At 57.9% G+C, this 57671-nt stretch carries 41 protein-coding genes, 1 tRNA gene and 5 pseudogenes (1 of these 47 cut by a window edge); 28 read left to right on the top strand and 19 right to left on the bottom strand.

Annotated elements, in window-relative coordinates; genetic code table 11:
- From KZ498_RS11745 to KZ498_RS11730, 4 genes are all read right to left on the bottom strand, one after another.
- Positions 1 to 217, bottom strand: the beginning of a protein-coding gene (locus tag KZ498_RS11745) for a response regulator (RefSeq protein ID WP_312619020.1). The gene continues 578 nt to the left of window position 1, outside the view; 217 of the gene's 795 nt are visible here — the first part of the coding sequence; it begins with the start codon at positions 215 to 217; the stop codon falls past the left edge of the window.
- A gap of 354 nt (positions 218 to 571) precedes the next feature.
- On the bottom strand, positions 572 to 1705 hold the full coding sequence (locus KZ498_RS11740) for a DUF5305 domain-containing protein (protein WP_312619018.1): 1134 nt from the start codon (positions 1703 to 1705) through the stop codon (positions 572 to 574).
- Positions 1706 to 1819: 114 nt separating this feature from the next.
- Positions 1820 to 2968, bottom strand: a complete 1149-nt coding sequence (locus KZ498_RS11735) for a signal peptidase I (protein WP_312619015.1) — start codon at positions 2966 to 2968, stop codon at positions 1820 to 1822.
- A gap of 454 nt (positions 2969 to 3422) precedes the next feature.
- On the bottom strand, positions 3423 to 3965 hold the full coding sequence (locus tag KZ498_RS11730) for a DUF1102 domain-containing protein (RefSeq protein WP_312619013.1): 543 nt from the start codon (positions 3963 to 3965) through the stop codon (positions 3423 to 3425).
- Positions 3966 to 4386: 421 nt separating this feature from the next.
- Here KZ498_RS11730 and KZ498_RS11725 point away from each other — a divergent pair, with 421 nt between their 5' ends.
- The 4 genes from KZ498_RS11725 (at position 4387) to KZ498_RS11710 (ending at position 8172) form a co-directional block, all read left to right on the top strand.
- The gene (locus KZ498_RS11725; RefSeq protein ID WP_312619012.1) at positions 4387 to 5034 is read left to right on the top strand and encodes a hypothetical protein; all 648 of its coding nucleotides are present in this window, start codon (positions 4387 to 4389) and stop codon (positions 5032 to 5034) included.
- Positions 5027 to 5533, top strand: coding sequence for a hypothetical protein (locus KZ498_RS11720; RefSeq protein WP_312619011.1), 507 nt, complete (start codon positions 5027 to 5029; stop codon positions 5531 to 5533). Before KZ498_RS11725 ends, KZ498_RS11720 begins: the two co-directional genes overlap by 8 nt.
- A gap of 629 nt (positions 5534 to 6162) precedes the next feature.
- Positions 6163 to 6591: a CBS domain-containing protein gene (locus KZ498_RS11715; RefSeq protein WP_312619010.1), complete on the top strand. Its 429-nt coding sequence runs from the start codon at positions 6163 to 6165 to the stop codon at positions 6589 to 6591.
- Positions 6592 to 7404: 813 nt separating this feature from the next.
- Positions 7405 to 8172: a hypothetical protein gene (locus KZ498_RS11710; protein ID WP_312619009.1), complete on the top strand. Its 768-nt coding sequence runs from the start codon at positions 7405 to 7407 to the stop codon at positions 8170 to 8172.
- A gap of 41 nt (positions 8173 to 8213) precedes the next feature.
- Here the strand turns inward: KZ498_RS11710 and KZ498_RS11705 are convergent, their stop codons facing one another.
- From KZ498_RS11705 to KZ498_RS11690, 4 genes and pseudogenes are all read right to left on the bottom strand, one after another.
- The gene (locus KZ498_RS11705; RefSeq protein ID WP_312619008.1) at positions 8214 to 8780 is read right to left on the bottom strand and encodes a hypothetical protein; all 567 of its coding nucleotides are present in this window, start codon (positions 8778 to 8780) and stop codon (positions 8214 to 8216) included.
- 166 nt (positions 8781 to 8946) lie between these two features.
- The gene (locus KZ498_RS11700) at positions 8947 to 10362 is read right to left on the bottom strand and encodes a hypothetical protein (RefSeq protein WP_312619007.1); all 1416 of its coding nucleotides are present in this window, start codon (positions 10360 to 10362) and stop codon (positions 8947 to 8949) included.
- 129 nt (positions 10363 to 10491) lie between these two features.
- Positions 10492 to 10731 (bottom strand): annotated as a pseudogene (locus KZ498_RS11695) (YbaK/EbsC family protein); the annotation flags it as partial.
- A gap of 638 nt (positions 10732 to 11369) precedes the next feature.
- Positions 11370 to 12986, bottom strand: a complete 1617-nt coding sequence (locus KZ498_RS11690; protein WP_312619005.1) for a hypothetical protein — start codon at positions 12984 to 12986, stop codon at positions 11370 to 11372.
- A gap of 281 nt (positions 12987 to 13267) precedes the next feature.
- On the opposite strand from KZ498_RS11690, the gene KZ498_RS11685 reads away from it, so the two are divergent.
- From KZ498_RS11685 to KZ498_RS11670, 4 genes are all read left to right on the top strand, one after another.
- The gene (locus KZ498_RS11685) at positions 13268 to 13531 is read left to right on the top strand and encodes an AbrB/MazE/SpoVT family DNA-binding domain-containing protein (protein WP_312619004.1); all 264 of its coding nucleotides are present in this window, start codon (positions 13268 to 13270) and stop codon (positions 13529 to 13531) included.
- 562 nt (positions 13532 to 14093) lie between these two features.
- Entirely contained in the window at positions 14094 to 14354 is a 261-nt protein-coding gene (locus tag KZ498_RS11680; protein WP_312619002.1) for a ubiquitin-like small modifier protein 1, read from the top strand.
- Positions 14355 to 14511: 157 nt separating this feature from the next.
- Positions 14512 to 14892 (top strand): IS200/IS605 family transposase, encoded by a 381-nt coding sequence (tnpA, locus tag KZ498_RS11675; RefSeq protein ID WP_312619000.1) that lies wholly within the window; start codon positions 14512 to 14514, stop codon positions 14890 to 14892.
- Complete coding sequence (locus KZ498_RS11670; protein WP_312618998.1) at positions 14889 to 16163, top strand: transposase; 1275 nt, start codon at positions 14889 to 14891, stop codon at positions 16161 to 16163. The genes tnpA (KZ498_RS11675) and KZ498_RS11670 overlap by 4 nt, the downstream gene beginning before the upstream one ends.
- 47 nt (positions 16164 to 16210) lie before the next feature.
- Here the strand turns inward: KZ498_RS11670 and KZ498_RS11665 are convergent, their stop codons facing one another.
- Positions 16211 to 17515, bottom strand: a complete 1305-nt coding sequence (locus tag KZ498_RS11665; protein ID WP_312618997.1) for an acetamidase/formamidase family protein — start codon at positions 17513 to 17515, stop codon at positions 16211 to 16213.
- Between the two features lie 186 nt (positions 17516 to 17701).
- Here KZ498_RS11665 and KZ498_RS11660 point away from each other — a divergent pair, with 186 nt between their 5' ends.
- From KZ498_RS11660 to KZ498_RS11640, 5 genes are read left to right on the top strand one after another with little or no spacing between them, the layout of a single operon-like run.
- Positions 17702 to 19594, top strand: a complete 1893-nt coding sequence (locus KZ498_RS11660; RefSeq protein WP_312618995.1) for an ABC transporter substrate-binding protein — start codon at positions 17702 to 17704, stop codon at positions 19592 to 19594.
- Positions 19591 to 20559: an ABC transporter permease gene (locus KZ498_RS11655; RefSeq protein WP_312618994.1), complete on the top strand. Its 969-nt coding sequence runs from the start codon at positions 19591 to 19593 to the stop codon at positions 20557 to 20559. Before KZ498_RS11660 ends, KZ498_RS11655 begins: the two co-directional genes overlap by 4 nt.
- On the top strand, positions 20559 to 21734 hold the full coding sequence (locus KZ498_RS11650; RefSeq protein ID WP_312618993.1) for an ABC transporter permease: 1176 nt from the start codon (positions 20559 to 20561) through the stop codon (positions 21732 to 21734). The genes KZ498_RS11655 and KZ498_RS11650 overlap by 1 nt, the downstream gene beginning before the upstream one ends.
- Positions 21731 to 22786: an ABC transporter ATP-binding protein gene (locus KZ498_RS11645; protein WP_312618991.1), complete on the top strand. Its 1056-nt coding sequence runs from the start codon at positions 21731 to 21733 to the stop codon at positions 22784 to 22786. Before KZ498_RS11650 ends, KZ498_RS11645 begins: the two co-directional genes overlap by 4 nt.
- A complete protein-coding gene (locus KZ498_RS11640; protein WP_312618990.1) occupies positions 22779 to 24095 on the top strand; it encodes an ABC transporter ATP-binding protein in 1317 nt (438 codons plus the stop codon). Before KZ498_RS11645 ends, KZ498_RS11640 begins: the two co-directional genes overlap by 8 nt.
- Before the next feature lie 72 nt (positions 24096 to 24167).
- Here the strand turns inward: KZ498_RS11640 and KZ498_RS11635 are convergent, their stop codons facing one another.
- Complete coding sequence (locus KZ498_RS11635) at positions 24168 to 24956, bottom strand: succinylglutamate desuccinylase/aspartoacylase family protein (RefSeq protein WP_312618988.1); 789 nt, start codon at positions 24954 to 24956, stop codon at positions 24168 to 24170.
- Positions 24957 to 25001: 45 nt separating this feature from the next.
- Positions 25002 to 25484: a DUF309 domain-containing protein gene (locus tag KZ498_RS11630; RefSeq protein WP_312618987.1), complete on the bottom strand. Its 483-nt coding sequence runs from the start codon at positions 25482 to 25484 to the stop codon at positions 25002 to 25004.
- A gap of 123 nt (positions 25485 to 25607) precedes the next feature.
- Between KZ498_RS11630 and KZ498_RS11625 the strand changes: the two genes are divergently transcribed.
- Positions 25608 to 25691: transfer RNA gene (locus tag KZ498_RS11625), tRNA-Leu, on the top strand.
- 355 nt (positions 25692 to 26046) lie between these two features.
- Here KZ498_RS11625 and tnpA (KZ498_RS11620) read toward each other — a convergent pair.
- Positions 26047 to 26454 (bottom strand): annotated as a pseudogene (tnpA, locus tag KZ498_RS11620) (IS200/IS605 family transposase).
- 44 nt (positions 26455 to 26498) lie between these two features.
- Here tnpA (KZ498_RS11620) and KZ498_RS11615 point away from each other — a divergent pair.
- The 3 genes and pseudogenes from KZ498_RS11615 (at position 26499) to KZ498_RS11600 (ending at position 31393) form a co-directional block, all read left to right on the top strand.
- Positions 26499 to 27803, top strand: a pseudogene (locus KZ498_RS11615) (RNA-guided endonuclease TnpB family protein).
- 343 nt (positions 27804 to 28146) lie between these two features.
- Positions 28147 to 29436: a PGF-CTERM sorting domain-containing protein gene (locus KZ498_RS11605; RefSeq protein ID WP_312618983.1), complete on the top strand. Its 1290-nt coding sequence runs from the start codon at positions 28147 to 28149 to the stop codon at positions 29434 to 29436.
- Between the two features lie 394 nt (positions 29437 to 29830).
- Positions 29831 to 31393: a PGF-CTERM sorting domain-containing protein gene (locus KZ498_RS11600; protein WP_312618981.1), complete on the top strand. Its 1563-nt coding sequence runs from the start codon at positions 29831 to 29833 to the stop codon at positions 31391 to 31393.
- A gap of 425 nt (positions 31394 to 31818) precedes the next feature.
- Here KZ498_RS11600 and KZ498_RS11595 read toward each other — a convergent pair whose 3' ends face one another.
- Positions 31819 to 32355 carry a metal-dependent hydrolase gene (locus tag KZ498_RS11595; protein ID WP_396276123.1) on the bottom strand — a complete coding sequence of 179 codons (537 nt, stop codon included), beginning with the start codon at positions 32353 to 32355 and terminating at the stop codon, positions 31819 to 31821.
- 106 nt (positions 32356 to 32461) lie between these two features.
- Positions 32462 to 33475, bottom strand: a complete 1014-nt coding sequence (locus tag KZ498_RS11590; RefSeq protein WP_312618980.1) for a DUF1616 domain-containing protein — start codon at positions 33473 to 33475, stop codon at positions 32462 to 32464.
- A gap of 85 nt (positions 33476 to 33560) precedes the next feature.
- On the opposite strand from KZ498_RS11590, the gene KZ498_RS11585 reads away from it, so the two are divergent.
- From KZ498_RS11585 to KZ498_RS11565, 5 genes are all read left to right on the top strand, one after another.
- Complete coding sequence (locus tag KZ498_RS11585; protein ID WP_312618979.1) at positions 33561 to 35741, top strand: hypothetical protein; 2181 nt, start codon at positions 33561 to 33563, stop codon at positions 35739 to 35741.
- 253 nt (positions 35742 to 35994) lie between these two features.
- Positions 35995 to 37584, top strand: a complete 1590-nt coding sequence (locus KZ498_RS11580) for a hypothetical protein (RefSeq protein WP_312618978.1) — start codon at positions 35995 to 35997, stop codon at positions 37582 to 37584.
- 66 nt (positions 37585 to 37650) lie between these two features.
- Complete coding sequence (locus KZ498_RS11575; protein ID WP_312618976.1) at positions 37651 to 39339, top strand: sodium:phosphate symporter; 1689 nt, start codon at positions 37651 to 37653, stop codon at positions 39337 to 39339.
- 94 nt (positions 39340 to 39433) lie between these two features.
- Positions 39434 to 40135: an ABC transporter ATP-binding protein gene (locus KZ498_RS11570; RefSeq protein WP_312618975.1), complete on the top strand. Its 702-nt coding sequence runs from the start codon at positions 39434 to 39436 to the stop codon at positions 40133 to 40135.
- A gap of 7 nt (positions 40136 to 40142) precedes the next feature.
- Positions 40143 to 43190, top strand: coding sequence for an FtsX-like permease family protein (locus KZ498_RS11565; protein ID WP_312618974.1), 3048 nt, complete (start codon positions 40143 to 40145; stop codon positions 43188 to 43190).
- Between the two features lie 379 nt (positions 43191 to 43569).
- Here the strand turns inward: KZ498_RS11565 and KZ498_RS11560 are convergent.
- A pseudogene (locus tag KZ498_RS11560) lies at positions 43570 to 44293 on the bottom strand (hypothetical protein); the annotation flags it as partial.
- A 258-nt stretch (positions 44294 to 44551) separates the two neighbouring features.
- Between KZ498_RS11560 and KZ498_RS11555 the strand changes: the two are divergent.
- Positions 44552 to 45529 carry a glycosyltransferase family 2 protein gene (locus KZ498_RS11555; protein ID WP_312618972.1) on the top strand — a complete coding sequence of 326 codons (978 nt, stop codon included), beginning with the start codon at positions 44552 to 44554 and terminating at the stop codon, positions 45527 to 45529.
- Between the two features lie 244 nt (positions 45530 to 45773).
- Here KZ498_RS11555 and KZ498_RS11550 read toward each other — a convergent pair whose 3' ends face one another.
- Entirely contained in the window at positions 45774 to 46454 is a 681-nt protein-coding gene (locus tag KZ498_RS11550) for an IS6 family transposase (protein WP_312618971.1), read from the bottom strand.
- 360 nt (positions 46455 to 46814) lie between these two features.
- On the opposite strand from KZ498_RS11550, the gene KZ498_RS11545 reads away from it, so the two are divergent.
- The 4 genes from KZ498_RS11545 to KZ498_RS11530 all read left to right on the top strand — a co-directional run bounded on the left by KZ498_RS11545 (position 46815) and on the right by KZ498_RS11530 (position 51729).
- The gene (locus KZ498_RS11545) at positions 46815 to 47816 is read left to right on the top strand and encodes a sulfatase-like hydrolase/transferase (protein ID WP_312618970.1); all 1002 of its coding nucleotides are present in this window, start codon (positions 46815 to 46817) and stop codon (positions 47814 to 47816) included.
- 97 nt (positions 47817 to 47913) lie between these two features.
- Complete coding sequence (locus tag KZ498_RS11540; protein WP_312618969.1) at positions 47914 to 48831, top strand: glycosyltransferase family 2 protein; 918 nt, start codon at positions 47914 to 47916, stop codon at positions 48829 to 48831.
- A 257-nt stretch (positions 48832 to 49088) separates the two neighbouring features.
- Entirely contained in the window at positions 49089 to 50198 is a 1110-nt protein-coding gene (locus KZ498_RS11535; RefSeq protein ID WP_312618968.1) for a glycosyltransferase, read from the top strand.
- Positions 50199 to 50772: 574 nt separating this feature from the next.
- Positions 50773 to 51729, top strand: coding sequence for an alginate lyase family protein (locus KZ498_RS11530; RefSeq protein ID WP_312618967.1), 957 nt, complete (start codon positions 50773 to 50775; stop codon positions 51727 to 51729).
- Between the two features lie 95 nt (positions 51730 to 51824).
- Here the strand turns inward: KZ498_RS11530 and KZ498_RS24690 are convergent.
- Positions 51825 to 52451: pseudogene (locus KZ498_RS24690) on the bottom strand (IS630 family transposase).
- A 35-nt stretch (positions 52452 to 52486) separates the two neighbouring features.
- The gene (locus KZ498_RS11520; RefSeq protein WP_312618963.1) at positions 52487 to 52954 is read right to left on the bottom strand and encodes a helix-turn-helix domain-containing protein; all 468 of its coding nucleotides are present in this window, start codon (positions 52952 to 52954) and stop codon (positions 52487 to 52489) included.
- Positions 52955 to 53586: 632 nt separating this feature from the next.
- Between KZ498_RS11520 and KZ498_RS11515 the strand changes: the two genes are divergently transcribed.
- Positions 53587 to 56055, top strand: coding sequence for a hypothetical protein (locus KZ498_RS11515; protein ID WP_312618961.1), 2469 nt, complete (start codon positions 53587 to 53589; stop codon positions 56053 to 56055).
- A gap of 115 nt (positions 56056 to 56170) precedes the next feature.
- Here KZ498_RS11515 and KZ498_RS11510 read toward each other — a convergent pair whose 3' ends face one another.
- Positions 56171 to 57574, bottom strand: coding sequence for a sulfatase (locus KZ498_RS11510; protein ID WP_312618960.1), 1404 nt, complete (start codon positions 57572 to 57574; stop codon positions 56171 to 56173).
- Positions 57575 to 57671 lie beyond the last annotated feature (97 nt).

Genomic DNA, 57671 nt, shown 5'->3' with positions numbered 1-57671 from the left:
TGGCGCCATCGAATTCCTCGTTTTTCAGCCGCTCAAGCCCGTCGGATGCGCTGAGTTCGGTAACTATCTTGAAGCATTCCTGTTCGCGTTCGAGAAACGTTGATGCAAGATCAAGCCACTCAGAATCGTCGTCAACGTGGAGGATACGGTACGTATCGGTCGGGGGCCGAACCACCTCATCAATGTCCAAACCGCCCTGTCGAGATTCCGAGTTCATACTCCTGATATTGGATGTGCTATGCGTTAACTCTTTACAACCCCTTCACGAACCATTACTGACAGATAACAGACAAAATATGGAGGAAGTGATTCCACCCTCGATCAAGGATGTCAGGTCTACGAGGAACGATACGCGCCCTGTATGCAGCACGGCCGATGAAACCTATAACAACTTGAGTGTTTCAACAAGGCCAGATCAGCGTACCCACTGCCGGTCCGTTCGTGTGCATGCTTGCGGGCTAATTCTTTGAAACTGTCGGGAGATTTCTCGGGGATGAGGGTTGTCGGGAATCGGCAGCACCTCGATACTGTCGTCCAGCTTCTCGAAGTGGAACCCACCTGTAGCGGACACTCAGTCGTCAGTCGGCGCGTCACGTTCAGTGTGATTGGCCTGTACCTGCGAGGGGTCCACGGTCTCGGGCTCCGCTCGGTCAGCGAGAGCATCCTGTTCGTCGCTGTCGGATTCGGGACGGTCATCATCGGTAGCCGGGTCTGCCGGTGGTTCGTACCGGTACAGACGGTCGTCGACGAACACGACGTACTCCTCCCCCGACAGGTGCTCGATGACGCGGTTGTTCGTATCGATCGCCACGTCGACCAGTCCTTCGAGCGTCTCGACCGTTATCGCTGGCCGCTCGCCAGTACCGGATGGCAACCGGCCGCTCGTGATCCAGTCGTCGAACTCGGATCTGGCCGCTCGATAGTCGGCCCATCGGCGCTCGGCCTCCGAGACGACCAGGCGCCCAGTGTGTCTGGCGTACAGCAAGCCGAGCAGCGCACCCACTGCGAGTGAGAGTGCCAGTGGACCGCCGGCGCGGCGAAGCAGCCCGTATTCCACCGGGACCGTTACTTGTTCAGTCTGCGAGCCAGAGGCGGTGACGACGCCGGGGTCTGTGACGCGGTAGACGCTTTCACCGGGGACAATCGGGAGCCGGTACGTGTTGGTGGTGTCGACTCGCTGCCCGTTTCGCGTCCCCGAAACGTCCACGCGAGCGATGACGGCGATATCGAGCTGCCCGGGCGTGTTCCCGTGCTCGGCGTCGATACGCTGGGCCTGGTCGATGGCCGCGCTCGCGTTCGTCGAGAAGGGTACACTCGCCCGTTCGGTGGGCCCTAACGCTTCGGTTCGTTCCTGCGCAACCGGGCGCGTGACTTCCCAGTACATCGTTCCGTTTCCATCATCGGAGGATTCGACTGCGCGATACCTGAGCAACACTGTCGTCTCTGTGGTAAGGTCTCCCTCCTGCGCCTCGTACGCGTACGTGAACGTTCCGTCCAAGGTCGGGCTCACCTCGCGGAAGTACACCGACCGGTTTCGCAGGACTGTCCCCTCGGAAAAGGCAGTCGTTCCGTTGACGACCGTGGCCTGGTGTGAGAACGCCCCGCTCGATTGCCAGGACGAGACCTCCCTCGTCTCCGTCGTGGTTCCCGGTTCGACGTGTGTGGTGTACGTGAGGTAGCCACCGACAGCGCCGATGAGTACCACACAGAGAACCACTAACTCGTAATTAGCAGCGATGCCCCGACGAATCGTACGGCCCCCACCGTTCATTGTGTGATATGTAATTGATTCTGATTGGTAACTATTTGGGTTATAACGCTATCTCAACCGGGCGAGGAGTCGGCGGAACTGGGACGGACTGTCGCGAGACCGTGCGCGGACGCGGCCGGTGTCGACGAGTGCCATTCCGAGCAGGTAGAACGAGCCACCGAGAAGCGCGTCGATTGTGATAATCGGGAGCCAGGGGTGGACGAGATACAGCGACCGGATCGTCGACTGTGGGAGAACGAGAAGGTAGCGGTGCTCGACCACGAACTGTCGGTAATAGCCCGTCTCCGACGGCGCAGTCAGCGACAGTGTCGCATTGACTGTCGAACGGGCTGGTATCACTGTCTCGTTCGGTTCGACAGCGATACCGTCTGTGGCTGGTTCGAAATACGTCACGACGGGAATGTACCCGCCGTTGCCGAGCCGATACTGCGTCGACTCTGTGGTTCCCTGTTCGATGACGCGCGGTCCCGGTGAGTCAAATTCAGCACTGACCACGCCGAATTCCTGTGGGCCCGCCGGCGCGACCATCGTCGCTGTCGCCGACAGTACTATCGCCGCCGCGAAGATGCCGATCAGTAGCCTGACACTCGTCCCCGTGTCGCGTGAGGTGTCTCGTTGACCGCGATCACGGTTCCCGTTCAATAAGAGATCGATTACGTACGCACAGACCGAAACCGCGAGAAGCAGGTATGCCAGCCCCTGTGTGCCCAGTAGCGAGCGCGCTCCAAATATCGATGCCGCTCGTTGCTGCACCCATGTTAGACTGTCTCGGACTCCGTTGACGAGTGTACCCACTCCCGGCACCGCAACCACTTCCCCACCCGGTTGCCAGGCGACAGCGACAATCTGTGCATCAGTCACAGGGGGCTCGTCGCCGTCTTGATCGGTGAAGGGATTGTTGTCACCGCGTGTTATGTACCCGCGGTCAGTTTTGTCGACGACCCGGTGAGTGGTCAGTCCACCACCCTGGATTTCCTCGGCGCGAAACGTGACAACGTCGCCTTCTTCGACGGAGCCAGCGAGGTCAGCGGGAATCGCGACGAACCCGTCGCCTGGTTCCAACGTCGGTTGCATGCTTCCAGTCGTGACAAATCCCAGGAGGACGGGCTGGCCGAGTATCTGGCCGAGTACCATCGCGATTAAAAAGACACCCAGTGCTACTTCTAACAGCACTTCTACCCCCTTACGCAGCCTCATGTGTACCCTCTCACAGAGTATCGTATATAGTAACTAGTGGTGAAACGGTCGGCTACATGTTGTCGTTGGATGTCCTTCGGGCGGCTCCGAGAGTGATGCGCCCAGTGTCCAAGTTGTCGCTGGGGCTGTTTTCGGAGGTCGTGACAAAAATGCCGTGACTGCAGTTTCAGCATTCTGGCGGGGTTTTGCGAGTGAACAGTCCCACATCTGCTGTGCATCCACAACATTACTCTTATCGGCTATATGTGATGAGATAATCTTTGTTGACAGATTGTGTCCCAAGTCGTACCTGAAAAATGTCGAGAATAGGGCGATTAGTAGAGAACAGCGCTGTAGCACGTCAATCTGCGACATTAACTACAACTGGAACGACCAGCGTGTGACTTCGGTCCGTACTGTCTAATCTGAACCGATTAATCCGGGTCCGGTACCCGGGCGAGTCGGCGCTGCTCAGTTACTCCGCGGAGCCAGCCGATGCGTCGGCCTTGATGTTCACCGTGTCGGGGAGAGTCCTGTAGTTCCTCGACTGTTTACGAGTCAGGATCGTGACGTTGACGAAAACCGTCTCCCCGACATCGAGGGGGTACGCGTTTCCAGATCCTTCCATCGAGGTCCCGAAGTCGGACTTGTCCTCCGAGTCGGTAGCGTACCAGTTCACAGTGTCGTTGCCATCGTCGTCCTCTATCCAGACACCGACAGGCTGGGACCCCTGGTTGGTGATGCTGAAGACTCCGGTGAAGGAGTAGTCCGAGCTCTGTTGAATACCCGTACCCGTGACACCGGCTGTGTCGTCGAAAGCCAGTGCCATGATTCCATTATTACCCTGCCGGGCGTAGTCGCTCTCAGGCTTGAGCGCCAGGAACGCGTTGCTGCCGTTCGAAACCTGCATATTGCCGTCTCTCTCAACGTTCGCGAAGTTGAACGCACCAGTCCCAGTTGCAGCAGCTGTACCAGCCGCGAGCGATCCCAAACCGATCAGGAATTTGCGTCGTTGCATTAGTGTTGCACCTTGTTCGTGCACGCCCACCCCCCACGTGCCGTGGGCCGGACGTGACATCTAATGCAATCACCGACAGGGGCATTGTATTCCGCTCTTTGACAGGATGGGTTGCAGTGATTGAAGCACGGATATGGGTCTTTGCGCCCTGGCGGCTGGCGTTATACGCTCTCTTCCACCCTGGGTTTTGATGAAGCAAACCGCGATAGTGGCACTCAGCGGCCGGAAATAGTCATCTGAGGAAAATCATACCATAGTGTCTGCCCATCTGCGACTCACTTCTGGGCGTATTGGAGTGTAAACAGTGACTAATACGTAAACGGTCGATAACATTATGATATGACACGAAAAAGCATCGCTTGGACGACATGGCCGCGTCGTTTGGGGCGACCGGCCGTTCGGTTCAGGGGATGGGGACAATATGAGCAAGACGTCGACAGGGACGACTGGTGACCAGCCGACAAACGTACTCGGACACGCATCGACAGAGAACGAACCGGACACTGCTATCGAATCGAAGACAGGGTCGGCCGAGCTGTCGCGAGACGACGCATTCGAGATGCTCAGCAATCGGCGGCGACGATACACACTCCAGTTTCTGAGCGATACGACAGGCCCGACATCGCTCTCGGACCTCGCCGAGCAAGTCGCCGCCTGGGAGAACGAGACCAGCGTGGAGGATATTTCGGCGAGCGAGCGCAAGACGGTGTACACCTCGCTCCAGCAGTTTCACCTCCCGAAGATGGCCGACATGGGAATCGTCGAGTTCGATCGGCGGGCAGGAGAGGTGCGACTCACCGAGTCCGCGACCGACCTCGACATCTATCTCGAACTCGTCGACCGCTACGACATCCCGTGGAGTCTCTACTACCTGGGCCTCAGCACCGTTGGAACCGTCCTTACGTCGCTGGCCTACGCGGGTATCCAGCCGTTCGCGGCTGTCCCGTTCGCCGGCTGGACCGTGTTCCTGGTCGCCGTGTTCACCGTCTCGTCAGCGTCTCACTACGTCCTCTCGCGCCGGATGCGCCTCAGCTCGAACACCGTACCACCGGAGGTGGACGATGCGTAGACGGGTGCTGGTGCTGTGTGTGCTGGTGGTCGTTGCGAGCTTCGCTGTTGGAACCGGGAGTTACAGTGCGGCGTCGGTCGAGCGCGATGTGACGGTCGATGTCGTTGGCGACGAAGACGCCTACATGTCGCTGCTCTACCCCGACAATACCGTCCGGCTCGGTGGGAGTGAAGCCCACGAAGTCACGGTTGTGACCGTCCGTAATCGCTTCAGACAACCGATCGACTTCGCCGTCACGGTCACCGCTACTGACGGCGATGGACTCAGAGTCCAGGCAGACGCGATGGAGACAACCAGGTTTTCGGCCGGTATCGGCGACGCGTTCGACGTTCCGGCGACGATAGCCTGTCAGTCACCCGGGCAACACCGCGCGACCCTCTCGTTCGATGTCACCGCTACCGGCGCAGGTGTCACCGCCGAGACGACGACGTCTCGCACCGTCGACTATCTGGTCACCTGCCCACCCGAGCAGAAACCAACCGACACTGGGGCTGGATGATCTGGCATGAGTGGCGAGTGTTTCCAATGCGTTCGACCCGCATCGGGCCGATACACGTTGATACTGGACAAAGAGACCGTTATCGAAGATGTGCTGGTCTGTGACGAGTGTCTCGCCGGCTATCGAGAGACAGACTGGATTGAAGTCCGACACGAATCGCAGTAATCGTCGAATCGACTCCGGACCTCGGGCCGTGTCTCGGACTGCTCACTCATCTCGGCAGAACCGACAGTATCTACAAGCTATTCAGTTCACTACTCGACCATGCGCTGCATTTCGTGGGTGCAGGTGTCCCGGGCTAGCAGTTGAACTAATTCGCGAAGTCGCGTTCGAGGCTATCTCGAAACCGACGCTGCACTGTGTATTGCCTCGTAGCCGTTAGGGGCGCACGAGACACGTCTCCGGTGGGTCGGGAACCCCCACGACTCAGTGGTGGTTCACGCCACGACTTGCAAGTGTCTCGCCTCGTCAGCGGCTATTACTAGCTCCTGACAGAAACAGCATGCAAGACTTAGAGCGTCGATTCTGCATTGGACTGTAGTTCGTTCCAGCGTATCCCAGACGAATCATCCGTTCAAGAGCGCTCGCTTACTCCACAGGGTTAACCGTCTCCAGCGGTGATTAGTTGTATGATTGACCAATTCGTGGGTAAGGTGATGTCACAGTCAGTTCGAACGGTTCCGCCGGAGACGACGGCCCGTGATGTTGCGACACTCTTCGCGGACCACGATATCGGATCGGCAGTCGTGGTCGATCCCGAGACGGGCGAGTTCAGCGGGATCATAACTGAATCCGATGTCATGCAGCAGGTAGCTGCGGGGGCTGATATCGACTCTGTTCGTGTGGCAGCGTTTCTGAGTACTCCAATTATCACGATCGATAGGACGGAAAACATCCACGCTGCTGCCGCTCTGATGAAAGAGCACTCAATCCGGCGGCTCCCGGTCACCGACGATGGCGACCTCGTCGGCATACTCACAACGACTGATCTCACACATTATCTGCCTCGGCTCAGAAACACGATCCTCCGTAAACGAAACGACCTGGCTAAGCAGTGAGAGTCCTGTATTGAGCCAGTCGTCATCCCGCTGCTTGAGCAAACGTAGGTAACCGATACGCGCCCCTCATCTTGTACGCGCCCAAAGAACCATTGGATATCAAATAAATAACTGAGTAGAGTTCGGACCCGCAAATCCACAGGTGAAGCGACACTCAGTCGGCTACACGCTCACCTGGTTCAGGCTTATTCGCTGCGACACCGCAGCGACCTCCCTGTTCAGTGTGCCGTGCAAAACTAGTCAGTGTCAAACAGAACCGACAAACCAGGCGAACGCCGTCCTTTGTCGAATTCCCGGTGTCCAACCCAGATGTCCCCTTCCGAAGGAACGCCTGTGAGCACTGTCAAACCTGGCCAGACTGGTCGGCAACCCAGTCGTCGAATACCGTGGGGAACCACCCGAAGCGGCTGAGTTCGTGGGACAGCGCCCCGAGAACAGCCAGTCCGGGAACCCCGTGAAACGCGAATACCTTCTGTGAGTTTGATAGCTATACCATGATGCAGTTTCCAACCTTAGTTCCCTTCTTGCGATTCACTCTAACCTTGGAAACAGTCATATATCTATAAGATATTCCCACGTTGATATCAGTTCCCCACGAAGCGTCTCGCTCGGTCGCATTCTGACCCTGCTTCGCCCGCCTGCCTGTTGTGCGTGCTTGAAGATGGGCGTCTAGGGACGACTCACACCACATTGACCGATTCTACCGGGAAATACCTCCAAGGTTGCCCCAGCGAGGGCGCTGTTCGCAGCGATTAGCCCGTCACAGGTTGGACCCACGACATTTTTTATACGAAGCACAAACGAGCGTACCGTATGCGACGACTGGTCCTCGCCGTATGCTTCGTTTTCCTCCTGGCTGGGTGTGGCACGTTCCTGGGTAATAGCCCGCCGCCCAGCGACGAGCGAGCCGTCGCGGCCGTCGAGGAGGCGAACAGCTCCGTCGCCGCCGTCGAGACGTATCGCTTCGACATGGACATGCACGTGGTCGCGTCGGATGGTGAACAGACACGGACCGTGCGAGTCGATGGTGAAGGTGCGGTAAACACCTCCGCAAAGCGGATGCAGATGACGACGCGGACGCAAGGCCAGACCGTCGATTCCTACGTCGACGGGTACAGAGCGTACCAGGGCTGTCAGGACCCCTGGGGCGGATACGCAGTCGAGAACGTCTCGCGCGCCGAGCCGTGGGCGACCGCGACGCCGCTCCATCGACAGGTCCTGCTCTTCGACCGCTCGAACGTCTACTTGCGGGGCAACGAGACGCTTGCGGGCAACCGGACCGTCCTCGTCACGGCGTCCCCGAGCGCCGAGATCATCGAGTCGGTCATGGACCGCCGACAGGCCGCCGACATGGACCTGAATCGCGGCTCGCTGGAGAACGCGACAGCACGGCTGTGGCTCGACCCTGAGACCAACCGACCGGTGCAGTCGGAACTCACGATAAAAATCTCACAGCGGGGGGCGACTGCAACCGCGACGATTACACTCCAGTACAGTGAGTACGGCGAACCGACGGCAATCTCGATTCCGCCGGACGTGTCCGACGACCCGTACGAACTGGGGTGTCCCGGTGCTGGCTGAACCTACTCGTCGGGGACAACGCTATCGCTCCGACAAACCAGTCAGTCAGACCAGTTCTCGTAGAGACCGCGTCCGACGACGCCGAGGCCGACGAGGGTCACGAGGTTGACGAGGAGGCCACCGACGACGGGGATTGCGAAGGGGACTGCCAGCAGGAGGCCGCCAGCGACGCCGTCCGTTGCGCTGACGGACCCGTCGTCGCCGATAACCGAGTTCCCGACCCAGACGGCAGTGATGCCAGAACCGACGATACCGAGGACGCCGATGAGGAGCAGTCCCGGAATCGAGACCAGAGCGCCGATAACCGTCAGTGCGAGTAGCACCAGTCCGATGGGGAGCAGGATACCGACGAGAATCCCCCAGCCGATTGCGCTGCCGGGGTCGTTCTGGATCTCTCGGACGGCGTTGGTCGTGTACGTCGGTCCGATAGCGGCGGCCGCGGCACCCAATACGGCGAAAACGACGAATCCGATACCGAACCGGAAGACGACGCCGAGGGCCGGGTCGGCGGCACCGCTCGGGGCTGTGGGCTGTGCTGTTGCGACCCCGGCGAGTCCGAGTATGGCGAGGGGACTCCCGAGGCTACTAACGGCATGCTTGGAGGGCATAGTAGCGACAGGTCAGTTCCAACTGCGAGTGTAAACCTCTTCTGGATGTCTGGAGCGTGTCATATCGGCTGGCGACGAGTACGCTCCAAGAGTGCTCGCTCCGACCGACTGGTCGTCTCCCTCGGACACGAGCACAGGTCGCTCGCTGAAGGAACACGTCCGCCGTTCATTCACCGGCCCATTCCGGAGCCGAGACAGTGGTCGTGCCGACGTCGCTCACCCGGAGTGTGATGACGATGCGGACCTGGGAATTGGGCCGCCTGTGCGTTCGATAGAGGTGTGTCACCAGTCCCGATTCCGTGACGATGGCAGTCCCAGTTGCGTCGGTGACACCCGGATACGGGTCGCCGTCGGTCGCCAACCGGACTGTCGGCGTCGGCCCTTCAGCGGAGGCTGCAACCGCCCGCGACTCGTTGACGGAGAGATACCAGCCGAGATACCGCGAGAGCGAGGTTCGATACGAGCCCGGACCCCGCAGCGGCCGACTGGTGACACCGGTCGCGGTGCGCTCGAATTCGACACTGCCGTTCGCGTAGACGTCCTCGTCCCCGAGTGAGGGGGTGGGCGACACGAGCCGCCCGAACTCGGTCGACGTCGCGTGATACGTGGTCTCGTTTTCGACGCGAACGGTCTGGGTCCTGGCACCGGTCACCGTGTCGTCCCTGACTTCGCGGTAGCTGAGCGTGATGCGGTATGACCGACCCTGCAACTGCGACTCGTGGGCGGCGATGAGCTGTTGATAATCCGTGATACCGGTTCGGTCGACGCCGGGCGGGAACGGCGTCGCCTGGGCCGGTATCTGTGTGGGCTGTGCCGATGCCAATTGCTCGGACTCGCCCGTCTCCGCGGTCGTTATCGATAGTGTCCCCGTGGTCGGAACGGGCGAGAACTCCGCGTCGGTTGTCGTGTTGTTGTCGACGGCCGGGTCCGTGACGGAGAGCCCCAGCCCGGCAGTCCCGACGACGATTCCGACGACAACTAAGAGCCCGACGGCGAGGCCGATGTACCGTGGCTTCCGGAACGGATTCGATGGGGCCGCCGACTCGCTCTCAGCGGGTGACTGGGACCGCGCCGTCGGGGATTCGACTGCGTGCGAAGCAGCGTCTGGCGGTGGCTGCGGTTCGGACTCCGACGTATCGTCCTGTCCTGCATCGTACTGCCCTGCATCGTCCCGGGGCGCTGCGTGTGATTCGACGGGCTGTGCTGAGGGGCCGGGAACCGAGAGCGGCTGGTCGAACCAGCGCTCGAAAAGGGTCGCTGCCTCCTCGCGGTCGATGCTGTACAACAGCAGGTTCCGGAGGTCGCCGACATCGAGATAGGTATCTGCAGAGAGCCCCGCAGGATCGACCTCGGCTCCGACAATCACGATGGTATCGACTGCGTCCGGGACGGTCGTCTCGGTCGCGACACCGAGACGATGCAGTGACCCGTCCCGTTTCAGGGTCACCACGGCGTCGCTCGCATCCTTCGTAGCGACAGTCCAGCCCCGCGCGGCGTAGAGGTCGGCAATGAACCCGAGCAGGTCGCTGGGCTCGGCCGCCCGACAGAGCCGCTCGAGTTCGGACTGCGAGAGCGGGGGCATCAATCGGGTGTTTTGTGTCCAACGGTAACAATCGTTGCCCCAAATCCGGGCCTGCTGGTTTCACAGTCAGCACTCGACCCCGTCTCCGAGAGTCGACAGGCCCGAAAGGATGGACCGATACCCGGCACACTATGCCGTGAGGTCGACGACTTCGGCGTCAGCCAGGTCGGCCAGCCGGTCCGGTCCGACCGCGAACACTGCGCTTGGCGTGCCGGCGGCGGCGTGGACGACGTCATACTCGGCAAGCGTCGGGTCGACCGTCGTCGGGAGGGCCGTCTCGTGACAGATCGGGGGAACGCCGCCGATGCTCCAGCCGACCACGCTCCGGATGTCGGTGGGGTCGGCCATCGACGCGGCCGCCGCGCCGTAGTCCCGGAAGCAAGCGCTGAATATGCGGGTTTGGCGAGTCTTGTTGCGGCTGTCGGTGGATCTGATTGACAACCGAGAGATTCAGGAAATCGACTCCACCAGTCTTGCTCATCGTTCATACAGCCACAACTACACGAAACGTGTTGAAGGCACGTTTGAGTCTGTGAAAACCACGCTTCTCGTGGATTGCTCGAGAGTAAGCCTCGGCGTTCACTGCTCGATGAATACCACAGGACACACATATTGCGTGACAAGTCCTCACGAGAAATTTTGATCACTTTGGGACCGTGATCGACAAAGGCTTTGACTGGGCCAAACTCCGTCACAAATTGCGTGAAGAGGGCGTCAAACCGGTAATCAAGCACCGTGAATTCTACTAGCTCGATGCCGCTCACAATGTTCGGATTGATGATAAAACGTACCACCGTCGGTCTATCGTCGAATCGATATTTTTTCACTCCGAAGGCGGTTCGGCTCAACGATTAAAGCTCGAACGTGGCTTGGACCGTTCCGAGAGATCACTCTAAAGGCTGCTGTGAGTAACATCGTACAGTCACTTACCAACCGAACCGCGTGAATTCGAGCATCTAAACAAGACCCACAGCGCGTATTTATCAATAACGCGATTAACCTGACAGTCAAACGTCCTTATTTCCGGGCACAACGATAGCCACCATATGTTCTGCTCCACTCGTCTCTAATTCGATCTCATCGCCTTCGTCCGCCTCTACATTTTCCCACTTTCCACTCCATTGAGCTTGATTCGCCATCAGCCATCGACGAGAAACGTGTCCGTTGAATTCAGAAACGTCTAGTCGAACGTGGCCACTATCGGGGAAATATATAGCATATACGCGACCAGGGTTGACTAGAAGGTAGCATTCATCTTCAGACCGGTTCGTGAGCCGGCCCTTTTCAGTCTGATGTGGAAAACAGTTATGTGGTTTGATTAAATCCGCCACTGTTCTTAAACTTTTGACGTGGTTCAAAGCAATTGGTTTCTGACCGAGACCGTACGGTGGTCGATGGTTTCGAACCGCAGCTTGCCCCGAAAAAAGCGATCGCCACAGACGAGCAATCCCCTCATGTGACCCATCCGTCCATTCAATCTCGTCGTTTCCATATTGTTTCGTACTGTTCATCGGTACTGGTTCATTACTCAATTCTTTCCAACCCTCGGCAATTACTTGGTGATGCTGTTCTCCACTGCTCACACCGCTCTGTGAGACTTCTGCATAATCGAAGCCATGCTCTGTTACCGGCGCAACACTTGCCGAATCCCGGCGCATATCGGATACATAGACGTGCTCTTTCCTCTCACGATCGGCGAGCATCTGTATGAACTCTCTCCAATAATTAGACCACGACTGATCGGCCCAACTCTCGTTTTGAATACAAAACAGCACGTGATTGTATTCGAAAGAATGGAACAGTACTTTCTCGACAAATTTCTCTTGATAACTGAGAAGGATTTCATCATCGCGGAGTGCGGGAATACTCTTAAAGAATGGATGTGTTTCCTTCTTGTAACCAGCTGTATACTTCTTAGTAAGAATTGTTTCTTCTTCGGTGTAATTGATGTTGTTTTGTGGATTGAATGGTTGCGCTTCCCATTGAGGGAACCCATCGCTTTGCTCGGTGCGTGATTGATAGTTATGACCATCCCAGAGCTCTATTTGCGGGATAATATCACGGCGGTACGTTTCTTTGAGAAAAAGGTCGTATAACTCCCAAAACTCCTCATTCCATTCATCAAGGTCATACAGCCCATCCTCTCTTTTCAAAAACGGATAGACATCCCCTTCTCTTCTGGCGCCCATCGTGTTGCGGACGAAATTCCCTCCCGATCGTACAAGGCGGTCCATTTGTTTGACTAGGTGATAGTGATCCTTGTCGGGGGTGACGCAACTGGGGCCCTCCGTCTCCCGATGAAGCTGATCTTCAATCGCTTCGGTCGGCTGCCCCCATTGAAACAGTGCATCATTATCTGTTGCCCCAATCAGGATTATTGGTTCACCCCGATACTCCCAGTAGCGCGGGTTCGAGTCCCACGGTTTAATCCCGGGCTGGTTCGATGAATCTGATACTGTTTTGTTAGCCCCATCATCGTCGCAATCAATATCATCCTCCAAGAGAGGGGAAACAACGTTGGGCTCATCCGCAGGTTCGTCATCGCCGAGACATCCTCCAGTCGCCGCAACTCCCGTCGCCGCGACGGCAAGAAACTTACGACGATCAAGACTCTCGTCAAACATGTTAATCTTACAAGTAGGTGTGCATCATTAGATGTTTTGGAATTGACATCCTCTAGATGGAATGTCCTCAAATGAAAGAGATTCTCGTGGTGAACTCATTTTCTATATCTTGCACGCGATTTATGGCAAGATGTTAGCCGGATTGAAAACGCGGCGGTATGTGAGTACCCCCTACTCCTCATTATTGCGGCAAGTCAATAGCTTTCGTCGCTGCGAGCCACGAGGTAGCGGTAGTTCTAATATACTACACACTGTAGTACCTTATATGAGTACAGACAACGATGGGGGAGGGTAAAACGACCCGCATCACCCGGAAGGGACAGGTCACGATTCCGAAAGAATTCCGTGCAGAATTTGGTCTGAGGGAAGGCGATGAAGTTCGGTGGGAGAATGCAGAAGACGGCATCCGCATCAGAAAGGCAACGCAGTCGGCAGACCGTGGCATGCTGGTCGACGAAGATGTCCCCGAAGACAAGCGTGAAGAGATGGCAGAAGAAATGGAAACCGAAATCCGAGAGAAGCGGGAGTCGGAGTGGCAGCCGTGACCCGCTACACTGCCGATGGCGTCGCGATGGCACGGTATCTCGTTGATCAACTCAGCCGCAGACGAGGTCTTTGAGCGGGCTGAGCAGGGCGTCGATGTGATCGAAGCACCGACAATCGCAGTGAGTGAGGCTATCTGGACGGCGGTAAATAAAAAAAGAAATCGCCGATATCAAAGTCGATACGACGCCAAATGCCGTCTTACCGGGGCTCGTTAACGACGGTCCTGTCCAGGTTGCTTCTGCTGACGAGCAAGACCTGGCTGTGTGCGGGAGTCTTATCGACCACCACACGATGCATGACGCCCTGCTCATCGCGAATCATAGGGTTCGGGGGACAGAAGCAATCCTCACCAACGACCAGGCGTTTGGCAACGAGACCACTGTCTGGCGATAATCTACGCGGACCGCTGCTTTGCAGGTCGATTTTGGACGAATCGGATGCGCTCGCGAACCTGTGTCTGTTGCTGTCGAACCACCCCGCGGCGTTCGTGAATCTATTCCTATCGGGTGGAGACTCCCAGAGAGACGTGTCTTTTTGAGGGCTACGACGCGACTAGTCAGTGTGGAAGTGACTGTATACGGGCCGCTTCGGGCGGCGACGGGATCGAAGACAGTCGAGGTTACGGTCGACGGTGACACAGTTGAAACCGTGATTACGGCCTTCGTCGAGGCGTATCCGCGCGCGGAGTCACAGCTAATCGACGAGACCGGCGACCTCCGACCGAGCGTACGCGTGATGGTCGACGGCGACAGCGCCGACCGTGACGAGCGGGTGCCGCCCGACGCGGCGATCGAACTCTTTCCGGCGATGCGCGGCGGGTGACTGCCCGCGGACACCGTGTCGTTACGGTAAATTCGAGGCGAAAGCCTCGCCATTCAGGGCTGGGATGAAGCCGACCAACAGTATTCAACCGCCAACAATGGCATAGACGGGGTTCCAACACAATCTTTAATCCGTTTGACCGTGATAGTATGTATAGATGGTAAAGAGTACCCGTCATGCGAAATACGAACTCTACTACCACATAGTGTTCGTGCCGAAGTATCGGCGTTCGCACCTGACGGGGAAGACGAAGGAACGTCTCGAAGCCATCTTCGCGGAAATCTGTGAGGACAAAGGCCTCGAACTGGCCGAGTCCGAGGTTATGCCAGACCACGTACACCTATTCATCGGGAGTCCACCGAAGAACGCCCCGTCCCTCATCGTCAACTGGGTCAAGGGTATCTCCGCGCGGAAGTACAACCAACGCTACGACGACCGTATGAAGTGGACTCGCTCGTACTACGTCGGTACGGCGGGAAGCGCCTCGAAGGGAGCTGTCGAACAGTACATCGCTGAACAGGAAGGTGGCGACGAATGAAGCGCGTCAACACCTTCGAGGTGGTTCCGCAGACCCAGAACGACAAAGAGTGTCTTCTACGGCTACTCGACGCCTCCGCCTCTCTATGGAACGAGTTGACCTACGAACGCCGTCAGAACTACTTCGGTGACGGTGACGTGTGGGACACTTCGGAGTACCGAGGGCGCTACAACGGCGTCGTCGGAAGTGCGACCGTCCAACAGGTCACGCGCAAGAACAGCGAAGCGTGGCGGTCGTTCTTCGCCCTCAAGGAGAAAGGCGAGGACGCCAACCCACCGTCGTACTGGGGCAACGAGGAGGCCGGACGAGAACTCCGCACCTACATCCGAAACAACCAGTACACGATTCAGTGGGGCAAGCGTAGCCGTCTCGAAATCTCTGTCGGGCAAGAACTGAAAGACGAATACGGACTGGGCTACCACGAACGACTCCGCCTCGAAGTCCGAGGCAACCCGAAGTGGGACGGCGAACAGGGTCGTCTGGAACTTGAGTACGACGAGGTTAGCGACAGATTCAGGGCTTTTCAACCAGTCACCGTGCCTGATTCTCGACTGGATTCACCACTGGCTTCTCACGAAGCCGCCCTCGACGTTGGCGCGAACAATCTCGTCGCCTGTTCCACGACTACTGGGAACCAGTATCTCTACGACGGGCGGGAGTTATTCGGACGGTTCCGCGAGACGACAGACGAAATCGCCCGCCTACAGTCGAAACTCCGCGAGGGACGCTACAGTTCCAAGCGGATTCGACGGCTGTACCGACAACGGACGAAACGCCGTGACCACGCACAGAACGCGCTGGTGCGCGACCTCGTTGAACGACTGTACGACGAGGACGTGGCGACGGTATACGTGGGCGACTTGACCGACGTGCTGGAAACGCACTGGTCGGTCAGGGTGAACGAGAAGACGCACAACTTCTGGGCGTTCAAGAAGTTCATCCACCGCCTCGCGTGCGTCTGTGAGGAGTACGGCATTAGCCTCGAAGCCGAGTCGGAAGCGTGGACGAGTCAGACGTGTCTCGAGTGTGGCGACCACGAGGAGACGGTTCGCCACGGGGAGACGCTGACGTGTTCGTGTGGTTTCGAGGGGCACGCCGACCTCACGGCGTCAGAGACGTTCCTTCGAGAAAACAGCGATTGCGAAATCAGGCCGATGGCACGGCCCGTGCGATTCGAGTGGGACGACCACGACTGGTCGGGGAAACCACACCCTCACGAAAGTCCCAAAGAAGTGCGCACAAACCCGCAAGTTGCCTCCGTGGGTCGATAGCCGAACCCCCAACGGAGGAATCCTCGCGCTTTAGCGCGGGGAGGATGTCAAAGGTCGTACTGCTCGCGGACAGTGTCGGCCAATCCCCGCGCTTCGAGCAGGTCCATCGGGGCGAGCATCGAGAGCTGGACGACGCCGGGCAGTCGCGCTATCTCGACGCCGCCGGAGAACGTACAGCGTGCCCGGACCTCTCCCTCTGTCATGTCGAAGAGCGTCCCGGCGCGTGCGAAGGCGTTCTCGGTCGCGTCGTTGATCGTCGCGCCGGACCCGATAATCTGGACCGGCGCCGCGTCGACGACGTCGTCGACCTGGTGTTCGGAAGCGAGGGCGTCGCCCGCCTCCCGCTCGGCGTCCGTGTAGGGTTTGGCGATGTCCGGCAGGTCCGACTCGTTGGGCAGCAGGAGCGGCCCGTCGATGTCGAGGCCTTTGATGACGTCGACTTCGAGTTCGGTGCGGCCGCTCACGTCGGTGGTGTGCAGGGAGAGTTCGCCGTCGCCCTGGTTGGCGTGCAGGTCCCCGACGTAGAGCCCCGCGCCGTCGATCTCGACGGGGCAGATGAGCGTCGCTCCGGGGCGGACGTCGTTCGAGTCAAGATGGCCGTCCGTGCGGGCGTCGAGTGCCGCTTCGTCGACGAGGCCCCAGTCGTGGTCGGCACCGATGAGGAACTGGCCGAAGTCGCCGGCGTTGTGTGAATCGGGGAACTCCACCGACGGCGTCGTACCGATGTTCCCGATGAACGGTCGGGGGTGCCCGAGCGTGCCGGGGATCTCGTCGGGCTTGTACAGCAGAATCGGGTGTTGGCGGGAGTGTTCGGGCAGTGCCATCGCCTCGTGGGCCCGTTCTGCGAGGGCCTCGGCGCCATCGGGGCCGACAGTGAGCCCCACGGAGCGGTCCTCGTCGAACGCGACGGTATACCCGAACTCGAAGCCAAACGACGAGGCGTTGGCACCACACTCCGCACAGCGGATCGCGTCCTCGCCGGTGCCCTCGACGACGCTGTCGGGCCACTCGGTCCCACACTCCGGGCAGCGATGGTCGACGAACGGGTCGCTGCCGAAGGCGCCCTCGCGTTCGGCCATGCTGCCCGTACTTGTCGCGACACTGGTCACCTCGACGTCCTTGATGTGGACGACGAGTGCGTCGCCGGGCTCGGCGTTCTCGACCCGGATCGGCCGCGTCACCTCGTGGCCGCCGCGGAACTCGGGTGTGATCATCGGCCCCCAGCACGCGGGGGGCGTGTGCGTCCGAACGGTCCCGCCGTCGGCGACCGTGCCGGCCCACTCCTGGTCCGGCCCGACGAGTCCCAGTGTGAACCGATCGACGTCGAGCTCCTGCTGGATTTGCTCTGACATACAGTCTCACGCACGGTCTATGGGCGAATAAAGACTCGGCCCGGTCCGACAGGGCTCCACAGATACAGGAGTGAGGAACTACCTCTCCGCTCGCGCTATGTTACGAAATCTATGCTATTGATAAAAACACGCTGTCTCCTAAAGTAGGAGTGATACTTATTCATATCGAACACAATTTGCTAGTCAATGTCACCCGAGGAACAGTACCAGGGTGGGCTTTACCGACCGAACAGGCGGGACTTGTTGCACGTGCTCGGACTCGGCGGGGCCACGGCACTCGCAGGGTGTGACGGGCTTCTCGGTGGAGGCGGGGAACAGACTGACCGTGACGGCGACGGTGACAGCGGCGGCACAGCCACAGCGAACGGACCGGAGTCTTCGAGTTCCCGGACGGTATCCGGTGAGTACACGTCCGTCGTCGGGTCGGACGCGAACTCCCTGAACTGGCTGTACACCAACGACACGACCTCCGGAGCGTACGTCGACCTCACGCTGGACAGCGCCTGGGCAGTCGACAACGACCAGAACGTCTTCCCGCTGTGGGCGGAGCCATCGACGGAGGACGGACAGACCTACCGGATCACCCTCCGGGACAACCTCCAGTGGGGCGGCGGGTACGGACAGATGACCGCCGAGGACTGGGTGTACATGATCAGGAACGTCTTCCAGGGCGAGGACAACTGGGCGGGATACACGAACGCCGGAGACTGGTTCCGGCAGGGCGAGCCGATTCCAGTCGAGCAGGTGGACACCCACACCTTCGAGCTCAGGCTTCCGGAGGTCGATCCGACGTTCCCGCTCAAGCCGATTATGTGGGGCCAGTCCTGTCTCCCGAAAGGCATCCTCGAAAAGTACGTTCCGGACAGGGACGCGGAGGGACTCCAGCAAGACGAAGAGATCAACACGCTCCAGTACACCGGCAATCTGGGACCGTACACGTACGAGGAGTGGGAACGCGAGTCCCAGTACGTCACCGTGCGAAACGACGACTACTACCTCCGGAACGTCGAGGACCTGGGCGGGGAGTGGGGAGACGTCCCGTATTTCGAATCGTACACGGTCCAGGTGATTCCCGAGGAGTCCTCGCGGCTCAACGCGCTCCGGAACGGCGAGGTGACCATCGCCGGCATCCCACCGCGGAACGCACAGGGGTTCCAGGACAACGAGGACATCGACGTGTACGTGCAGCCACAGCCGTTCGTCCAGGCCCTGAAGTACAACATGCGCGCCAACGGGTGGGAGCTGTTCCGGGAGATTCCGGTGCGACAGGCGTTCGTCTGTGCCGTCGACAAGACGACGCTCGCGGAGAACCTCTATCGGGGCTTTGCGGAACCGGCATACACGATGCAACCGCGGTTCTCAAAGTGGTACGTCGAGGAGGGAATCCAGGAGTACACGTTCGGGACCGGTGACCTCCAGGGCCCGGGGCCGGCCAGAACGCGGATGGAGCGCGGCATCGAGGGGACACAGTACGCGTACGACGGGGAGACGCTGGTCAACCCGGACGGCGACCCCGTGACGCTGTCGCTGTACGCCAGTTCGGCCAGCAACACGAACCAGACCCTGGCGGAACTGGTCGGCCAGCAGATCGAGTCCAACCTGGGCATCAGCATCCAGATCGAGACCATCCCCGGGAACACGTTTCAGCAACAGTACGCGTCGAACGCCCCGCCGGAGGGCGAGGACGTCCCCTGGAGCTCCGGGACGTTCAACGGCGGGCCGCGAGACGTCTCCGTCAGTCAGGAACCGTGGGACATGTCGGTCGTCCTGGGGTTCAACACGTATCCCAGAACGCCGAGTTCGAGCGCGACGTTCTTCCGGGAGCGGGGGAACGCCAACTACGCGGGCTACGTGCCGGAATCGAACATCCCGGAGCTGTATGCGGAGGCGTCCAGAACCGTCGACGAGGCCGAGCGCCAGGAGCTGTTCGGGCAGGTGTTCCGACAGATCGCCCGGGAGCAACCCTTCGGATTCCTGCTGATGGAATCGGACATCACAGGTGCACAGGACCCACTCGTCGGGCCCAGCGATACTTTCGCCAGTGGGTGGGACTACCAGCGGTACTACTTCGATAGATGAAGTGGTACGTCGTCCGCCGGTTGCTCTGGGCGGTCGTCGCGACGTTTGTCATCCTCTCAATCACCTGGGCGCTGTTGCTCGTGACACAGGAGCAGGCGCTGGCATCGATTCAGTTCCAGGCGGCCGTCTCCGGCGGTGACGCGGAGGCCGCGCGGGAGGCATACGAACAGCGACGGGGGTTGGACCGGCCGCTGTGGCGACAGTACGTCGACTACATGACGAACATGGCGACGTTCAACTGGGGGTACAGCACCTCTCGTGGCCAGCCGGTGACCGCGGCGCTTCTGGATGCCCTTCCGTACACGGTCATGTACTCGGTCCCCTGGACGATACTGACGGTGGTGTTCGGGCTGTCAGTCGGCCTGTACTCGGCGACACACCAGTACTCGAAGTTCGACTACGCGGCGACGTTCGTCGCCTTCTTCGGCTACGCCATCCCGAACTTCTGGTTCGGGATCATCCTGCTCGTCGTCTTCGGCGTCCACCTCGACCTCGTCCCCATCGTGTTCGACCCCGACGTCCCCGTGTTCAGTCTGGCCAACGCCAGACAGCTCGTCCTGCCGGTGTTCGTCCTGACCACTGGCTCGATTGCCAGTCTCGCGCGCTACTCACGGGCGGAGGCCCTGGAGTACGTCCAGGCGACGTTTACGAAGACGGCGAGGGCGAAAGGCGCCTCGGAGCGACGGATACTGCTCAGGCACGTGTTCCGGCCGGCCGCCGTCCCGCTATCGACGATTCTCGTCGCCGACCTGCTCGGTCTGTTCATCGCCAGTTCGTACCTCGTCGAGGTGGTGTTTGGCATCCCCGGACTCGGTCAGTTGAGCTTCCGGGCCATCCAGAACCAGGACACGCCGCTCGTACTCGCGACGACGCTGATCGGCGTGTTCATCGCCATCGTCGGGAACCTCCTCCAGGACATCGCGTACACCGTCCTGGACCCCCGAATCGACTACGGTGATCGCTGATGAGTTCTGATACCCCCCGTCGTCGGTTCGAGGACATCGACTGGGACGCCGACCGGGGCGTCGGGCTCACCCGGCAAACGAGCGGGTTCCTCGCGTCGCTGCTCGTGCTCGCGGCCCTGTTCCTCTACGATTACCTCCGTCCGTCACCGCTGTTCGAGCCGAACGCCGTACTGGGCCAGGGCTGGGACATCACGCAACTGGACTGGCTGTTCACGCTGTCCCTGCTGTTGTTTTGCTTCTACGTTCTCGTCCCGCTGTGGACGAACCGGCGGATGGCCGCCCACTACTGGCGCGAGTTCCGGAAGAACCGCGCCGCCGTCGTCAGTCTCGGCTACCTGGTGGCCCTGTTTACCCTCGGGCTGGTCGGACCGCTGCTCGTCGGGAGACCGTCGGTCGAACTGATACAGAGCTACCAGCCGCCGGTCGGCGTGGCCGTCGACAGTTCGATTCCGCTGCAATGTGTCGGTCGGGTGGCGAACGGGCAGTGCCACGGGAGCTGGGCGTTCCCCCTTGGGACGACGGGCGAGGGCAAGGACATCCTCGCGCTGGTCGTCCTGGGCATGCGGGTCTCCATCCGAATCGGCCTGATCACATCGTTTCTCATCATCAGCATCGGTGCGACCGTCGGAACCGTGGCCGCCTATCTCGGCGGTCTCGTCGACGAGGTACTGATGCGATACGTCGACATCCAGCAGGTGTTTCCGTCGTTCCTGTTGTACATCCTCCTCATCTATCTCTTCGGCGGGAGCCTGCTGATGTTCATCCTCGTCTTCGGGCTGCTCAGCTGGGGCGGCACCGCGCGACTGGTCCGGAGTGCAGCCCTCCAGCGGTCCGAGGACGAGTACGTCGAGGTCGCTCGCTGTGCCGGCGCGGACGCGAAACACGTCATCCGACGCCACATCCTCCCGAACGTCTCCGGGACGGTCATCACGAACCTGACGCTCCTGATTCCCGCACTCATCCTGTTCGAAGCCGGCCTGGCGTTCCTCTCGCTCGGTGACCCCACGATTCCCTCCTGGGGACAGACCATCGCGGCCGGGCGGTCCGACCTCGGGACGGCGTGGTGGGTCTCGACGGTCCCCGGTGTCTTCCTCTTTCTCACCATTCTGGCGTTCAATTTCGTTGGCGATGCGCTGCGGGACGCCCTCGACCCGCGCTCGGAGGGGAGCGGATGAGCGACCAGCGCCACGCCGTGACGGGCGCGTCACGGACTGCTCCGCTCCTGTCCGTTCGGGACCTCACCGTCGAGTTCGAGACCGACTCGGGCCGGCTCCGGGCCGCAGACGGCGTCTCCTTCGACGTCGACCGGGGCGAGACGGTCTGCATCGTCGGCGAGAGCGGGAGCGGCAAGACGGTGACGGCAGAGAGTATCACTCGACTGATTCCGATGCCGCCCGGGCGAATCGTCGACGGGTCGGTCACGTTCGACGGCCGCGACCTGGTGACGCTCTCGAAGCGACAGTTGCGCGAGGTTCGGGGGAACCGCATCGCACACGTGTTCCAGAACCCGCAGGACGCCCTCAACCACTGTTACACGGTCGGGTGGCAGGTCCGCGAAGCGGTTCAGTTACACGAGGACGTCGGGCGGGCCGAGGCCAAGGAGCGCGCGGTGACGCTGCTCGACGAAGTCGATATCCCCGACGCGTCGAGCCACTACGACGCCTACCCGCACGAACTGTCAGGCGGGATGAAACAGCGGGTCGCCGTCGCGATGGCGCTCGCGGCCAATCCCGACCTTCTGATCGCCGACGAACCGACGACGGCGCTGGACGTGACCATCCAGGCTCAACTGCTTGACCTCCTCCAGCGACTCCAGTCGGAGTTCGGCATGTCTGTCTTGCTCATCACCCACGACCTGGGGGTCGTCGCCGAGGTGGCCGACCGGGTCGTCGTGCTGTACGCAGGCGCTGTCATGGAACGCGGGAGCGTCTACGACGTCTTAGAGTCGCCCGCCCACCCGTACACGCGAGCCCTCTTCGACTGTCTCCCCGGGCGAGGCACGGACATAGACACGATTCCCGGGAGGCTCCCTGACCTCCACGACGTGTCGGCGGGCTGTCGGTTCGCCGACCGCTGTGCGTACGCCCGGGACGCCTGTTTCACCGGCGACCAGCCGCCCCTGCACGACCTCGGCGACGGACAGGCGGCGTCCTGTATCCACTACGGGCCGGACGGCGACCCGGCAGTGTTGGGGAACGGGCAGGCAGGTGAGCGCACCGATGAGTGAGCCCCCGCTGCTGGAGGTCGAAGGCCTCTGCAAACACTACCCTGTTACAGAGGGAATCCTCAAGCGGGAGGTCGGCCGGGTGCGAGCCGTCGATGGCATCGACCTGACGGTCGGATACGGGGAGACGGTCGGTATCGTCGGCGAATCCGGCTGCGGGAAATCGACCGCCGCCAGGGCGCTGTTGCGACTGGTTGAACCGACCGCCGGGTCGATTCGGTTCGACGGACGGGAGGTGACGGCGTTCGACGACGCCGAACTCAAGGCCTTCCGGCGGAACGCCCAGATGATATTCCAGGACCCCAGCGCCAGTTTCGACCCGCGGATGTCCATCGGGGAGTCGGTCGCGGAGCCGCTCGTCATCCACGGCGTGACGGACCGGGAGCTACGCCGTGACGTGGTTTCGGACCTGCTGGAACGGGTGGGCCTCTCCGCGGACGACATCGACAGGTACCCCCACGAGTTCTCCGGAGGGCAGAAACAGCGAATCGCACTGGCCAGAGCGCTCGTTTTGAATCCGGACCTGCTGATAGCCGACGAACCGACGAGCGCACTGGACGTCTCGGTCCAGTCCGAGGTCCTCTCCTTGCTCCGGGAACTGCAATCGGAGTTCGACCTCAGTGTCATCGTCATCAGTCACGACATGAGCGTGATCCGGGAGCTCTGCGACCGGATCGCGGTGATGTACCTCGGCGAGGTCGTCGAGATGGCGCCGACCGAGCGATTGTTCGAAGCACCGTCACACCCCTACACGGAAGTGCTCGTCTCTTCGATACCGACACTCGACCCACGAGCACGCGGCGGGCGGACCATCCTCTCCGGGGACGTGCCGTCGGCGGCGAACCCTCCGAGTGGGTGTCGCTTCCACACGCGGTGCCCGAAAGTCATCCCACCCGACGGCTACGATTTCGAGCAGTCCGCCTGGCGGGCGGTGCTCGATTTCAGACAGCGACTCCGCGAGGAGGGGATTGACCACGAAACCGTCCGGGAGTTCGTCGCTGCCGAGACCGGCGTCGCAACCGAAGATGTCACGGACCGCCAGACACGGCAGGCTATCCGCGACGAGTTCGACATGCCCCAACAACTGGGCGATAGCCGGGCTGACCGGGTCGTGAGGGACGCACTCGACCTCGTTCTCGAGGGCGAGGGCGACCGCGCACACGAACTGCTCGTCGAGACGTTCCCGACAGTGTGTGCCCGGGAAGAACCGCAATCGGTGTCAGTAGCGGAGGGTCACCGCGCCGCCTGTCATCTAGCCGACTCCGAGGGCTGGCAACAGTTCAGGGAGGATTCGGCCACGCCGGAAGACTGACCGCCGGTACAGGGAACGGTGACTGATTCGACGATTAGATTACGACCGGACTGACCCACATACAGAACCGCGTCAGTCGAGCATCCCGATCTGGTCCGCGGTAAAACCGAACACGTCCTCGTAGCCGTAGGCCGAGAGCAGGACCGGGTGGAACGGCTCCTCCGCGATGACGGTTTCGTCGTCAGCCGCCGCCACACGATCGCCTTCGAGAACCTGCTCGAAGTTCCGGACGAACACCTCGTACTGGTCGGCCGCCGTCTTCGGAATCGGCTCACCCAGCTGGAACACTGGCAGTGACCTGTCCCGCTTCGGGGACGCGTCAGCGGTGACGCCGGTGGCGGCGAGGAACTCCCGGATGACCTGCTCGGCGTTCTCGGCGGCCTCCGGTGAACCCTGGTAGCCACACTCGACTTCGAGCACGGAGTCCACCGTCGCGATCATTCGCCCCTCGTTTGCGCCTTTCGTCTGCACGACGGCGTCGACGGAGAGCGAGCTACAGAGGGCCTCCATCTCCGGCGTGAGTTCGTCGACGAGGGCGAACATCCCCTCGTAGGACTGCGTGGAGTGCAGCGATAGCACGGTGCAGTCCCGGAGTTCTTCGGCGATGGCGGCCGCAAGTCGTGTCTCGCGGGACTCGCCGTCGGCGTCGCCTGGGAACGAGCGGTTGAGGTCCGTGTCGAGATATCGCCTGTTCGCTTCCAGCGCGGCCTCGTTCGCGATGATGAACTTGACCGGTCGTTCGACTGCAGGTGGGTCGGCGAGGACGGCTTCGATGCCGTCCCGGCCGCACGGTTCGTCGCCGTGGATGCCCCCCACGACGGCCACCTCCGGAACCCCGTCTCCCAGTTGCTCGATTCGCATCTACCCGTGATACCACCTCCAGCCTTTAGAATTCCCCGGAACCGGTCAGTGTTCGAGCGACTCTGCGAACTCGAGGTCTTCCGGACGACACGTCGGGTACTCGCCGTCGAGGCGGATCTGCCACCCGTGCAGCACTGACGGGTCAGACAGCGCGTTCGTCACTGTCGTTCGCACGTCCAGCAGGTCGACGCCGTAGTAGTCGTTGGGGACGCCTCGGAAGTACTGTAGCGAGGTGCGAAACAGCGACCGCATCCCGTCGTCGTCCTCGAAGTCGAAGTGCTTGTACGCGCCCGCGGCGACCTGCACCATTCCGTGGAGGAACTTGCTCTCGGTGTTCCCGCGGCCGTAGTTGTACCACTCGTCCTCGAAGCAGTCATGCGATTCGTGGAACTCTCCGGAGTTGTACAGACGGACGCCGTGAACGACGGCCCGCCTGAGCGTCTCGTGTTCCCACTGTCCGTCGGCCCGCCACCCCGATGGGTTTCCGTCAGGGGGCCCGACGGTCGGGTCGCGCGTATGGTCGTCCATGCGTACGCTACTGTCTCACGGGGGGTCAAACCACCGGTTCTACCGGCCAACATCCCGCCAAACCGAGTCGCTTCCGTACGACATTTATACCGCACTGCCGTGAGTACGGAATGCAATGCGCGTGCGAGGGTAGCCAAGCCAGGAAACGGCGGCGGACTCAAGATCCGCTCCCGTAGGGGTCCAAGGGTTCAAATCCCTTCCCTCGCACTGTTGGACCGATACGGTCCCTCGCAAACAGTGCTGGAAGACTCGCACGGAGCGGTCTTCCCTCGCAATTCTCGAATTAGTGTCCAGCGACGTGTCTCGGCACTGTAGTGAAGCGTATTCTGACCCCACTTCGCTCTGGTACCGATTGGGTTTCAAAGAGCGCATTCTCTGGCACATTCCGCTCGAACAAGTGGGTCAGTGTCATGCTCCCGAGTATTCCAGAGGGGCGGTCAGAACCTCGGAACCAAGTCTCTGACTGGTTATCGGTGTGTAGCATAGCGGGTATCCTCACGAGTTTGTCTAAACGAAAAACAGCGCGAGTTCCCCGCCCCACCGTGGGCGGGGGTGAAGCGCGTCACTCCGGCGCGTGTTCCGTCTCTTCGATATACCGTTCAACCACTTCCTCCGACACCGCTCCCGTCGTTCCCACGTAGTACCCAACCTTCCAGAATCCGCCACCCCAGAAATACGACTCCCGAATTTCGGGATACCGCTCCAGCAAGTGCTTACCCGAATACGACTTGAATTGCCGAGCGATGTCTGCCGGACTGTGCTTCGGGTCTGTTTGCAGGAACAGGTGTACGTGGTCGTCCGCGATCTCCAACGTCAGAATCTCGTGCCCAAAGTGGTCAGTAGTCTCACCAAACAACTCTCGCACATCGTCCTCCAGTACATCCAGAACCGGGTGGCGGTACTTGGGACATCAGACGAAGTGATACTTACAGGAACTAACCGAATATGCATGACTGCGGTACTCTTCCATCCCTAATCCCTACATTTATGACAGTCTGTAACGATAGTCATCGTATGGGTGAGGAAGCTACGAAGACGATTCAGACGCGCCTTCACATAGCGTCTGGTGAACGGTCGTGGCTTCACGACGCCCGCCTCGCCTCACGCGAGATATTCAACCAAACCATCCGCCTCAAACAGCAAGGGTACACGCGTACCGAGATACAGAAAGAGGTTGACCGCGACGACTTCTTGCGGAACAACAAGTGCGCGGTCGTCGGCAAAGCCCTCCAAACGTGGGACTCTTACCAGTCACTCAAAGATTGGTGGGAGAATCAAGACGACCCTGATGGCGGCAAGCCGACGCCGCCGAGTACGGACAAATCCGGTGCGTACCCGCTCGTGATGGCTCACACAGAAGGCTACCGCCTCACCGTAGACGATGACACGAACCGCTTCCAGTTCCGCATCAGCCCGAAACCCTACAAGAAGGTGAACGGACACCTGCGCGGCGAACCGGACGCGATGGACGAACTCCGATACGCCCTCACATCGGATGAGGTGGATGTTGGGCAGGCCGAACTCCTGTACCGCGATGGCGTGTACTACCTACACGTCACGGTCACACGCGAGTTCGACGTGCCCGAACCCAACACCGCTGATACTATGCTTGGCGTGGACATCAACGAGCGCAACGTCGCTCTCACAGCCCTCGACCGCGAGACGGTGCAGACGAAGGGCACGCTCGTCCTCGACTACGGACGGGTCAAGCAGGAACGCCAACGCTATCACACCATCACCACTCGCTGTCAGGAACACGGGAAGACAAGCATCCACCACGAACTCGGTGGCAAGGAGGAACGATTCACCGAGTGGGTGTTGCATCGTCTTTCCCGTGCTGTCGTGGAGTTCGCAGAGCAGTTCTCGAACCCGGTCATCGTGTTCGAGAATATGAGCCGCATCCGCGACTAACTCGATTACGGGACGTACATGAACCGCCGTTTGCACAAACTCCCGTTCCACAAGTTCGAGAAATTCGTCTCGTACAAGGCGACGTGTCGAGAGATTCCCACGGATACAGTGGATGCTTACTATAACTCGAAGACGTGTTCGTGCTGTGGTGAGTGTGGGTACCGGCAGGGTCGGCGGTTCCGGTGTACGGACGACGAGTGTGAATTGGTGCAAGACCACGCTGACCGGAATGCGTCGGTGAACATCGCGTGGCGTGAGAAGGCGAAACTCGACGGTAACACGACGAATTACCGGACTCACAAAACCCAACCGCAGGTGCGATTGGTGCGTCTGTCCGGGTCGGGGCGTGTAAGCCGCCCAACCTCATCCCGCTCGCTTGCCGAGCAAGGAGTGCTAGCGCACGGCTGAGGGAATTACAAAAGCCTCGGGCCACCGCGCCCGAGGCTGTTTCCTCCATGCATTATACCAGGTTGTTTCAGTGCATTTAATCGTAAATGCTGAATACCATTAATCATACATCACGTGATTGTCTTTAAATCCAATTGATGGCTATTTCAGTCATAAATTAATACATTAAAATTCCAATTACAAAATTTCTATCATTAATGAGGGGTTCTATACATATAGAGGGCTTTAGTGGGCTTCTAACGAGGTTCAAGTATTGTCACTACACAAGAAATATACCACAGGCATCTGTACTGTTTCAGCAATGGTAAAAACCCGAATACTAAAAACGGCTGTCATCTTCGTGATGGCAGTTGCGTTGGTACTCGCTGGTCCGTTATCGGTAACCTCCACTGTCGGGGCAACACCCGTTTCTGAGAGTCAATCGATACCAGTGACCGAAAACGTCGACGTGTGGGAACGGTCGCCGCTCACACTCCGAACGACGTCAGAGGGACCGACTACGATAGCGACACCCCAGACGTTCGTCAACGTGGAGTCGGCCGCGACCGGCGACCTACCGCTCAATAAGCGCACGGTGACTGTCCACGAACGTGACGAACCGATAAACATGTCCTTCGAACCCAGGATCGGGGCCGGAACGAGAGCCCTCGCCGGCGAGGAGGCACAACTGCTGGCCGTCAGGGTCGAGGAGGCACCGACCACGGAAGGTGTAGACACAAGCGATATCTCGACCTCGCTCGGAGATGTCTTCGCAAATAACTCGGACATCACGTCGTCGGAACTGCTCGATGACGCGGACGGCGTCGGAGCGGTAGACGAAGACGGCGAACTGAACGCGTCCTACACGCCCAAATCAGGTGGCGCATACGCCTTCGTCCTGGTGACTGTCGACGAAGGTGACGAAGGGCTGTCGGTTTCGGACGGCAACGTCTCGGTCAATGGGGATGTGACTGTCGTCGGTGTCGAACAGGCCATTGTGCAGGACAACGCCTCGACCGTCGAACTGACTCAGAACCCCGCCAATCCTGGCGACGATGTCACTCTGAACGTCGATACGGAAATCGAAGACGAAAACGCCACGCACGCAGTGTTACTGGTCAGACGGGGTGAACTCGAGCGACAGTCAAGCACCGTGACTGTGTCGGGTGAACTGAACGAGAGCTTTAGCCAGGACCAGATATCCGTCGAGAACTCTTTCGACACCGTCAGTGGTGTCGCAACGGTCGGCGACAGTACCAGACTTGCGGGTGCCGATTTCTCAGGGATTCAGTCGATTCCCGCGGTCGGGTTGCAGGGACTGTTCGGTATGGTGCTCTCCGAAGCCGAACCAGGCGCTGACGGCGACGTTATCCATGCATCTACCACGGTCCTCAGTGGCGACCCAGACGGGAACGTGACGGTCCAAACGCTGGACACCTGGCCAAACGGTGCGTACCAGTACGTTCACGTCGCGGTGGGCAACGAGTCAGGGACGATCAACTCGGATACCGGGACGGTGACGCTGAGCCAGGCCGGTGGTCCTGACAACGGTGGCGGTCCGGGCGATGGCGGCGGCCCGGGTAGCGGAGGCGGTCAGGGCAACGGCGGTGGCCCGGACAACGCTGGAGACGACGAGGAAGACGAAGAGGAGTAATAGACCCCGGACACTCGCTCAGGGACTCAATTTACTGACCGAGGCATCTAGTACGGCACCGCGTTCCCGTGCCGTAATCGAGACCGCAACAACTATTACAAGAGCGTTGATGCCGTAAGATATTTGCTCGTAACCGCCTCGGATTGTTCTACTTCTGCCGGACACAGATGCGGCAGCGTACCGGCAACTGATTCTGCCGGAGCACTCCCAGATTTCCGAGGGTCCAGATGTCTCGCAGGCTGTGACTGCCGCCTGATAGCGTCTAATGTCACTGCATAAGAATTATACCACACCCCTCCGAAAAAATTCAGTAATGTGTAAAACAATAAGAAGAAAACACGCTGTAATTTGTGCGATTGCAGTACTACTGGTGCTTGCCGCCCCCCTGTCGGTGATGTCAGCAGGTGCCACGCCAGTCGATGAAGGGCAGACGACGGCGGTGACGGAGAACGTAGACGTCTGGGAGCGGTCACTGCTCCCGCTTCGGACGACCTCTACAGGCCCGACGACGATTGCCGCCCCGCAGACGTTCATCAACATCGAGTCTGCCTCGACAGGCGACGTCCCTCTCAACCGGGAGCAGTACACGATTCACGAGGCTGGCGAGCCGGTCGATCTGACGTTCGAGTCGACCGTCGGGGCTGGCACGTCAATCGTTGCCGGCGACGAGGCGCAACTACTCGCTGTCAAGCTCTCTGAGGTGCCAAGTGCGTCCGGGTTCAGTGACGGAAGCGTGAGGACCGAACTGGCTAGCATTTTCACGAACGACTCCAGTGCCCAGTCGGTCGAGCTGCTAGACGATTCGGATGGGGTCGGCTCGATAGACGACAACGGCGTGCTCGAAACCTCGTACACGCCGGACTCGGGCGGTGCCTACGGTTTCATCCTGGTCACCGTCGATGACGGGGAGGGCCTGTCGGTCGAAGACGACAGCGTCTCGACTGATGGGAACGTGACCGTCGTCGGCGTCGAACAGACGCTGGTTCAGGACGGCGCATCGACTGTCGAGGCGACCGGTGACGACTTGGCCGCTGGTGACAACCTCACGCTAGACATCGAGACCGACCTGGGGGACGACGCTGTCACGCACGCAGTGCTGGTGTTCGACGAGGACGAACTCCAGCAGCGGGCGAGCACGGTCCGCGTGAGCGGTGACCTCGACGAGGGTCTCTCGGAGGATCAGGTTACGGTCGAGAATTCCTTCGACGGGGTCAGCGGAGTGTCGACGACCGGGAGTGACGCCAGTCTCACCGAAGACGGATCGACGGCAGGGGCGATGCCGTCAGGGGGACTGATCGGCCTGTTCGGGTTCGTTCTCTCCGAAGCATCGCCGGAGTCGACCGGCGACGACGTGATACACGCGTCGGCGACGACGGTGTCTGCAAGTCCTGATACTACCGTCAGCGTCGAAACGTTGGACTCCTGGCAGAACGGGACGTACACGTACGTTCATATCGCCGTTGGCGAAGACTCCAACGAGATTTATTCCGACTCCGGAACGGTCACGCTGTCACAGTCGAGCGGGACCGACTCGGAGGACAATAGTAGTGGTACCGGTAGTGGTACTGACAGCGATGATGGGAGCAGTGACACCGACGACACCACCGAGAGCACTGATAGCGACGACAGCGATGACGGTGGCAGCGACGACGGCAGTGACAGCGACACCTCCGATGGCGGGAGCGACGAGACTGCCACTGACGAGGACACTGTGGAAGCCGATACTGAGGACGACGCCACAGCCGAAACCGACGACGAAACCGACGCTGACGATGGGTCTGAAGCGGACGGAACCGAAGACGAGCCGACGGAGGCAGCTACAACCGCCGGTGGCGGGGCAGAGCAACCCGACGACGGAACCCCGACCGGAACCACGAGTTCGAGCGGCCCCGGGTTCACGGTGCTCGTCACCGTGCTAGCGCTGCTAGGAGTCGGGTTCCTCGCACGCCGAAACTGAGATACTCCCGCTGTTCACATTGTGGTTTTCTCTTCAGGTCTTACGTTACCGTTGCTTCTGATTATGCATCTATAGCTTGCAAATAAAATATTTCTAACGGGGACAAACTTATAGCATTTCCTATACATAGGTGTGTGTGTGGCGTGTACACAATGGGAGAGTACGCAGAGACTTCTCATACGGCTAACATAAGATGCATCGAGTGCAATTCACCGGTGGTGTTCACAATCAACGAAGAGTACCTTTGTCTCACCTGTGGCAAAACACCGGTCAGAGTCACGGTCCTACCCTGAATTGTCCCGTTAAGTCCCCGTTTGTGAATATTCGACACAGCGATCCGTAGTTTGGAGGTAACTGGCAGGTTATCTGAATCGGTTCGTTTGCCAGGTAACTTCGGCTGGCAGCAATTGGTAGATGCCGGCGTGTTAGGGATGTGGTATTTCGGTCCGAACCCGCTCGTGTCTCCGGTACACCGCCACGACACTATAACTGACAGCCAGTCCAAAGACCACTAGGGGGACGAATAGCGAGAGCAGGTTGTCAGGCGAGTGGGCAGCAAACGAGGGTGCTCTATCTGGGTTTGCTGCCAGCAGCGGCCAGAACAGGTTCGGGAAAAAATAGTAGTCCGTTCCGAGCCGCAGAATCGGGTAGAAATCACCAGCTATGTGTGAGAGATAACCAGCAGAGAACACCACTGCATACCGCCCGAATCCCCGGTGAGCAGCCAGCAGCACAACTTCGGTCAGGATGGGAAGCGAGACGACCAGCGAATGAGCCAGCATGCGCCCGCTCGGGAGAATAGCAAAGGTCCACGCCAGCGGCTTGTCGATTACATCCGGAAGTTGTGTCGCGACGAGCAGGAGGAGCACCATCGGCCCCGACGGGAGACGACGCCACCGAGCCATCGTATATATTATCAGCGGGAGGGCTGCGAGGAGGAAGTGACTTGCGGGGTACACAATCGAACCAACAATCTCCGAAGCAAAAAACTGTTTACCAGTCGTAATTGCTCATCGACGAAACGTAACACAGAATCTCGTCCTCGTCAGTTCGCTCTCTGCTGGCGATTCAATTAGTCACGTTCACCCAGAGGTGGACTTCCCGATACGCATTCGATTGTTCCGCGGTCGCAGGCGGCGTGCCCCGATACAGCAGGTACTGGAGCCGAAGCCTCTCCCCAGTCATCTCTGGCGACACCTCGTGTTGGCGGTGCCAGGTCTCGTTGTGGCTCAGTGTCGGCTGGAAGCGCTGTAGCTCGGTCCGTTCCCTGACCCGCGTCTCGTTCCCGACACGCTCGACGCGCTGCAACTCCGCGACAACAGTGTACTCTGTTCGCTCGTGTTCCTGATTCCCGATTCCGATGATTAACGACCGGCTCTCCCCTTGTTGGAGCTCTGTCGGGTAGCCGTCGGCGACGAGTTCGCCGTCCTGGCCCTCTGTCAGCAGGTAGAACTCGCTGAACCGATCGCCATCCTTCGGTACAGTGACCGCGTACCCGACGCTGCCGGCTGCCAGCAGGATGCTCACAACTAATAGCACGTTCAGGGCGGCATCCGTCCGCGAATCCGGCGCGAGCATCTCCTCGCGACCGGCACTGACCCACGCACGGTACGGGACACGAAACCGCTCGTCAGCGGGCACTGCCCAACGTCGAACAGCCGCGAAAGCGGTCAAAACGAGCGTCAGTCCGCTGAGCGAGACGAGAATCGGAAGCAATCGGATGCCCCATGGCGTGAAGTTCAACACCAGGCCGACTAGGGGAACGAGTGCGATGCTGAGTCCGAATGAGAGCGCGACCCGTTCGATTCCGTCGATGCCGTCGGCTTCGTGGTTCGACGGGGCTTCGCCGTCCGGGTCTGGATGTGTTCCGGCCTCCGGAAACAGCGCGGCGATGAACGCATAGCCTGGGATGAAGAGAACGAACACCAGTCCGGCGACGATGCGGATGGGCGTCTCGGAGACCACCGGCAGCAGGACAGCTAGGTTCGTCACAAGCACCACACTGATAACACCGATCAGATCAGCCGGGAGGTGGCGGAGTTGGCGCGGTAGGAGCAATGTCCACGCCGAATCATCAGCCATTAAAGAATCATCAACCCGGTGCGATAAAAAGACAGCTATTGTAGCGTTTCCCCAAATCGGGTGAGATGTCACCCACCAGAACCGAATGCATTTTATCAACCAGTGTGAATATATCTCTGTGCCTCGGAGCAAGTCGCTGGCTACCTCCGTTGCTGTGGTCCTGCTATGTCTCATAGCTATCGTCAGTGGAGCAGCAGCGGTACAGACCGGCGACATATCTTCCCCCGATCGGCAGGTCGAAACGCCGACTGATAGAAACGAAACGCAACAGGAAAACCCGGATGAAGTAGACGATGGTGAATATAGCGACGAAACTGCGACGTGGCTGGCCCGGAATCTTGCTTCGAAGCTGGAAAACAGTTCTATCTCTCTCTCGAGCGGGAAGTACGAACAAGCACAAGAAATCCTCGGCGATGACTACAACGACCGGTTGAACCAGTATGTCGAGGTCGCAGGCGATACCGATTCGGACGCCACCGCTACCACAGCGGGAGAGTATGGAGCGGCTCGTGACAATCAGCGCCAACTGGCGAACGAGGTGCAGCGGTATCAGACGCAGTACACCGCGTATCAGGAAGCACGCGAAAGCGGGAACGAAACACGTGCACGCGTCCTCGCACGCCGGATGGAGCAAACAGCGGCGAACGTATCTGATCGGAGCCTTCAGCTTAATCAGAACTATAACCGAATCGGGAACACCACCTCAGTTGACCTCTCCAGAGCGCAGGCACGAATCAACGAGACAACACAGAACGTGACAACGGTGCAATCGGCAGTTCGAGAGGAGACACTCGTTGGAACAACGCTCACAGTCCAGGCCACTTCCGCTACGGCATCGTTTACAAACCCGGGTGCAATTACCGGGCGTCTCCAGACTGAGAACGGGTCCGTTGTGGCTGAGGAGTCTATTACGCTCCGGATTAATAACCAGACACAGACCGTTCGAACAGATTCAAACGGGAGGTTCGAGATACAGTATCGACCGCGTTCAGTCAGACTGGGGCAACAGCGTATCCAGGCTACATACGATCCGTCCCCGGGGTCGGTGTATCTGACAGACAGTGACGTTTTCGCGATTGAAGTCCAGCAAGTGTCCTCAACAATACGGACCGAATACGGACCGAGAAATATCGCTTACAATGATATATTCAACATTTCGGCGACAGTCACTGCTGGCGGATTCGGCGTCGAGGGAGTCCCTGTCGAATTTGTCATTGGCGAAACAGTGCTTGCACAGGCGGTGACAGTGCCGAACGGGAGTGTCTCCTCATCGATTCAGTTCCCTGCGACGGTATCCGACGGTGAGCAAACTGTTGTCGCACGGGTATCATACGACAATCGCGCGATTTCCGGGGCCAACAGCGAGAGTGTAATTACAGTTATTGAAACGCCAACCGAGCTTTCTCTGCGTGTTTCGACAGTGGAAGGCGGTTTTCTCGCCCGTGGCCAGTTTCAGACGACCGATGGGCGCCCCGTTCCAAACCGTACAATCCAGATTCAGGCCGGTGACGGTGACGTTCAGACCGTCGCAACGGAACAAAACGGGACATTCCAGACGACAGTAAACCCGTCAGCAGGCGACGGGTCAGTACAAGTAGTCGCCCAGTATGCCGATTCAGATTCGAACCTGGGCAATGCGAGTGCTACGGCAACGATTTCAACCGGTGGTGGTGGGCCACCACCAGTGGGATCTGAAGAGGATTTAAATATTATCGAAAGTATTTGGTCAGCGCTATTGGGTAACGACGCAAGTCCTCCAATCGGGTTCGGGGGTGGCGGTGTCGGATTCAGATGGCTGTTCACTGTTGGTGGGGCGTTTACCCTAATTCTAGTCGGTGTGGCCTGGTTTGTCGTCTCGCACGTCAGGGCGTCTCCAGACCAAATCACCGCTGATACCGCCATCTCCGATGACCCATCGATAATCGGACCTGAACCGCCTCCAGAACTATCGAAAACCACAGGGCAGGACCTCATCGAACGTATCGAGACCCATCTCGAAAATGGCGAGTACGACGCCGCTACGGTGTTGTCTTACGGTGCTGTCCACGACCAGCTGACGAAAACCCATGATATCAGAGAGAACGCGACCCACTGGGAACTGCTCAGGAAAAGCCGCGACAACGGGCTGGATGACGAACAGGTCGAAGCCATTCAGACTGTGGTTGAAGCGTTCGAGACAGCGGCTTTCGCCCCGAGATCGATCGAGAAATCATATGCAGAATCTGCATCACAGAATGCAAAGGAACTCAGGAGGAACGGTTCGTGAGTGGCCGGGTCTCCTTATTATGCGTTCCAGAACAGTCGCTGATCGGGGAGCGTGCGTAGCAGAGTAACCATTGGTGCTCGTCTCATAAGGTACACAACGAAACGGATATCTCTTCAACATGATGAACAGCACTGTGTCCAAGCTGGTGAGAGCGCTTACCGGTGCCAGTGTGCTACTGTTGCTCGCGAGCGCAGGACCGACCAGTGCGACGGCAACCACACTTGATAATGCCGACAACGTGAGACAGACAGAGATGGCGACAGCCAATGGGATTGCTGTCGACCAGCACGTCTCCAGCGATAGTAAATTGCACCAACAGCCTGCGAGGCAGGTGGAGGGTGCGAATACGTCACTCGAGGTCGACGATATCTCCGATCCCGTCTCGTATACGAACCCCGGAGTGGTTCGGGGGACGTTGCGGACGGCAGACGGCACCCCTGTCGCGAACGAACAGATTCGAATCGAGATCGAGAATCGGACACGACTGGTGGAGACAGACGGAAACGGAGCGTTCAGCTTCCAGTATCGGCCGCAGTCGGCCCGTACCGGGACGACCGACGTGCAGGTCCGCTACGTCCCGGACCGGTCGTCGGGACGCCGCGCCGACATAACGTCGTTCACGGTAACTGTGAGACAGGTATCGCCGACGCTTACGCTGGAACGAACACCGTCTCGTCTCGGCTATGGCGAGGACCTGACCGTCACAACGACAGTACTCGTCGACGGAGCGGGTGTGCGTTCGGTCCCGGTCGAACTACGCATCGACGGGACGCTGTTCAAGCGGGTGGTGACCGGACCCGGCGGAACTGTGACAACTAGCATCAGGCTCCCCGCAGGCGTCCTGGCCGGGAATCAGACCATCTCTGCAACGATTCCGTACGAAAATCGCGCAATCGCCGGTGAACGGAGTGCAGCATCACTTGCTGTTGCGTCCACTCCAGTGACGCTGTCGATAGACACGACACGTGAAAACGATGCCATTACTGTGAACGGCACGTTGTCAACTGAAGACGGACAGGTCGTGAGCGGTCAGCCCGTTCGGATTCTGGTCGACGGGGTGCCACAAGGTCGCGTGCCGACGGACGGGAATGGACGCTTCAGCGCGCGAATAGCCACGGATGCATTGCCAGGGGGCACCAGTACAGCGACCGTAACGGCCCGCTACGACGAAACGGGTACGAATCTCGAGGGTGCCGAGGTGTCGGCAACCATCGACCTGCCGGGTGGGGGTGCGACAGGCCCGACAGCGGTTCCGGGTGGTCCGGTGGAGGGACCACTCAGTGGTCCAGAGGCCATTATTTCACAGGTCCGTTCGTTTCTCACGGTCCCAGTAATCTTCGCGCTGGTGACCGGGGCACTTCTCGTCGTGCTGGACGTCACTGTACGCCGCCTGGGGTTGTTCTCTGACGACGTACCCACGTCTGGGGAGGAGACTGTGACGACGGAGAGAAACGAATCTTCAGTGACAGAGACAGCAGAGAGGGAGGACTCTCAGAGGCCTACCGCGACAGATGTCGCTGACCAGCAGCTTACGGAGACAGACGCGACGACCGATAGGATGGGACGAGCCATCGCTGCCGGCGAGTACGAATCGGCGGTCGTATTGGCATACGAGACGTTGGATGACCAGCTGACCGAGACGCTAGAGCTGCAGGGCAGTACGACACACTGGGAGCTCTTAGAGCGGTGCGAGGACAGCGGCCTCAGCCCGGACCAGGTCGAATCAATCCGGTTTGTCGTCGAGGCATACGACCGTGCGGCCTTCTCAGCCGACGAGGTGGCCCGCTCGACTGCCGAACGAGCGGTCGAATGCACCCGCCAGTTCAGCTCTGACCATTCGTGAGGGGTCCCGATACCGGTTGCTGGAATGCGACAACTATCTTACACCCGCCCGTTGTAGGGACTGGCAATGAGTGACGGCCGGACGGGGCGACTACTGCTCATCGTGGCTGTGGTGGCCGTGGCCGTCGCGGCCCGACTGACGACGCTGCACTGGACACCGCTCCCGTCGACGCTAGACGGATTCGGCTACGTCGCGCTTGCCAGAGACACGCTCGAGACGGGAGCGTTTCCGTTCACCCGGTTCCGGGCGGACAACATCGTGTTCACCGCTGTTCTGACGGCCGTCGGCGCACTCACCGGCGAGCGGCCGTTGTACATCGCACAGCCGGTCGTCGCGGTCACCGGTGGGGCGTCCTGCCTGACGGCGATGGCGCTGGTCAAACGCCTCGCACAGTCGAGTCACTGGCCGCACTCGCGGACGTCGCTGGCGATGGGCGTGGTCGGGATGGGGCTCGCAGTGGAGGGCATCTACCTCCGACGGACGGGACAGACAGACGAGGAGGCGCTGGCGTTCCTCCTGCTCCCGTTGTTTGCGATTGCCGTCCATCGACTGCTCACGGCGGAGCGATACAGGCGTCGCTGGGGTGTCGTCGCGGCGTTTCTTTTCATCGCCTTCCCGCTGTTGCACACATTCAGTTCGCTCATCGCCGCGCTGGTGCTAACGGGGCTGCTTGCCACACACCTCGCACGGATTCCGTCGCGGCGTGATACTGTGGGCGCCGTGGCCCTCGTCGCCGGCTTCTGGGTGTACATGTGGGGGTACTACCGGTTCGCGGAGCAGTCACAACTGGTGGTCCCCTACGTCGACCGCATCAGCGCGTATCCGGGGCTGTTCCTGGCTTGGGTCGTGGTGCTGGTGACGTTGCTTATCTGGTTCCAGCGGACGAGCGCTCGCCTGCAGCAGGCGACCGTCGGCGGCGCGGTCGGTCTCTGGTTCCTGACGCTCGGGGCGAACGCGTTACAGACCGTCTTCCCGGGGACACAGACCACGCCAGCAGGGCTCTTAGTACTCGTCGCGGCCTTCGCCGTCCCGGTGCTGTTTGCAGTCGTCGGTCTCCCGCGTGCAAGTCGTGACCGTCGGCTGATCGGGCCGGTCGTGCTGACGCTGCTGCTCGCACCGATTGTCGTCGTGTACTTCTCGCTGACCGCCTCGCTGACCCCAGAATACTACGGAACCGCGCTCCGCGGCCAGACGTTCGTTCATTTACCAGTGTTTGTGCTCGCCGGCATCGGCGTCGCGTCGGTTGCCTATCGGCACTCGCCGTCGCCGGATGGCGGGCTTCGGACGCCCGGGATGCAGTCCCGTCGACTCGCGGCCGTCCTAACGGCCGTCATCGTCGTCGCCGCAATCGTGACGATGCCCATCGCGTTCGTCAATCTCGACACGCTCGCGTTCCCGACCGGGGCGACCGAATCTCAGTTCGCAGCCGCGACGTTCACAGCCGACCACGTCGACGAGCAGTGGGCGTCCGACCACCCGTTCAGCCGTATAGTCGCCCTGTACTATCCAAGTGCAACCAACGGTACGTACCAGCCGACCGCTAGATGGCTCGGCGGTGGCGCGGAGCCGAACTGCCCGACGCTGTCGCGGGGGTCATGGGCCACTACCGGGGCGCACCTATTTCCGGCAGCGAGCGAGAAGACCACGCCTGCGGCGCTGGCGGAGTGGCGATACGAGCACGACGTGGTCTATGACACGCGCAGTCTCGACTCCGTATACCTCGTCCGGCCGGATTCGAACGCCAGTAACTGTTGAGCACCGACAGCTAGAGCGTTCTTTCGACTCTCCAGACATGTAATTTGGAATTGTAATCGTAGAATACAATACGGGTCCGGGAGAAATGCAAATAATGGGTGATTCCGTCCTCGTCGGCTCAGAGTTGTGCGTCATGCGACGAGGGACAAACATTCTCGATGGCGTCTCACTCACGGTCGGATCCGACGCGGCCATGCTCGTCCAGGGTCCCAGTGGGGCCGGGAAGTCGACCCTGTTCAACGTACTCGGACTGCTAGAAGCCCCGTCTAGCGGTCGGCTGGAGGTCGCCGGCCGGGACGCGAGTACGCTATCAGAGCGCCAACGCGCACGACTCCGGCGGACAACCCTCGGGTTCGTCTTCCAGGATTTTCAACTCATTGGCGACTTGACCGCTCGCGAGAACGCCTCGCTCCCCCAAGAGCACGCGGGCGAACGCGACCCCGACTGGCTGGACACATTGTTCGACCGCCTGGGCATCGCTGGGCTTGAACACCAGTACCCCGCGACGCTGAGCGGGGGCGAGAAACAGCGCGTCGCCATTGCACGGGCGCTCGCGAACCGCCCCGAGATTATCCTCGCGGACGAGCCGACCGGGCAGCTAGACCCGGACACGGCCGAGTCGGTGCTAGACCTCATGTTCAGCATGAAGGAATCGACGGAAACCGCGCTCGTCGTCATCAGCCACGACCCGCAACTGGCCCAGCGGTTCGACGAGCGGCTGTTCATCCGCAGCGGCAGGCTCGTGGCCGACGCCCCCTCGACGGCGGACGCGAGTCCGTCCACGGAGACAAACTGACGAACCGATGGGATACCGAAACGCCCTCTTGTTTCGCTGGTCCCGGCGGGACCGGCTCACCGTCGTCGTCGTCGCGGTGACGGCCGCGTTTCTCATCGGCACGGTCCTGCTTCTGTTCACCGCCGTCACGTACTCGGAGACGTTCGCCGAACCGCTTGCGAACTCCGGGACAGTCACCTATCACAACGCCGGGAACGGCCCGCCCCAAACCGATGGGGATGTCACCGTGCTCCCGACGGCGACGGCGACCGCGAACGGGACCGAGGTCCGTCTCGTCGGTATCCCGCCCGATGTGCCCCGGGTGCTCATCGAGGGGTCGGCCCAGTGGCAGGAGGGGCAGTTACCGACGATTCCCGACGGCGTCGACGGTCGGGGACCGGTCGGCCAGCAGCGGACCCGAACGGTCAGCGGCTCGAACAGCACGGTCTCGCTGTCGGTCGTGCCAAAGGAGCGAGGGACGACATTCCTCTCCGACCAGTGGTACGCGACCAACGCTTCGACCGCACAGCGGGTCGGGGTCACCGGCTACTTCGTCATCGACCACAGCCCGAGTGGGACTGGCCTGGGAAGCCTCCCAAGCGAGGGAGCACCGCTGGTCAGTGCGCTCCTGTATGTCCTCGGTGGTCTAGAGCAGGTGCTCTGGGCGCTGGGCATCGCGGCTGCCGCCGGCGGACTGCTCGTCCTCATCGTCGTCTACAACGTCACGCGGATGAGCGTCCGTGACCGGCTCGACGCGATACGAGTCATCCGCTCGACCGGCGCGCCGGGCTGGCGCGTTGGACTCCTGTTTACGCTCCGCGCCGGCCTCCTAGTGACGACCGGCGTAGTCTTGGGCTACGCTGTCGGTCTCATCCTCATCAAGACGCTGGTCAACGTTGCCATCTACGTCGGCCTGCCTATCGCCCTCGATGTAACCGTCTCGGGCCAGAGCGCCACCGTTGTCGCCGGCGTCGCCGGCATCTTCGTGCTGATGGGACTGGTCGCTGGGGCGCTCGCGGCCTACCCCGCGGCGACCCGCCCCCCGGCCTCGCTCGGCAGCCGCCACGCTCGGTCCGGCCAGTCCGGGCAGTCGACGCTTGCGAGGGTCAGGAACTGGATTGCACCGACGTTCCTGTCGTGGCGGTCCGTCGTGCCGACGGCGGCGACGCTGACCGTGTTCGGCATCACGTTCCTGCTGGTCGTCTCGCTGGCCGGGCTGGCGTCCCCCCTCGGCGGCGAGGCGAGCGGCTCCGGAACCATCACTGAAGCCGGCGCGCCGCATCCGCTGAACAGCCGTCTCGACGCCGACTACGCGTCGGCACTCCGGGCCGACGGGACGCCGGCCAGCCCGGAGATCATCTACGCACAGGTTTCAGACGGGCAGCCCTACATGGCCCACGGGGCGGAGTACGGCGCGTTCGCGAACGTCACCGGTGCCACGCTCGCCGACGGCCGACGACCACAGCGGTACGACGAGGCCGTCATCGGGAGCGACCTCGCGCGCACTCTGGATGTCGGGGTCGGTGACGAACTGACGGTTAGCGGGAGTGTCAAGCCTGGGATTCGCCGGGTCACCATCGTTGGGCGCTACAACGCCCCCAGAACGCTCGACGACCTGCTCATTTTGCCACTCAACTCCGCGGCCGACCTAGCGACCGGGCGAGGAGAGGTCCACATGATCCGCGTTGATGGGCCGGTTTCGGCAATCGAAAGTGACGGAGGTGGTGGTGCTATCGGTCCGACAGGAACGGCTGTGACGGAGTTATCGGGCCCAGAGCGCGTCACGAAGGGCAGTGGAATCAATCTTACCGTCGCTGTGCGAAACGTCGGCTCCCAGCGGGCGACCCGGGAGGTAGCAGTCCAGTATCGGGGCGACCAGCGGACAACGACGGTGGCCGTTCCGCCGGGACAGGAGCGAACCGAGACGGTCTCGTTCAGAGCGTCGGAACTGGGGACCGCAAACGCCACTGCCGGGGAGTACACCCATTCGGTGACCGTCGTCTCGCCAAACGCCATCGAGATTCCGAACCAGTTGCCGTCGCAGGCCCCGCCGGGCTCGGGGCTTTCCGTTCCCGTCGTCACGAAGGCCGGCGACCGGGTCTCGAACGCGACTGTCACGGTGAACGGGCTGTCACTCAGGACGGGAGCGAGCGGGGTCGCCGTCGTTCCCCTACCACAGGATCCTGGCAACTACACGATAACCGCCCGGTTGGGGGACCAGACGGCGACACACGACATCCGGATCGTCCGCGGCGCCCAGCGGGAACTGTACGCGGAGTTGTCTATCTCCCCGTCTTCGGGGTCGGTCTTGACGACGCCGACACTCAGAATCGGGCTCGCGAACCCATGGCAGGAACCCATCACGCGTGACGTGCGTGTCGTTGGTCCCGGCGTCTCCCGGAACCGGACTGTCTACATGCCGCCCGGAAACGTCACCCAGACGCGGTTCTCGCCGGACGGGGGACGGGGACAGCCCGGAACGTACACCTATCGGCTGACCGCCAACGGGACCACCCTCACCACGACGGAGTACGAGGTGACTGGCGACCGACGGCTGGCCTCTGCGGTGGCAAGTAGCGGGTCCTACGCGTCCGGAACACCCATCGAACGGTCTGTCGAGGGAGTGTTCGGCAACGTCCAGTTGATTCTCGGTGTGCTCGTCGTCCTCTCGGCGCTGAGCACCATCGGCAGTACCACGGCGACGTTCGCGCAGGGCGTCCACGCGCGTCGACAGGCCATCGGCATCCATCGTTCGACCGGCGCGACGCAGTGGCGGGTCCTGCGGACGATTCTGGCCGACATCGCGCGTATCGCGATTCCCGCGACGGCGCTCGCTCTCGGCCTGTCGGTAGTCGCGTTACAGCTCCTGGAGCGGGCCGGCTGGCTCGTCTTCTTCGGCTTCCGCCTCTCCGCGCGGACGCCGCCGGCCATCCTCGCGGCGATATTCGTCGGCGGCATCTCGCTCGCGGTGTTCGGTGCCCTCGTCGCGACGGTGCCATATTTGACGGCCTCGCCGGTGTCGCTGCTTCCCAGCGGTGACCGGACGCGGACGCCTGACGACGAGTGGGCGGATTGAGTTCAATCGTAGACATGAGATATGACCGTTACAATAGCGTGGCTTATGCCTCCACGTAACTTGACTTCACTGTCTCAGAAACTGCTTGTCGCTACGAACTGTACGTCCCGGCACGAGTTCACGGAAACTGCAGTGCTCAACTTCATGCAGATAGAATGTCGGTGCTTCCCAACAGCACCGTTGGCTAAGCGTATTGCTTTGCTTGTGAAGCAAAAAGTCGTTGACAGGAAGAATTGGAGAGTTCCCGCTTTGAATCCCGAGTCATGACAGTCAAGACCTATACAGCCCAGTAATGCATCAGAATCGACTGGCACAACTACCCGAAATCGGTGTTCTGAGATTTAAAGTTCCAATGATAACTGTAGACGGGCACCGTCTGGTTCAGCACCTCAGCAGGAGTCGAACCATCTAACGCTTGATCCGATCGTTCGTGGTTGTAATGATATTTGAAGCGCCGCAACCACTGGTTCGCGCTGGATTGACTGCCCCTCCAGAAGGTGGTAAAGCGGTAGATTCGCATGGCCACGGTCTGGATCCATTTTCCGATGTGGTTCCGGAGTTGGTAGCCGACCGCTCAAGTCGAGACGAGCAAGGGCAGTCAGATAGCCGCCATCATCGACGAGAATCTCTGTCTCGCCAACACCGTGTTTCTCAGTGAGCCAATACAGGAACATCGTCCTCAGAAATCAGAGCTTTCTGATGTGCGAACGAGCGCAAGCTCTCCTTACTGCTGCGAGGGCAGTCCCGCGGCGAATAAACACGTCGACATCGAGGAAAAGTTTTGATTTAGTGTCAACCTCGGCGTAAAACCACTTTTTCTCGCCATCGAACTCGATTTGTTTCATGTCGACTACGATCCGCGACGGGTGCGCAGTCGGCGGGTCGCTCTGGGCTTCAGACTCTGTATGTACCCAGTTCCAGACCGGGCCATGAGAGCGATCGATAACCAACCGGTCTAAGATGGCGACCGTCTCCCTGATCGACAGCCCCGCTGTGTGGAGACTCACCCCAAACCGCCGGACGGGTGTCGGGGTGCGTTCGTTCTCCCAGATGTCTCGTCTGTCCGTTTCCAACGTCTCGCTGAGGAGGTTTGCTAGTTGCATAGTCACTTCTCGCTACGACCTCCTCGGTTCTCAGATTCGCTCAGATATACCGTATTATTAGCACCAACCTATTATTTTAGACATTCTGGTAGTATAGAGGTTATACAAATAACTATAACTTATTAGAGTGACATGTTGTTGTAAACGAAATAATCGGATTTTTACTATACTACTGGGGTCACTTCTTTATTTTAGTTCCATCTCAGGAACCACAGACACCAGACGAGAAAGTAGCTTAACCACCTGCTAACATCCTCAATGAAGCCAAAAAGCAGCGGTAATTCTCACCAAGACAGCGAGAATAACCAGAAACGATCAACAATAGCCCAGAAGGCGTACGTAGAAACCCCATCTAACCTGACAACGGGAGAGACTCTGATTGGGATTCCTGCGTACAATGAAGGAACTACTATTCGCCCAGTTGTTGAGGCCGCTAAGCGGTACGCATCCGAGGTTATAGTTATAGACGATGGCAGTACCGATAACACTGTAACTGAGGCAATAGAGGCAGGAGCAACAGTTGTGCAACACGAAATTAACAGGGGGTATGGGGGCGCCCTAATGTCTATTTTTAGGATTGCACAAGATAAACAAGTTGACCAGCTAGTCATACTTGACGGTGACGGACAGCATGATGTGAGTGACGTTCCGAAACTTGTTAAAAAACAAAAGGAAACAGAAGCTAATATTGTTATAGGTAGTCGCTTCGCCGGTGGAAAGAGTGGTAGTATACCATTGTATCGCCTGATAGGGCTACGCTTAATTGCGCTGTTAGTGAACATTATATTCAAACACGCTTATAATATGAAAGCAATCTCGGACACACAAAGTGGGTTCCGCGTGTATGACAAGGAAGCAATCAACTCAATTGCAGAAGAAAGTTCGATTGCCTCTGATATGGGCGCCAGCGTGAACATTCTCTTCCACGCGGCCAACAAAGGCTATGAAATCAGTGAGGTGGCAACTAACATTAATTACAACGTTATAGATGCGAATACACATGACCCGATACGACATGGGTTTATGATTATTAGTAACCTCTTGGAGAAACTAATCAAAGACAAGCCAAAAAAAATACTTGGACTTACCGGGTCACTCTTTGTAATGTTTGGATCCTGTGCATATGTTTTGATCCTAATAGCTCCAAGCAATGTGATAGAGTTTCCATCAATTGTAAATGTTCTGCCAGTTTTTGTACTATCACTTTTTATAATAAGCGTAATATTGCTGAAATGATGTCAACGGCGCTTTCTACATAACCTGGATTGAAAATTAAGATACTCGAAGCAGAATTTTGGCATAGGGTCATTCTGTTCAGCTAGGGTCGTTCGGAAAACCATATCCAGCTCTGTTTGAAGCCAGAGATTTTGTAATTAGGAACCTATGTTCGAGCGCTAATTGAATTTTTTGTTATACTAATAATGTAATTAACATATGCCTATGCTATTGTGCAGGTATAATTCGGAGTAACTGGCACTGTCTAGTTCTGGATGACCTCAGCTGGCGTTCGTCCGTCGAGTGCTTGATTCGGTCGTTCGTGGTTGTAGTGGTGTCTGAAGCGTCTGAGCCACTGTTTCGCGCTGGATTGACTGCCCCTCCAGAAAGAATGAAAGCGGTCGATTCGCATGGTCATAGTCTGGAACCACTTTTCGATGTGGTTCCGAATTCGATAGTCGAGCTGACCGCTCAAATCGTGACGTGAGAGGGCAGTCAGATAGCCACTAGCATCAACAAGAAACACTGACTCGGCAACATCGTGTTTCTGAATGAGTCGATGTAGGAACGCCGCCGCGGGGTCAGTCCCGCGGCGGCTGAACACGTCAACTTCGAGTAACAGTTTTGATTCGGTGTCGACAGCGGCGTACAACCATTTCTTTTCGCCGTCAACCTCGATTTGTTTCTCGTCGACCGCGACCCGCGACGGCTGCGCCGTCGGCGGGTCGCTCTGTTCCCCAGACAGTGTATGAACCCAATTCCAGACCGCGCCGTGAGAACGATCGACACCCAACAGGTCTAAGATAGCGACCGTCTCCCTGATCGACAGCCCCGCAGTATGGAGACGCACCCCAAACCGACGGACGGGTGTCGGGGTGCGCTCATTCTCCCAAACGTCTTGGCTGTCCTTATCTAACGTTTCTCTGAGGAGGTCTGCAAGTGGCATGAACACTTCTCGCTACGACCTCCTCGCTTCTCAAACTCGCTCAACTAGACAGTGCCGAGTAACTGATTCTATTCGTTTCAGGCACCACTAGCCGACTCGGATGCCCGAAAAGGAGGTCAATGATGTAACTGCCACCTTCACATCAACCCGTCTGTATTATAATCCGACTGGAAGGGCCTAAAATAATTAAATTAAAAATAACGCTGACTACTATATAGATAATTTCATAATTCTAGCTTTAAGAAAATAATTCTCATCGAAGATTATCGTGAACTGGTCTCTAAGAAGCCGGCAAAAATCACTCGGCTGGCGAACCTGACCACCCAAGACTTCATTAAAACCCAAGTCGACTTGTCAGGCATGCAATCTTTGAAGCCAGCTATAGAACGGGCGATTTATAATAGCCATATTTCGAAAGAGCTCCTGAGCGTTTACTTACTCTTTTGGATGGCAGTAACGACCCACCGTCCGATAGGTCATAACATCTATGATTCCAACTGGGATTTGTTGATTGTCCTTGACGCCTGTCGGGTTGACGCCCTCCGTAGCGTTGAGGATGAATACAGCTTCATAGAAGAGGTAATGGAAATCACCTCCCTCGGAAGTACTTCGCTAGAATGGATGTTGAAGACCTTCACAGAACGTCATCTTGATGAAATCAGGAAGACGCATTACATCAGTACGAACGGACACCTTGGACAGCTTTCCGGCGCCGATACCACCTACTTCACTTTTTTACAGCTACAGGAAACCGTGGTCGCACGCACCGCTTGGGCCAATCAGTTGGTGAAACATAATGCAGTCTCTGAGGAGGACTTTGCTGCAATCCATAGACTGTATCATCTCTCCGAGCGTAATCCGTATGGACATACTCCTTTACCGGATGATGTCACCGATTATGCGATTCAGAGAGGCAGAGAACTCTCTGACGAACGTCTTATTGTACATTACATGCAGCCGCACGCCCCGTATCTGAAACAAGCGTTCGAGCGCGGGACTATCGCTGATCACGAAGCGTCCCCGTTCACATACCTCCGATCTGGCGGATCTAACGAAGCTGTGCGCGAAGCGTATCTCGATAACCTCCGATTTGTTCTTGACAGCATCGAACGACTCCTCGACAACATAGACGCAGAAAGGGTTGTCATCACTGCAGACCACGGAGAACTCTTTGGCGAATTCAGCCTCTACAGCCATGGAGCAGGCGTCTTCCATCCTAATCTTAAACGTGTCCCGTGGGTGGAAACGACTGCGCGTGATACCGACGGGTACATTCCTGATATCGACGACGAGACTAAACAGGATAGCGACGAATTAGAAAAACAGGTCAAAGACCAGCTCGAAGGACTTGGTTACCTGTAGCAGCGCAATCTTTGGAGCACACGGCAGATTTATACTGTCGATTTGACTTGACCTATCATTATATGTATACACGAGTGTAATTACCGATTGTGTGCTGATGCCGACAGTTAGTGTGGTGCTCCCTACGTACAACCGTGGCGCACGACTCGGTCGAGCTGTAGACAGTGTTTTAGCCCAGCGAGTGGATGACATCGAGGTAATTGTTGTGGACGATGGCTCGAATGACCAGACCGAAGCAGTAGTGGATTCGTTTGACGATCCGCGAGTGAATTATATGGCCCATCGCGAAAACTTGGGCGGTGCTGCGGCGCGGAATACGGGTATCGAAGCAAGTACGGGGGAATATGTCGCTTTCTTGGATGACGACGACGAGTGGTTGCCCCACAAACTTGAGAACCAACTGCAGTGCTTGAGTCGCCGCTCGGAAGAATGGATCGCAGCCTACTGCGATTATCGTGTGAAACGACACGGTGCCGGGAGAGGACTGAAACGCCTCGTGGGAAGTCTTTTTTCGGAAAATGCAAGTGACACGTACAAACACGAGGGGGGGGCCGAACTGATTCCAAAGGTACTGTCGAAAAATCTCAAGTTGGGCGGGGCGTCCACACTCATCGCAAAACGAAATGCAGTGGAGAGCATAGGCGGATTTGACCCGGAGTTCGCACGCCATCAGGATTGGGAATTCCTCGTTCGATTGTTACATGCCGGTAAACTCGCATATGTAGACCAAGAAATGGTGGTTAAACACGAATCGAAACAACCCTCACCCGAGTCTCTCCGAGAGGCCAAATCCCGATTCTTTGCGAAGTTCCAATCAGATATCGACTTGGCCGAACAAAAGGGATACGATGTCACGGGGATACATCGTCTTGACCTTGCATGCTCGTATTACAAAGAAGGTCATTTTGTACAAGGGACCCAGTTTCTTTCTGGGGCGAAATTCGAGCCTGTGACGCTACTACGAGCACTCTGCATTGGACTATACTCCACTACCAACCGAGTCATTTCGTTCTGATGGCTTTTGGCCACTGTTATGATTCAGGAGGTCAGAGTCGACCTGCTATCTTTTATTACTCCCGTTGCCTAAATCTCGTGCAACCAAGCCTTATAAACATGCGCTTCGACTAGCGGCAGTGACCTGATAGTCGCAATTCAGTATAATTACTCAGCAAAGCTGTGAGTGTAACTATGACTGCGTTTAACTAATTTAATTATGCCGGTCGGGACATACGATAGATAATATATCGGTGGGAACTGTATAAGCAAACAGATATGGTAAATGCTGACCAACAGAGAGTCCTTATGCTCTGTGGGCAGTTGGGTGCAGGTGGAGCACCGAAAGTTGTCCTCAACCTCACGAAACACCTCGTACCGGAAGTTGACGATGTCGCCATCGCATACCTTGGAGGGCGTGACGATCTGGTACCAGCTTTCGCTGAACACGATATTCCGGTAACGAGACTCGGAGAGGGAAGTAATGAACTGGGCATATTGACCTCACTATGGCGACTTATCCACGATTTTCGTCCAACTGTAATCCACACACATATGATTTCCGCGGCGTGTCTGGGCCGAGTTGTTGGGCGAATTCGTAAGATTCCGGTCATTTCAACGCTCCACACGTCATACGCTAACCGGTCGAAAGCTGCGAAGCTACTTGATTTCTCAACCAGTTTCTTTTCAACGGCGAACGTCTCGGTATCGTCCTCGGTCGAAGCCACGCTACCATCGTATTTTGGTCTCGGAGCACGTTCGGTAGTGATTCATAATTGCGTTGACCCCGACGACCTCCGGAAGCAGGGGAATGTGACATGGGAAGAAGCGGTCTGGAACGATGGTATTTCGAAATCACAACCTATTATCGCAAACGTAACTCGTTTCGACCCTAAAAAGCGTAAGGGGGACCTCGTCCGAGCGCTGCCAGCGATTCACCGAGAATTTCCCGACGCAGCCCTGGTTTTGACGGGGTGGGGTCCGCATCAAAAGCACGTGGAGGAGATCGCGCAGACAGAGGGCGTAAAACAAAATACATTCTTTGTAGGTGAAGTTCCGAACCCATATAGTGTCTATCGTCACTCCGACATCGTCGCATTCCCGTCCATTTCTGAAGGTTTCAGCATCGGAATTTTGGAAGCGATGGCCTTCGGGAAGCCAATTGTTGCTACTGAGATCCCACCTTTCAGAGAAGCGCTGGGAGAAGATTATCCACTCGTGCCGCCTTGTGATCCGTCTGCACTCGCAAAGGGTATCTGTCGGTTCCTGCGAGAACCAGAATACGCCACCAAACTTAGTGAGCATCTCCGCGAACACGTAGAACGGGAGTTTTCTGGTCAGAAAGCCGCACAATCTTATCTTGACGTATACCAATCGTTCTGCGAATAAATGTGTCTGAGTGGTCCCTCCGGCTTGGTAGTGGACAGATTTTATATCAATAGAACATATATTCCTATAAATTATGCATGAAGGACGTGCAAAATTCAGGAAGGGTGTGAAAGCGTATCAGGTAGGTGGCGATAGTAGCCAACCAAGACGGAATGACCCGAGTGTGGTAGCGCCAGGACATGACAAGAACGCACACAGTACGGAATCGCCAGATCAGTCCCAATCAATTACACGACGCGATAGTTTAAAAAAGCTCATTTTGGGCACCACACTTCTGGGCGGGACATCTGTGTTGGCCGGGTGCCCGACTCTGCGTCCACAGTCAGATGGGGAAGACACTCCAGTCCACACAGCAACGGATGCTAGTTCAACTGGTAACGCGGAGTCGGAACACTTAAATGAGAAATCGACAGACACAACTGGTCTTGCCGGAGACCCTACTGCAATCTATATTAGTCCAGAGAAATTGTCCGCGGGAAAAAAACAGCATGCGAACGGTGTCGAACCATGGCATACCGCGATTGAACGCCATCTTACCTTGGCCGACAAGTGGCTCAATTCAGTGCCTCGTAGCGTGACTGATGACGGATCAACGACTGGTGACCCTCACGTGTTCGCGAGCGGTGGGAAAACCGACCGTCATGACTATATGGCTGCTCGAAAGTTCGGGGCTCAGACGCGAGACCTTGCGCTCGCTTACCACTGGACTGGTAAGAATGTATATGCAAGAAAGGCGGTAGAGTTCATTAAGCATTGGGCGATAAATCCAGAGACTGCCATGCGCCCCTCACCAGTTAATCGAATTAGCGTTGATAATAAATGGGGTGTCCCCGCATCCGTCGAAATCAATATCACGATTCCCAACTTCATATATGCTGCTGCGCTCGTTAATAATCACCCGGCATGGGAGGAAGAAGAACACAAGTTTGAGAGCTGGACAAGGACCATGTTACAGGAGTTGGAGGACTGGGCAGAGAAACCATACGGAAATCCAGTCATAGGATACAATACGAATATGCGTGGCTCGTACATACAACACCGCGCTGCCGCGGCCACCTATCTTAATGATGGTAATGCACTCCAAAAAGCCGTCACATGGTACAAAAAGCATGCGATATACGAGGTGAATGACGACGGCTCGTTACCCCTTGAACTAAAGCGAGACGAGGCACTTGATTACTCTCTGAACGCCTTACAGGCTTTTACGACCATGGCTGAGGTTGCAAGACACAACGGAATAAACCTATACGACTGGGAGGGGCCACATGAGTATGGAGGCGAAAAACCGGTCCTGGAAGCGATCGCTGATTACACTGCGCCATATATTGTCTCACCCGACGAATGGCCACATGCCGGCGGCGGTGGACGTTCTCAAGAATACTTAGACAACGGCGCGATTTACGAAGCACTGTACTCCCAGTACCGTAAGGAAATTTACTTAGAAGCAATACGGGCAATGAATCGACCACTTCGTTCAGGGGACTATACCGGACCCTTGACCGCAACACATGCGAACCTGTTTGAACTATAATCAGAAGAAGGAAAAACATCAGTAATTATATGTTTATAAATATAAAATGGGGAAGTTGGCTTTTTTGAAAAATACACTACCGGCTAGTTGCCGCTTCAATCGTGATTTGCTGGATATAGCTGGCGGAATTTGATGCGAGCATCATCGGCCGTGAACTGCCAATTAATCTCGGATTCGTCCTCATTTCGGGTACTTTCCCACGCAGAGACCTCCGCACGGAGTGTCGCTGCGTCAGGAATGCGACGGTCGAGACACTCTGTCCAGAGGGCACTGAACTCAATCTCCGCCATGTTCAGCCAACTGCCGTGTTCTGGCGTGAAGTAAAATTCGAGCGTACTGAGCAACCGACGATCTTCTGCTGGCGAGAGATGTTCGTAGAAGGCGTACCGTTGGTGCGTGTTCAGATTATCCATCACCACCCGGATGCAGTCCGCATCCGGTTAGTGATCATCCACCAGCGACTGCATCTGAACGACGAATTCCTGTTTGCGCCGTCGCTCCGTTATTTCAACGTGTCGCCAGCCAGTCAGCGGTTCGATTACCACGAAAAGGTTGCGTGTGCCATTCCGTTCATAAGTATAGTCATACCGAGCGACCGCTCCCGGGCGGGCCGGGAGCGGGTCGCGGACTTTTTCGTGCAGTTCCTTGTTGGACTCATCAAAACAGACGACTGGACGCTTTTCGTCGTAGGGTTCGTGGTAGAGATCAAGAACGTCCCCCATCTTGCAGACGAAGGCAGCGCTGTTCTCGGGCGTAATTACCCAAGATTTGGATCGGTGATGGTGTAGTTGTGTTTTTTTAGGATCTGTCGGACGGTTTCATGAGAGATCGACTCGACGTCGATCTCGGAGAGAGCAACGAAGTGGTCGGCCAAGAGGTGGAGTGACCAGCGAGAGCGTCCTTCTGGTGGATCGCTGAACGCCAACGCGATGAGGTGAGCTTCCTCTCGTCCGTCGAGTTTGCGCTCGTATATGCGGTCGGCCTTGCGGCGAGTAATCGCCTCGAGGCCGTTTTTAGTGTAGCGTTTACGGATGCGACCGACTGTCCCGGGGTGACAGCCGACGGCTTCACTGACCTCCGGGTCAGTCAAGCCGTCATCGGCGTGTAGGAGACACCGTGCACGTGTGAGTTCCCGCGTCTTGTACGTGCCAGCCGAAAGCATCGCGTTCAATTCCGCTCGTTCATCGGCAGACAGATCGACAGAGTACTGTTGTGTTCGTGGCATGATCTACTTCAGAATGTTTCTGAATACTTTCTAGAGGCGCTTTAAGTAAATAAAGCTAGCAGTTCAGGGCTGAAGCCGCACTAGGAGGGCCTCGGTTGGAGATAGACAGCCACGGTATTATTCCAGCAGTGCTCCACAAAATCATCAGCCGCAATAAATCGCCAGATGCGGTCTAATCAGTGTTTTAGAACTTGCATGAGGTGAAATAGATACACCCTAGGATGAGTTCTTGTGATTCGCTATACTCATTCACGCGCGCGCTTAGTGCCGCTAAGAGAGTCGATAAGACTACTATAATCACGTCAGTACACTTTAGTCGGTAAGTTCTGATTAATAAAATCTACTATGTTGGCGACTCAGTGTTAGAAATGTTCCTCCCAATCACCGATTTGTGTCGACTGGTCAGTTGGAAGGCGATCTATTAAGCCGGTAGGTTCTGACAGCTCTTATAACAAAACATTACTGTTGACAATATATTCTGCAGTATATATTAGCGTAAATATCACATTTACGTAATTATAAACAATTCAATACCATGTGAACGTAAATATGGATATTTGGTATGTATTCGGATAGTATTTAGTTATATTCTGTAACATCGCTTACTACAAGTAACATAATCCTACCGACCGATGGTAGAAGACCAGAATAAGAAGTTAGACTGTAATTCACTGCCTATCGGGCGTAGGAACTGCTTACGTCTTGCAGGCGGCACCATAATCTCGATGGCCGGACTGAATTCTCTCAGTGCAACCGGGAAAGCTGGATCAAAACCCATCGGGGAAACTGGATTGCTAACCGCGTCCCAACCAGACGAGGACACGTGGCACACGGTAACTCTCGACAGATCGTACTCGGAACCAGTCGTCATTATGAAGGCTGTGAGCAACGACGGCTTCCAACCTGTCCACATCAGGCTCCAGGATGTCTCTGACAACTCGTTCCAGTACAAGTTTGAAGAGTGGGACTACCTGGATGGTCAGCACACCGAAGCCACTGCAAGCTATGTGGTAGTGGAAAAAGGCTCTCATACGCTCGCAGACGAAACACAGGTAGAGGCCGGAACAAAAAAAGTGAAAGAAAAACCAAAGTCTATCAAATTCAGTGACTCGTTCTCGGATCCTCCAATCGTGTTTTCACAGGGCCAGACCTACAAAGGAGGCCAAGCTATCGTTACGCGAAACGAGAGCATCTCCACGGGCGGCTTCGAAACCCGACTGCAAGAGATGGAACAATTCGTCGAGGGCCACGGTGGCCGTCACACGAACGAGACTGTCGGTTACCTGGCTATCCAACCGACAGCTGCCTCGGATTACGAAATCGGTCGGACCGGAAACGAGGTGACCGAAGACTGGCACAGTCTCTCCTTCAGTGGGTCCTATGAGGACCCGATTTTCATCACCGATATGCAGACCACGGACGGCGGAGACTCCGCCGGCCTTCGGTATGCGAACCTTTCCTCAACTGGCGCTGACGTCCGTGTTGAGGAAGAACAAAGCTTTGACGACGAAACGAGCCACACTTCCGAACAGGTCGGCTATCTCGTAGCAAATCAGGGCTCACTGTTTGACTCCAGTGATTCATCTGGAGGGACCGACGACGATACGGACGTCTCGGTTGCAACAACCTCTCCGTCGAACGTCGCTGAAACGTCAGTGACCTTTAACGGCGATCTGACGGACCTCGGTGGAGCCAGTTCCGCCGACGTTTACTTTGAATGGGGCGAGAGCGATACATCGCTCGGGAATACGACTGCTTCCCAGACGCTTTCTTCGATTGGTGGGTTCAGCGTCGACCAGTCCAATCTCGAAAGCGGTACAGAGTACGAGTACCAGGCGGTCGCGGCGGCTAGCGACGGTGACGAAGCGACTGGAAGCAAATACGTATTCACCACAACCAGCACCGACAGTACGAGCGAATACTTCGATGGGCAACGACTCTATTCGTCTGATTACAGTAGCCTTCAGGCTGCTGTTGATGATGCGTCTGTTCGAGACGTCGTCGTCGTTGACGCCAATGAAACGCTCACTTCGACGCTCAGAATTAAAGACGACATTAAGCTTGAGGGAGACGGGGGGACTCTGTCGGTCCCGTCGGATGGCGACCACGGCATCGGGCTGTATGGTCCTCTCAAGAATGTATGGATCGACGGCCTAACACTGATCGGACCCGGCCAGAAACCCGTCCTAGAAGGTAACTACGGAATTGGTGGCCCAGGCGACAACGGGCCACTGCAGAATATACGCATCACGAACAACCGCATCGAAGAGTTCCCAAACAACGGCATAAGCTTCACTGTGTGGGGGTCGAACGACGCTGACGATATATACGTGGCAAATAACACCGTGGTCAACTCCGGGTCACACGGCATGGTGTTTGGCTGCGGGGAAGTCGGCGAATCGAACTCGAACGAGATCTCGAACCTCCTGGTCGAGAACAACATCGTCGATGGCGTGGACCAAGCACAGGGTATCGGGACATTTGGCCACTCAGGCGGCGTCACGCATCACGTCGCATTCGTCGGGAACGTCTCTGGCCGACAGACGCAGAACGACCGTGGCGGGACCGCCATGGCGTTCGAAGAGGACACTCATCACTGTGTAGCGTACGGCAACGAAACACACACGTGGAACAGAGGCAACCTCGGAGTCATAGCGAAAAATGGACAGTACAACCTGATCGCAAATCACTACGCCCACGATGGTCCGTCGGGGTTGAACTGCAACAACTACAACTACTACCTTCCGGAAGGCCCACCTACAAAGAATATTTACACGCACAACTACGTGGATAATTGCAACAAGGGCGTCCACTACAAGAACATCGATTCGCCTGGTAACGTGTTCTACCACAACCGATTCTCGAACGTCGGGACCGAACTGAGTCTGGGAGCACCGGCACTGGACGGATCGTCCGACCAGCCACGCGTCTGGGATAGGACGACCGACAGCGACACGGGTCTTCTAGACACGATTGGTGACGGCGCGACTTTCACCACCCCCAGTGGAGAAGTCGGTGCGGACGTCTCGTGGCAACGCGGGTCAACCGACCCCAGCGACCCTGTCGTCGTAACCGTCGATACGTACCCGGACAGGTACTAACGCGGCGGCAACGACTACTATCTCTACTTACCTCTGCCTTTTCGACAGAGAGAGACAATCTGGGCCCCAATTTCTCTCTTTTTTTTTATCCACCAGCATCCATTTTCCCTGCTGTTCACAGGTAGCCGAGGTCTTCGAGTCGGTCTGCTGTTGATTCGTCGATATTGAAATCGCTACCGCGATTATACACAGGCTGTTGCTGCTGTAATTTCTCTGATAATAGTTCGCCGACTGACTGTACTCTGTTTTCATCGGTCGAAAGTTGTTCGCTTTCCGCCGGATCAATCTCGATATTGTAACACTCCCTTTGTTCGCCTCGCTGGATCAATTTCAATTCGTTTTTATAAATAGCATGCTGTCCGGGCGATTCCTCGTCGGCGTAGCTGCTCCAATCCCAGTTTGCACAGAAGTCCTGAACGAGAACGTGATCTTCCTCACCGTCCAGAATGGGTGGCACGGTCGTGTGAGACTGATTACTCCCGATCAGGTCGGCCAGCATTGAATAAAGCCCGAGAGTGTTGACCCGTTCTTGTTCGTTTGGTGCGTTAGATGACATATCTGCGGGCAGTTTAATCAGTAGCGGCACGTGAATCCCTGGCTCGTAGAGTGTTCCGTGGCCGATATGCCCGTTCCGCCCTAAACACTCGCCGTGGTCTGCCGTGATGATAAAGAGCGTTTCTTCCCACTGTTCAGTCCGTTTCAACTCAGAAACTAATTTACCGACGTGGTGATCGAGATACCGGATCGTCGCGTCGTACAACCGTTCATGGACACCCTGAGCCTCCTCCGGGTATTCTCCATCCCCAGATCGTCGGAGTGCAGTTGAGTCGACGGTCTCCTCGTCAACAAACTTATAAAGCTGTTTGCCCGGGAGCTTGTACAGATGCTCTGTATCTTTCATATGCGCCTCAGAGTAATGAAGATACAGGAACCAGGGCTTGTCGCCGCGGTTAAAGAATTCCGTGGCGTTACTTGAGGCTTGCTTTGCACCTTGATCGTCCCTCGTGAAAAGGTCGAACCGAAATTGGAGTGCGTTCCCGATGCTAGACAGGAAGTGTCTGCCCAATGCGGTCAGGATAAATCTGAGATAAATCTGGTAGGTGGGCAGGTGTTTCGTACTGTCGAAGAACTTGCGGGCGTTAGTGCCTCTCTGAAACCGGTATTCGGCGGAAAAAAACTCATTGACCCCCTGCTCAAACCCGAACCCGGGCGTAATGAACGGATTCGTTGTTATAGCGCCCGTCCGATATCCAGCGTCGGAAAACAGCTCCGGGAGATGGGGAACATTGACCGATAGTGACCCGTTGTAGCCAGCCTGGTGTTCGGCTGGATACAACCCCGAAAAAAGCGAGCTGACCGAGTCAAGTGTTGTCGCAGCAGGCGAAACGGCATAATCAAAAATCATCGACTCGTCCGCCACGGCGTCAATATTCGGGGACGTCAAACGCGAATGACCATAGCAAGAGAGATTCGATGCACGGACAGCATCAAGAACGACTACACAGACGTTCGGCTCCATAGGTTGTTCTAAACTCGTTTTCAATAAGTAACTTCCTCTATATGATATCTTGCCTGTCGTCTATACATCCATATGACGGTCCGTGTGAGTTGGTATC

The sequence above is a fragment of the Haloarcula sp. 1CSR25-25 genome (assembly GCF_032027985.1).
Lineage (GTDB): Archaea > Halobacteriota > Halobacteria > Halobacteriales > Haloarculaceae > Haloarcula.
Note: the sequence above shows the minus strand (reverse complement) of the source record. Positions and strands in the feature narration are given on the sequence as shown.

What these genes read in the sequence shown, in the direction of transcription:
- KZ498_RS11735 (WP_312619015.1), bottom strand. Translation starts at nt 2,968, where the DNA reads ATGAGGCTGCGTAAGGGGGTAGAAGTGCTGTTAGAAGTAGCACTGGGT.
- KZ498_RS11730 (WP_312619013.1), bottom strand. Translation starts at nt 3,965, where the DNA reads ATGCAACGACGCAAATTCCTGATCGGTTTGGGATCGCTCGCGGCTGGT.
- KZ498_RS11725 (WP_312619012.1), top strand. Translation starts at nt 4,387, where the DNA reads ATGAGCAAGACGTCGACAGGGACGACTGGTGACCAGCCGACAAACGTA.
- KZ498_RS11720 (WP_312619011.1), top strand. Translation starts at nt 5,027, where the DNA reads ATGCGTAGACGGGTGCTGGTGCTGTGTGTGCTGGTGGTCGTTGCGAGC.
- KZ498_RS11715 (WP_312619010.1), top strand. Translation starts at nt 6,163, where the DNA reads ATGATTGACCAATTCGTGGGTAAGGTGATGTCACAGTCAGTTCGAACG.
- KZ498_RS11710 (WP_312619009.1), top strand. Translation starts at nt 7,405, where the DNA reads ATGCGACGACTGGTCCTCGCCGTATGCTTCGTTTTCCTCCTGGCTGGG.
- KZ498_RS11705 (WP_312619008.1), bottom strand. Translation starts at nt 8,780, where the DNA reads ATGCCCTCCAAGCATGCCGTTAGTAGCCTCGGGAGTCCCCTCGCCATA.
- KZ498_RS11700 (WP_312619007.1), bottom strand. Translation starts at nt 10,362, where the DNA reads ATGCCCCCGCTCTCGCAGTCCGAACTCGAGCGGCTCTGTCGGGCGGCC.
- KZ498_RS11690 (WP_312619005.1), bottom strand. Translation starts at nt 12,986, where the DNA reads ATGTTTGACGAGAGTCTTGATCGTCGTAAGTTTCTTGCCGTCGCGGCG.
- KZ498_RS11685 (WP_312619004.1), top strand. Translation starts at nt 13,268, where the DNA reads ATGGGGGAGGGTAAAACGACCCGCATCACCCGGAAGGGACAGGTCACG.
- tnpA (WP_312619000.1), top strand. Translation starts at nt 14,512, where the DNA reads ATGGTAAAGAGTACCCGTCATGCGAAATACGAACTCTACTACCACATA.
- KZ498_RS11670 (WP_312618998.1), top strand. Translation starts at nt 14,889, where the DNA reads ATGAAGCGCGTCAACACCTTCGAGGTGGTTCCGCAGACCCAGAACGAC.
- KZ498_RS11665 (WP_312618997.1), bottom strand. Translation starts at nt 17,515, where the DNA reads ATGTCAGAGCAAATCCAGCAGGAGCTCGACGTCGATCGGTTCACACTG.
- KZ498_RS11660 (WP_312618995.1), top strand. Translation starts at nt 17,702, where the DNA reads ATGTCACCCGAGGAACAGTACCAGGGTGGGCTTTACCGACCGAACAGG.
- KZ498_RS11655 (WP_312618994.1), top strand. Translation starts at nt 19,591, where the DNA reads ATGAAGTGGTACGTCGTCCGCCGGTTGCTCTGGGCGGTCGTCGCGACG.
- KZ498_RS11650 (WP_312618993.1), top strand. Translation starts at nt 20,559, where the DNA reads ATGAGTTCTGATACCCCCCGTCGTCGGTTCGAGGACATCGACTGGGAC.
- KZ498_RS11645 (WP_312618991.1), top strand. Translation starts at nt 21,731, where the DNA reads ATGAGCGACCAGCGCCACGCCGTGACGGGCGCGTCACGGACTGCTCCG.
- KZ498_RS11640 (WP_312618990.1), top strand. Translation starts at nt 22,779, where the DNA reads ATGAGTGAGCCCCCGCTGCTGGAGGTCGAAGGCCTCTGCAAACACTAC.
- KZ498_RS11635 (WP_312618988.1), bottom strand. Translation starts at nt 24,956, where the DNA reads ATGCGAATCGAGCAACTGGGAGACGGGGTTCCGGAGGTGGCCGTCGTG.
- KZ498_RS11630 (WP_312618987.1), bottom strand. Translation starts at nt 25,484, where the DNA reads ATGGACGACCATACGCGCGACCCGACCGTCGGGCCCCCTGACGGAAAC.
- KZ498_RS11605 (WP_312618983.1), top strand. Translation starts at nt 28,147, where the DNA reads ATGGCAGTTGCGTTGGTACTCGCTGGTCCGTTATCGGTAACCTCCACT.
- KZ498_RS11600 (WP_312618981.1), top strand. Translation starts at nt 29,831, where the DNA reads ATGTCAGCAGGTGCCACGCCAGTCGATGAAGGGCAGACGACGGCGGTG.
- KZ498_RS11590 (WP_312618980.1), bottom strand. Translation starts at nt 33,475, where the DNA reads ATGGCTGATGATTCGGCGTGGACATTGCTCCTACCGCGCCAACTCCGC.
- KZ498_RS11585 (WP_312618979.1), top strand. Translation starts at nt 33,561, where the DNA reads ATGCATTTTATCAACCAGTGTGAATATATCTCTGTGCCTCGGAGCAAG.
- KZ498_RS11580 (WP_312618978.1), top strand. Translation starts at nt 35,995, where the DNA reads ATGGCGACAGCCAATGGGATTGCTGTCGACCAGCACGTCTCCAGCGAT.
- KZ498_RS11575 (WP_312618976.1), top strand. Translation starts at nt 37,651, where the DNA reads ATGAGTGACGGCCGGACGGGGCGACTACTGCTCATCGTGGCTGTGGTG.
- KZ498_RS11570 (WP_312618975.1), top strand. Translation starts at nt 39,434, where the DNA reads ATGGGTGATTCCGTCCTCGTCGGCTCAGAGTTGTGCGTCATGCGACGA.
- KZ498_RS11565 (WP_312618974.1), top strand. Translation starts at nt 40,143, where the DNA reads ATGGGATACCGAAACGCCCTCTTGTTTCGCTGGTCCCGGCGGGACCGG.
- KZ498_RS11555 (WP_312618972.1), top strand. Translation starts at nt 44,552, where the DNA reads ATGAAGCCAAAAAGCAGCGGTAATTCTCACCAAGACAGCGAGAATAAC.
- KZ498_RS11550 (WP_312618971.1), bottom strand. Translation starts at nt 46,454, where the DNA reads ATGCCACTTGCAGACCTCCTCAGAGAAACGTTAGATAAGGACAGCCAA.
- KZ498_RS11545 (WP_312618970.1), top strand. Translation starts at nt 46,815, where the DNA reads ATGCAATCTTTGAAGCCAGCTATAGAACGGGCGATTTATAATAGCCAT.
- KZ498_RS11540 (WP_312618969.1), top strand. Translation starts at nt 47,914, where the DNA reads ATGCCGACAGTTAGTGTGGTGCTCCCTACGTACAACCGTGGCGCACGA.
- KZ498_RS11535 (WP_312618968.1), top strand. Translation starts at nt 49,089, where the DNA reads ATGGTAAATGCTGACCAACAGAGAGTCCTTATGCTCTGTGGGCAGTTG.
- KZ498_RS11520 (WP_312618963.1), bottom strand. Translation starts at nt 52,954, where the DNA reads ATGCCACGAACACAACAGTACTCTGTCGATCTGTCTGCCGATGAACGA.
- KZ498_RS11515 (WP_312618961.1), top strand. Translation starts at nt 53,587, where the DNA reads ATGGTAGAAGACCAGAATAAGAAGTTAGACTGTAATTCACTGCCTATC.
- KZ498_RS11510 (WP_312618960.1), bottom strand. Translation starts at nt 57,574, where the DNA reads ATGGAGCCGAACGTCTGTGTAGTCGTTCTTGATGCTGTCCGTGCATCG.